We start from the raw sequence: 44,019 nt of genomic DNA, 5'->3' as shown, positions 1-44,019 counted from the left end.
CGCCCGCCGGGCGTACCGTGACCGCGACCTCCCGCGCGTTCGCCGGGCACCGGCTCGACGTGATCGGCGCGCCCGCCGCGGCCATCGCGGGCGTCGGCGCGGCCGACTGGCGGCCCGGCGACCCCAACGCCACCCCCGCCGAGCTCACCGGCCCCGTGCCGGAGCGGGTCGGCGCGCCGGGCGGCGACGTCGTGCTCCGCACCTCCGAGACCGCGCCCGCGGCGCCGGCCGAGGACGGCTCCGGCGGCTGGGCCGGCGACGAACGGCCCATCGAGCGGCCCATGGCGCGGGCCGCCACCTGGGAGCGGATCGGCCGTCCCGGCGGCGCCGCGCTGCCCCTCGCCGACCCGGACGTGCTCGCCGAGCCGTCCATGATCCCGCCCGTCGACGAGCGCCTGGTCAACCCCCAGGGCTTCGTCACCACCCCGTCCCGCGGCATCGCGGCGCTGGAGGAGCGTGACGGCCGCTGGGCGGTGGTGCTCGACGGCAAGGCGGTGACGACGTTCGCCGAGTCGGGCGGCGTCACGGACGCCGACGTGGCCAGGCTCCGGCAGGTCCGCGGCGTCGAGGTGGACTGGCGGCGCGCCCACAGCGGGCCCCTCGCCGCCGTGCGGGTGCTGGCGGGGCTCGCCGCGGCCGGCGTCCCGCTGGTCGCCGAGTCGGTGCCGCGCTGGGCGGGCGGCCTCGGCGACGACCTCGTCACCCTGCTGACGAGCCGTCCCGACCTCTCCGACGACCTGCGGCGCGAGGAGCACAGCGTCAGGCTGCGCCGTCAGGCCCTGCGCACCCACGGCGTCGCGGCCCGCTGGGAGCAGCTCGGCTCGCCGGCGCCCGCGCCGCCGCTCACGTCCGTCCTGCTCGCCACCCGCCGCGCCGACATGGTCGGTTTCGCACTCCAGCAGGCGGCCCGGCAGCGCGGCGCGCGGCTCGAAGTGGTGCTCGCCCTGCACGGAGTGCCGCGGGGCCATCCCGACGTGGCCGCGGCGATCGCCGCCCACGACGGGCCGCTCACCGTGTACGAGGCCGACGGGCGGCAGATCTTCGGCGAGGTGCTGAACCACGCCGCCGCCCGGGCCTCCGGCTCGTTCCTGCTCAAGATGGACGACGACGACTGGTACGGCCCGGACTTCCTGTCGGACCTGCTGCTCGCGCACTCCTACTCGGGGGCGCAGGTGGTGGGGACCGTGCCGGAGTTCGTCTACCTGGCCTCGATCGACGTGACCGTGCACCGCAGCCAGGTCACCGAGCAGATCACCAGCTTCGTGGCGGGCGGCACGATCCTCGTGGAGCGCTCGGCGTTCCAGGCCGTGGGCGGGTTCCGGCCGCTGCGCCGGTCGGTGGACACGCAGTTCCAGGAGGCGTTGCAGGCGGCGGGCGGGCAGATCTACCGCACCCACGGCCTCGGCTACATCCTGCGCCGCGGCCCCGCGGCCAACCACACATGGCAGGAGCCGATCGGCACGTTCCTGCAGCGCAACAAGAAGCAGTGGCGGGGATTCCGTCCCAGCGCCCTCATGGAGCTCGACCGGAGCCCCGCATCATGACCCGGACCGCATCATGACCCGGAGCACCGCATCGTGACCCTCATCCCCCGCATCCGGCGGCAGGACTTCGGCGTGCTCACCCCACCGCCCCTCGGCGGCTGGACGCCGGCCCTGACCGTCACCGTCGTCATCCCCGCCCACGACCGCCAGCGGACCCTCGACCTCACCCTCGCGGCCCTGTCGGCCCAGACGTACCCGGCCGAGCTGATGGACGTCGTCGTCGTGGACGACGGCAGCCCGGAGCCGCTGCGCCTGCCCGAGGCCGTTCCGGACGGCACCAAGCTCATCTCCAGCCCGCCGGGAGGCTGGGGCCGGGCCTGGGCGCTGCAGGCGGGCCTCGACGCCGCTTCCGGCGAGGTCGTGATGGTGCTGGACGCCGACATGGTGCCCCACCGCACGCACGTGGAGGCCCAGCTCCGCTGGCACCACCTCGCCCCGTACCTGGTGGTGCTGGGCTGGATCGACTTCACCTCCGCCGAGCGGCTGCCCGAGCCCGAGGAGGTGCGCGCGGCCCTGCGGGCGGGCGAGGAGGAGGCCCTGTTCCCGCTCTCGCCGGAGCGCCACGACTGGGCCGAGAAGATCATTCACGACCACGACGGGCTGCGCGCCGCGCCCAGCTCGCTGGCCACGCGGATCCACGTCGGGGCGACGGCCTCCTACCCCGCCGGGCTGCTGCGCTCCATCGGCGGGCTGGACACCTCGCTCGTGCTGGCCGAGGACACCGAGCTCGGCTACCGGCTCACGCAGGCGGGCGCGGTGTTCGTCCCGGACCCGCAGGCGCGGGCCTGGCACGTCGGGCTGCCCACGGCCATGCGCGACTTCGCCGCGCTCAAGCGCTACAACGACCCGTACGTCGCCGACCGCGTGCCGTACCGGCGTTACCTGCGCGCGGACCCGGGCCGGCAGTGGCTCGTGCCGTACGTGGACGCCTACGTGCCGGCCGGGACGTACGAGGACGTGCGGGCGAGCGTGGACGGGCTGCTCGGCGCGAGCCTGCCCGACGTCCGGGTCACCGTCGAAGGCCCGTGGACGTCGCTCGGAGGCGGGCGCCGCTCCCCGCTCCGTGACCCCGACCTGGACCTGCGGCTGATCGAGGCGCAGTTCGCCCACGACCCGCGGGTCCGCCTCGCCCCTCCTCCGGCCTGGTCCGCCGCCGCCGATGCCGGGCCCGCCCCGGAGGCTGTTCAGGGGTCGCCGCCGGTCGTGCCGCCGTTCCGGCTGCTGGTGCCGCCGGGGTGGGTGCCGTCCCATGACGCCGTGGAACGCCTGGTCCAGCGGCTGGAGGAGAGCGACGGCGGCGCCCTGTGCCTGGCGCTGGACGAGACCGAGGACGGCGTGGTGGTCGCCCGCCTGGAGCGGACGGCGGCCCTGTCGCGCGCCGCCCTGGTGGCCGGGCCGGGGGAACGTCTGGACGACGTCCTGGACGAGGTGTTCGGCCTGGAGTGGCTGGACGGCCGCGCGTGGGGCTTCGCGCGCCGCCCGGCGGTCTACCCGCCCCGCAGGCGGCCGGTCCCCGAGCACGTCGTCCAGCTCGCCCAGCGCGACAAGGAGATCGTCCTCCTGCGCAAGCGCGCGGCCGCGCTCCGGACCGAGCTGGCGGAGCAGCGCAGGCTGGCCGGCAAGGCGACCAGGGACGCGGCGCGCTGGCGGCAGAAGGCCGAGGAATGGCGCCGCAAGGCCGTGGCCCTGTCCCGTTCCCGGGAGCGCACGGTCCTGCGCCGGGCCGTGCGCCGCGTCCGCGGCCTCACCTCGCCCGCGGACACCTGAGGCCCGGCCCGTCGCCGGGCCGGGCCGGTGCCGTGGTCAGGTGCGCACGATCGCCACGGTGTCGATCCCGTTCCAGGCGAGGTTGGCGTTGTCCAGCAGCAGCTTGTCGACGTCGATGGTGTACTCGCCGGCGTCCGCCGGGTCGGCGACCTTGAACGTCGTGGGATGGACGGACCCGTCGGCGTGGACGACGCCGCCGTACCCGTGGATCGTCACGTAGTGCCGGAGCAGGGGCGTGGAGGAGTTCCACCACGGCAGTTTGCCGGGGATCACGAGGATCATCACCGGTCTGCCGCGCGACAGGGACGCCACGATCCGGTTGATGCCCGCCTCATACGTCTGGCCGTTGGAGACGGCTATCTCCTCCCACTTGTACTGCCAGTCGGAGTCCGGGATGTAGGAGTTGATGACGGCCGGGATCCGGCCCGGCATGGTGGCGCCGAAGAGCGTCTCGCCGGTCTGCAGCTTGTCGGCCAGCTCCGACTGCGGCGGAGCCGAGATCCCGATCGTGGCCAGCGTGGTCTGCACGACGCCCGGGCCGCACCAGTTGTCGCGCTCCTGCTGCTTGGCGGACAGCCTCATGTCGAGGGCCCGCACCGGGAGCTGCCACGTCCCCGCGATGCCGAACTTGGCCTCGGTGACGACGTAGGGGCGCCTGAGGTCGGTGAACGCGGTGTAGCACGCCCTGCTGGCGTTCGTGGTCATCGTCGGGCACGAGTCGCTGATGTCCGGCCCGTTCCCGCCGAACCGGAGCCGCAGGTTGACCTGGAAGTTGGTGTACGCGCCCGGGTTGATGAAGGCGACGGCGCGCACCTGCGTGCGATTGATGTTGAAGTCGAGGCACACCTGGTAGGCGGTGCCGTTGTGGACCCGGGTCTCGCTGCAGGTCCTGGGCATGACGGAGGACGGGTACTCGTGCCAGATCCCCGCCTGGGCCGGGGACGCGGGGAGGACGACGAGAACGGTTCCCGTCAGGACGGCGAGCAACGCTGTGATGATTCTTCGCACGGGCGAGTGTCCCTTGGAGGAAAGTATCGGTTCAGACCGGAATTGTCCGGCGGTCTTCAGGAGGCGGGAACGGCGAGCCGGTGCAACCGCTCGTTGATCTTGTAATAGAGGTTGCCGAAGCCGTCGGCCGTCAGCCCCTCCATCCCCGGGTCCGTCCGCAGCACGGTCATCGCCTTCGTCGACTTGTCGATCCTGAAGATCTGGTCGCCGAGCGTGCCGTACACGTGGCCCGGATCCTGGGGCACGGTCAGCAGCTCCCCGTCACGCCAGGCCAGGCTGGACTTGTTGACGTAGTCGGGCTCGGGGAACAGTCGTTTCGCCGTGATCGCCTCGGGCCGCGCCGGGTCGAGGGTGAACAGCGAGCCGCCCGCCAGGCCCCAGAGCCGGCCGTCTACCTCCGCGAGCGCGGTGACGGCCTTGGGCGCCGTCAGCGGGAGCGGATGCGTGCGCACCGCGCCGGTGGCCGGGTCGTAGGAGAACAGCGTGGCCGACGCCCCCGGCGCGTAGACCGGATCGACGCCCAGGGCGCCGCGCGTGGAGGTGCCGCCGAACACCTTGCCTCCCGCGTAGGCCAGCGAGACGACGGCCTGGTCCCGCACCACGCAGAGGGTCCGGCCGGCCGTGCCCTCCTTCCAGACGGTGAGGGCGCCGCTGCGCTTGCCGTACTTCGGGACCGTGCCCATGTAGACGGTGCCGTCCGGCCCGCCGGCCAGCGCGTACGGCCGGTCCTGGGGCGGGGGGCCCTTGCCCGGCTCGCAGTCGTCGGCCTTGTCCCCTGCCTCGCCGCCGGTGTACTCGAGCGCCGGCGGCCAGGACCTCGCGGGGTCGTAGCTGTAGAGCCTGGCCGACGGGTAGACGCCGATGTAGAGCCGCCCCTGGTGCGTCAGCAGGCTGTCGGTCTGGTTGAGCCCGTCGAGGGTCTTCGTGTCCGGCTGGTTGTCGTCGCCGTCGCCCCGCAGCGGGTCGTAGACGCCGGTGCCGCCGGTCAGGTAGCCGCCGGTGTAGACCCGGCCGTCGGGCCCGGCGCCGAGCGCGTTGATCGCGGCGGGCAGCACGGGGGTGCCGGGGACGACCCGGCTGCTCCAGACGCCGCTCGCGGGGTCGTACTTGAAGATCCGCGTGCCGTCGGAGGCCGCGCCCAGGCCGACCAGCGTGCCGCCGGCCCAGGTGTATCCGGTGACGTCGAGGCCGGGCTTGACGGAGGTCGCCTGGACGGACCCGGTGCCCACGTCGTAGGAGTGCAGCAGCCCGTCCTTGACGAACCAGACCTTGCCGTCGCGGGCCGGCGAGTGGTGCAGGTCCACGTCGGCGATCGTGGCGTCGGTGGCGGCGGCGTACGAGCCGTCGGCCTGGCGGGTGACGCGCAGGACGAGCAGCGTGCGGTCGATCCAGGCGAACAGCCGGCCGCCCGTCCAGGTGAGCCCGCCCACCATGGAGTTGTGCGCGTAGGCCGCCGGGAGGAGGTCGTCCACCCGCCCTGTGACGTTGTCGTACCTGACCAGCCCGGCGTTCGTGCCGGTGCCCAGGTACGTGGCGTCGGCGTCCGGGTCGTGGGCGAGGCTGCGCACGTACTGGGCGCCCGCCACGATCGGCACCGTCCCGATCGTGGTGAAGGCGCCGTCGTCGTACTTGAAGTAGCGGCCGTCGTTGTACGTGCCGCCGTACACCTTCCCGCCCGCTCCGGCTTCCAGGTCCCAGATGAACGAGTACCCGCCTTCCGCCCGCCCGAGGTCGGTGACCGCGGACTGGCCGGGGACGTACCGGTAGAGCTTGGAGTTGGGATAGGTGCCCAGGTAGATCCGGCCGTCGGTGGCCGTGGCCGCCGCCCAGCCGCCGACGGTCGGCGTGGCCACGCTGTCCGGAATGGCGATCTTCCGGGTCACCCGCTCGGTGGCCACGTCGATCACGGCGAGCTGCGGGTTGGCGTCGGCGGTGCCGGTGTAGACGGCGTACGCGCTGCCGTCCGCGAAGGTCGTGGCGTTGGGGACGCTGCTCTCGATCTGCACGCCGAGATCGGTGACGTCCTTGGTGATCAGCACCTCGTCCCAGTAGGACGTCCCCACGTCGGCCACGCCCGAGTAGATGAGCGCCGAGACGGTGGCGGTGCCCGCCGGGGCGACCGCCGAGGCGGTGACGCGCTTCCACTGCCGGCCCGTGGCGGACCCGTTCGCGCCGCCGGAACTCGCGAGCAGGCGGCCGGAGGCGTCCCGGAAGCGCAGGTAGAGGTAGGCGGTGCCGCTGTCGGCCCAGACCTGGGCGTACAGGGTGTACTGGGTCCCCGCGGCGGCGGGCAGCCCGGGCATGCTCTCCCGGCCGTAGGCGGCGCCGGGGGCGTCGTCGGTGATGCGGGCGGCGGTGCGCCCGTCCCAGGTCACCGGGTCGACGCCACCCGCGGTGTGCGAGCCGCTCCAGCCGTCCAGGCCCTGGTCGAAGCCGCCGTTGACGATCCGCAGGTCGGCGGCGGACGCCGGGGCCGGCGGCGTCGCGAGCAGTGCGGCGAGGAGTGCGGCCACCGCGGTGGCGCACCAGGCGCGTCTCACGCGCCTCCGCCCTTCTTGTGACCGTCGGGGTGTCCCGGGATCGGTCTTGTTGAGGAGCCCTCCACGGAGATCTGCACAGCACCACCTCCAGGGGTGTTCATTTGTGCGCGATTACGGGCCCGACCGTAACCTTATGGTCGGGGTTCGTCAACGGTGTGATCGCCACCATGAGGAGCCGGCCGCGGCCGGAGAAGCTCTCCCCGAAGCCGAGCCCTGTGGGGTCGGCTCGGCTCTCGGCTGTCATGACCCTGGGGGTCGCGCCGCGACGGGAAACGATCGGCGGGGTTGGGCGGTGGTCCAGTCGCAGGGCGGGAGGTCGCCGACAGCTCCAGACTTCCGGATATGTATGCGTTTCGCATAGAGTTCTGCCATGGAGTCAGCACTGGAAGCAACTGTCAACGAGTGGCACGCGAGCGTGAACGACGGTGACCTGGAGCGGTCAGCGAGGGCCGTCGGCGATCCGATCGTCGTCCTGGGCCCGAAGGGCGCCGGCCCGATCACGCCCGAGCAGTTCGCGGAATGGGTGGAACGCTCGGGGATCAAGCTGGTCCCGCAGTCGTGGCATCCGGTCAGCGAGCGCCTCATGGTCGTGGAGGAGGACGCCACCTGGCCCGAGAGCAGGACCCCGACTCGAGTGGCGACGGTGTTCCGGGTGGCCGGCGAGAAGGTGACCGCCTCTCTCCGGCTTCCTGATCTGAAGTCAGCGCTCGAACTGGCCTACATCTGCCGCGAGATGGCGGCCACCGAATGAGCGGCTCGGGGCCGGGACAGGTCTTGTTCGCGTTCGTCCGGCACTGGTCGCGTAGACCGCCCGCCGGCGACCACAATCGTGCAGAGCAAGGCCGGCTCGTGCTCGTCATCGAGGCGGTTCACGCCCTGACTCAGCGAGGGATCGCGGCTACGGTCAATGCCGTCGCCCATGAGATAGGCATCGACCAGAGCGGGGCATCACGCCTGATCAGGAGCGCGACAGAGGCCGGATACCTGACCATGCAGGCAGCGGAAACAGACGGTCGCCGACGTCAGGCGACGGTCACGTCGTCCGGCCACACCATGCTGGAACAAGCCCATCACTGGCAGGAGCAGGTCTTCGACCAGCTGGCAGAAGGCTGGAGCGAGCAGCGGCGCCGCGACTTCCAGCAGGCGATGGCGGACCTTGTCGACCGGTCCCACGCCTTGGACGCATGACCCAAGGCTGCGACAGTGGTCACCATGCGGATGACTCCTGACGAATTGACGCGACGAATCTCCCGGGCTCATGCCCATGTACTGCGCCTGCTCGACGGCCTGGACGACAGGCAGGTCGGCATGGGCTCGGCCTTGCCGGGCTGGTCGCGAGGACATGTGCTGCAGCACCTCACCGACAACGCCCGCGCCTTCGACCGGCAGGCGCGCTTCGCGCTGCGTGACCAGCTTGTCGGCATGTACGACGGCGGCCAGCAGGGCCGTGACCTGTCCATCGATCAGGGCGCCTCCCGTCCTCTGGCCCATCTCCGCGAAGAACTGCGAGTGGCCCAGCACGCCCTGGAGGAGACCTGGAGCCTGCTGGCGGAAGAGGACTGGCAGCGCCCGGTGCGTTTCCGCCACGCGACGGTGCTGGACACCGCCCTGGCACGGTGGAGAGAGGTGGAGATCCACGCCGTCGACCTGGCCGTGGGCCACCGGCCGCGCGACTGGTCGCTGCCGTTCGCGCTGCACGCCCTGGACTTCCTGGCTCCCCGGACCCCGCCGGGCGTCCGGCTGACCCTGCGGGCCACCGACCACGACTTCACTCGATCCCTGGGAGCGGGAGCGGCGATCGAGGTGTCCGGGGCGGTACGCGACCTTGCCGCGTGGATGGCCGGCCGGGCTGTCGACGGCCACCTGGGGGCGAGCTCCGGTGAGCTGCCGGAGCTGGGCCCCTGGCCCCCCGATCCGGCTGATTGAAGGCGGCGACCTCCTGGCCGAGACACCTCGGCGCCCCACTCACGGGAGGAGGAGGCCCCAGTACAGCGCCCAGGGGATGAACAGGGTGCCCGCGACCGCCACCATGCGCACCCTGCCCGATGCCGTACGCCAGCGCGTGAGGCAGGTGATCGTCGCGGCGGTCGCGACGGCGGCGAGGAGTTGGGCCGCGAGCCAGGTGACAGGGCGGCCGAGCAGCATGGGCCCCGTCGTGACACCGGCGCCGTTGGATGCCATGAGCAGGCTCATCAGCGTGTAGACCGCGCCGACGATCGACAGGGCGCCCGAGACGGCCAGGACGCGGGCGGGCCAGGTACCGGCGCCCAGCCGGCGCACGGCGTACGCCAGGAAGGCCAGGAGCATCAGTGCCATGCCGCCGATCATCAGTTGCCACGACTCCCACCAGGGCGACGGCGGAGTGTCCACACTGCGTGACTCCTGCGTAGGAAGGGGCTCCGCGCTCGAGGCCGGAGCGTTTCCGGCGGCCACGTCCTTGACCCACGAGCCGACCGCATCGGCGTACCCGGGGACGAGGGTGTTCTCGTCCGAGTGCAGCGCGTGGGGAGCGTCCGGGAAGAATTTCACGGTGAGGCCGCTGTGCACGTTCGCGCGGAAGCGCTCGGCGCTCTCGGCCGGCATGACCTGGTTGTCCTTGGCGCCCCACATGGCCAGCACCGGCTGTGTGAGCTTGCCGAGCGTGGCCGCGGGGTCGTAGTACGCCTCGGGGAACAGCCCGGCGTCACCCGCGAGCCGGTGCAGGGAGACGTACGAGTTGCGCAGCGATCCCTTCACACCGGCGCGGTCGAGCTTGTTCGTCGCGTTCCAGACCTGGGTGCGCAGCGGCGTGAGCCCGGGGCCCCCGACGGTGACCAGGAACTTCACGTCCTTGGACCGCGTGGCCGCGATCGGCGCCACCCAGCCGCCCTCGCTGAGCCCCCACAGGCCGGTGTGCCCCACACCGGGCTGCCTCTTGAGGACGGTCAGCGCCGCCAGCGCGTCGTCGGCCAGCTGTGAGTAGTCGCGGCGCGTCTTGGAGTAGCCGACGGCGCGCTTGTCGGGGGCCAGGACCACCATGCCTCGCTCGGCGAACGCCTTGGCCTCGGCCTGCAGCTCTCGCCGGCTGTTGCCGGCGCCCGAGCCGTGCACGAGGAGCAGCCCCGGGAGGCTGCCGGTCGCGTGCGCCGGCCGGAAGATCTCGCCGCCCAGCCGCTGTCCGTCCGTGGTCGTGAAGGTGACGTCGGTGGTCTCCAGCGGGACGTCATGACCGGCCGGCGTGTGGAGGGATGCTGCCAGGAGAGCGGCGGCCACGAGCTTCATCGGTGTTTTCTCCGTCTACGAAGTGCTGCGAAGTGTTGCGAAGTGTTGCGAAGTGCTGCGAAGTACTGGGAAGTGCTGCGAACACCGATAAGTCTCGAGAAATCAGCCTTCGGGGGCATCGCCGACGCAGGCGATCTGGCTGCTCCCTCACGCGAGGGAGATACGGGGGATACTTGGCCCTTGTGCCCGATCTGCTCAGGAAACTCAGGGAACGTCTGCAGGCGCTCCCACCGGCCGCCGTCGACTTCGCCATCGCCCTGGCGGCGCTGATCGGGCAGACCGTGCCGTTCCTGTTCACCCGCAGGATGTCCGGCCCGGAACCGTGGACCCTGACCGAGTACTGGCCGGTGCTCCTGAGCTCACTGCCGCTGCTGCTGCGCCGCCGCTTCCCGATGACGGTGTTCGTCGTGGTGGCGGCCGCCTCCGTGGCCTACTCGCTCAGGGATCCCGACATCCCGCCCCAGCCCATCCCGTACGGCTGGCTGGCCGGTCTCTACACGGTCGCCGAGCTGTGCCCCGGATGGCAGCGGGCCCTGGCGGTCCTGCTCAGCCTGGCCCCTGGGTTCACGGTCTCCCCCGCGACCTTCGTCCGCAGCGCGCTGACCGCCGGGGCCGCCTACGCCATGGGCCGCGCCGTGGTGCAGCACCGGGAGTACACGGCCCTGGTGGAGGAACGGGCCGCCGAGCGGGAACGTGCCAGGATCGCCCGCGACATGCACGACATCCTGGCCCACGGCATCAGCGTCATGATCGTTCAGGCGGAGGCAGGTCCTTACGCCGTGCGGAGCGCGCCGGAGCGGGCCGAGCGGGCGTTCCGGGCGATAGCCGACACGGGCCGGGAGGCGCAGGGCCAGCTCCGGCGCATGCTCAACCTGCTCAGGGACGACGGCTCCGCACGCGCCCCGCAGCCCACCCTCGACGGTCTCCCGGACCTGGTCGCACGGGTCTCCGCGACGGGACCCGCCGTACGGATGGCCGTCACGGGCACCCCGTCCGCCCTGCCCGCGGACGCCGAGGTGGCGGCCTACCGGATCATCCAGGAGGCACTCACGAACATGGTCAAACACGCCCGGGCCACGACCGGCGAGGTCCGGCTCGACTGGAGGGACGACGAACTGATGATCACGATATCCGACGACGGCCGCGGGCCGGCTCCCGGCGGCGGTGGCCACGGCCTGGTCGGCATGCGGGAGCGGGCCGCGGCGTGCGGCGGCACCGTCACCCACGGCGCGGGCTCCACGGGGTTCAAGGTCGTCGCCAGGCTGCCGACCGGGGAGCCGGCGTGACGATCGACGTCGTGGTGGCGGACGACCAGGAGCTGGTCAGGAGCGGGTTCGCGCTGATCGTGGACTCGCAGGCGGACATGCGGGTCGTCGCCGAGGCAGCCGACGGGCGGCAGGCGGTCGACGCGGCCCGCCGTCTGGCGCCTGACGTGGTCCTGCTGGACATCCGCATGCCGGGGATGGACGGCATCGAGGCCGCCAAGGTCGTCTGCGCGGAGACGAGCGCGAAGGTCATCATGCTGACGACGTTCGACCAGGACGACTATGTCTACGACGCGCTCCAGGCCGGGGCGAGCGGCTTCCTGCTCAAGGACGTGCGCGCCGACGACCTGGTCCACGGGATTCGCGTCGCCGCCGCCGGTGAGGCCCTGCTGGCGCCCGCCGTCACCCGCCGGCTGATCGACGACGTCGTCCGCAACAGGGCCCGCCCCGGAACGCCCGTCACGGGCCTGAACAGGCTGACGGGGCGCGAGCGCGAGACCCTGACCCTGCTCGGCCGCGGACTGTCCAACCCCGAGATCGCGGCGGAGCTCGTGGTCAGCGAGCACACGGTGAAGACGCACGTCAGCAACGTGCTGACGAAGCTCGGCCTGCGCGACCGGACACAGGCGGTGATCGCCGCCTACGAAACGGGACTGATCCAGCCCGGAGGCCGCTAGCCGGGACCGCCCTGGCCATATCGTGTTACCTTGGTACCATGGTAACCGTTGAGCGTGCGCAGACCGGGCTCAGAATCGAGCGCAGTCTCCTCAAGGTCCTCAAGGGCCTGGCCGAGTACCTGGACATGTCCTTGGGAGACCTCGTCGAGGGGGTCGCGCTGCATGCCTTCGAAGGCAAGGCGCCCTTCTCCCCCGAGACGATCGAGAAGATCGAGCAGCTGAAGGCGGTCTACGGCATGACGCTGACCACCGCCGACGCCCATCGGCTGGCCGAGAAGTGAGCGCGCGGCATCGCCTGGAGGGGCAGATCAAGGTCGCCCTCCCACCACAGGAGGCGTTCACGCTGTTCACCCCCCGGGGCGAGGAGCGTTGGGTCGACGGCTGGCTGCCGCGCTTCCCCGCCCCGACGCCCGATGACACCGCCCCCGGGACCGTCTTCGAGACCTCGCATACGGAGCCGACGACCTGGGTGGTGCTCGCATGCGAGCGGGGCCGCCGCATCTCCTACGCCAGAGTCACCCCCGGATCGCGTGCCGGGACCGTCACGGTCACGCTCGACAAGGACGGTGACGGGCACTCGATCGTCCACGTCGTCTACGACCTCACGGCGCTGACCCCCCACGCAGCCGGCGAACTGCGCCAGTTCGCCGCCGAATACCCCGCGTTCCTACGCTCCTGGCAGGAAGCGATCAGTCGGTCCCTACGGCCATGACCACGGATGGGCAGCGGCCGGGCCGATCGCCACCGGCCTCACCGTCGGAGAGCCGCACCCGCCGCCGGACGTCACCGTCGGAGAGCCGCACCCGCCGCCGGACGTCACCGTCGGAGAGCCGCACCCGCCGCCGGATGTCACCGTCTACCGCCGGAGTGCTAGGCCGATCGTCACAGTGACGGCTAAGGCTTTCGGCCGATGCTGATGCGGCCGGCGTCTCCTAGGGTCCCGTCATGGCTTTCAACCTTGTTGGAAGCGATCGCGTTCGAGGAGGCTGGACAGTGAAGGTGGAGACAGCGGTCGTTCTTGGGCCCGGCGGACCGGTCGGCACGGCGTGGCTCGCCGGGCTGGCGGCGGCGCTACGGCGTGAAGGAGTGGACCTGGGAGCGGCGGATCTGATCGTGGGTACGTCGGCCGGCGCGATCGTGGGAGCGATCCTGGCGAGCGGCGGAGACCTCGACCGGCTCGCCGCGCTCCCCCCGCCGACCGATCCCGGCGACGGTGTACGGCCCGACCCGCAGAAACTCATGGAAGTGTTCGCGACGCTCGGCGACACCGGACTTGAGCGGACCGAGGCCCTGCGCCGCGTCGGCCGGCTCGCTCTCGCCGCCTCGACCGGCGGCGAGGAAGCCGCCATCGCCCGGATGCGGGCCCTGGTCGGTGGCGACGCATGGCCGGACCGGCCGCTCCTGATCCCGGCGGTGGACGCCGAGACCGGTGAGGCGGTGATCTGGGACCGGCACGGCTCCGCGTCACTGCCCGAGGCCGTGGCGGCCGGCACCGCCTTCCCGGCGACCGCCCCGCCGATCACCGTCGGCGGGCGGCGTTACATGGACGGCGCTCTCAGAGCCGGCATCAACATCGACCTGGCCGCCGACGCGAGCGTGGTGATCGCGGCAGAGCCGATGGCGCACCTGTTCGGTACGGATGGCGTCGCGGCAGTCGAAGGAACAGTCGTTCGGCTCGTGCCTGACGCCGAGGCGATCGAGGCGTTCGGACCGGACATGACCGACCGCGCCGCCTGGGAACCCGCGTACCGAGCGGGCGTCAGACAGGCTCCGGACGCCGCCGAGGCTCTGAGAAAGCGGATCATGTGACTGGACCCGCCGGAGCCTGGAGATGGCTGACATCATCGGCCCGGGAACGCGCGAGGCCGTGTCTGCGGCATCACCGCGCCGGCCCAGGAGGACGGGAAGATCGCCAGGCTGTTCGAGGAGATCGTCCGCTCCCCCGATCTCGGACTTCGCCAGTCCATCGTGGTGGCCACCGGATATCTGCCCTGGCCCCCACTCCAGGGCATGGTGCGGGTGCTTCGCGAGGGCGATCCGGCCCCGCACGTCCGGGAGAACGCCGGGGATCCTCCTGGAGGGCTACGCCTGCACGGGCAAGGCTGACCGCCGGGGCAGGCAGCAGACGTCCGTAGCTCCTGGAGAAGTACGGCGACAAGTGGGAGTTCACGCCGCTGTACGTCGGCGTCGCGGCCTGGAGCAAGCACTACCTGACCTCCGACGAATACCAGGCGGGTTGGCGCTAAAGGTTGTTGCAGAAGAGGGCGGGGCGGGCATTTCTCGTATATGGGCGGGCTGTTACGAGCTGATCCTTTGTGGGTGGAGACCTTCACTGGCCTGTGGATGGGCCGGTTCGAACGGCTGGTGAAGGTGGTGCGTGAGCGGGGCGGCAACGGTCCCGGTGGTGGCCGGCCATGGTGCCTGCCCTTAGCCGATCGGGTGCTACTGGTGGCCGTCTATTACCGCACCAACCTCACCATGCGGCAGCTCGCGCCATTATTCGGAATCTCCCCGGCCACCGTCTGCCACATCATTCAACGTCTTGGCCCTCTGCTCGCTTTGGAGCCCGCGCCTCGACTGGCCGAGGCCACTGACCGGCTGTGGATCGTGGATGGCACCCTCATCCCCGTACGCGACCGCGTCCTCGGCGCCTCCAGCCGCAACTACCGCTTCTCCGCGAACGTGCAGGTCATCATCGATGCCGACACGCACCTGGTCGTGGCGACCGGCCAACCGGTAGCGGGGAACAAGCCCGACGCTCATTGCCTGGCGGGCTTCAGGGCTGGCAGCCCACTGCGACGGCGTCAGCGTGATGGCCGACGGCGCCTACTTCAATACCGGCCTGATCGTGCCACACCGCCGACGAGCAGGCAGGCCCTTGCTGCGGGCACAGGAAGAAGACAACGCAGAACACCGACGCATCCGCGCCCGCGTCGAGCACGTCTTCGCCCGCATGAAGAACTACAAGATCCTTCGCGACTGCCGACAGAAGGGCACCAGCCTCCACCACGCCGTCCAGGCCGTCGCCCACATGCACAACCTCGCCCTGTCAGCATGACCACAACAGCCGCAGACCCGCCCTGACCTGCCCACTCACGACCTTCTGCAACAACTTTTAGTCAGTCGTCGGCTTCGCCTGCGCCGACCTGGGCGAGAAGCTCGCCAGGCAAGTCCGCATCGGGCAAGTTCTATCCGCTTGATGCTGTGGCTCCATGTCCGGGACGTGCATGGGCAGCGCTCGGGGGTGCAGGGGGCCGGGAGGCCCCCTGCCAAGGGGGTGTGGGGGAGCTCGGCTCCCCCACTGTCACAGCTCGAGCCCCGGTCGCGCGAAGCGCGCCATGGCGAGAACCTTGCTTTTGAGCCCTTGGCGCGAAGCGCGGCATCTTGCGAGGACCTTGCTTTGAGGGGTTCCAGACCTACTCGTCGCCCTCGACGCGCATCACGCTGGCCACCGCGCGCACGATGTCGAGGTCGCGCAGCCCCTCCATCGTCGCCGTCAGCGCCGCGTCCGTGGCGCGGTGGGTGACGATGACGAGCTGGGCGTCGTCGCCGTGACCCTCCTGGCGTACGGTCTGGATCGAGACGTCGTGGGCCGCGAACAGCTCCGCGACCCGGGCGAGCACGCCCGGCTTGTCGGCGACGTCCAGCGCCACGTGGCAGCGCGTGACCGTCTCGCCCATCGGGTGGACGCTGAGCGAGGCGTACGTGGACTCCTCGGGCCCGCGGGTGCCGGCCAGGCGGTTGCGGGCCACGGCCACCAGGTCGCCGAGCACGGCCGAGGCCGTCGGCGCGCCCCCCGCGCCCTTGCCGTAGAACATGAGCTGGCCGGCGGACTCCGCCTCCACGAACACCGCGTTGTACGCCTCGCGCACCCCCGCGAGCGGGTGGGACCTCGGGATCATGGCCGGGTGGACGCGCACGCCGACCGAGCGGCCGTCCTCGGAGCGGGCGCAGATGGCCAGCAGCTTGATGACGTAGCCCATGGCCTTGGCCGAGGCGACGTCGGTGGCGGTGATCTCGGTGATGCCCTCGCGGTGCACGTCGGCGGCCGTGACGCGGCTGTGGAAGGCGAGCCCGGCCAGGATGGCGGCCTTGGCCGCGGCGTCGAAGCCCTCGACGTCGGCCGTGGGGTCGGCCTCGGCGTAGCCGAGCGTCTGGGCCTCCTCCAGGGCGTCGGTGAAGGACGCGCCGGTGGAGTCCATCTTGTCGAGGATGTAGTTGGTGGTGCCGTTGACGATGCCGAGCACGCGCCGCACCCGGTCGCCGGCCAGCGACTCGCGCAGCGGGCGCAGCAGCGGGATGGCCCCGGCGACGCTGGCCTCGAAGTACAGGTCGCCGTTGCCGGCGCGGGCCGCCTCGTGCAGGGTGGCGCCGTCCTCGGCGAGCAGCGCCTTGTTGGCGGTGACCACCGACTTGCCGCGGTTGAGCGCCGCCACGATGAGCGAGCGGGCCGGCTCGATGCCGCCGATCACCTCGACGACGATGTCGATGTCGTCGCGGGTGACCAGCGCCTCGGCGTCGGTGGTGAGCAGCTCGGGGGCGACGTCGGCGTCGCGCTTGCGGCCCAGGCGGCGCACGGCGACCCCGGCCAGCTCCAGCGGCGCGCCGACGCGGGCGGTCAGGTCGCCGTCCTGCTCGTGCAGGAGGCGGATGACCTGGGAGCCGACGACGCCGCAGCCCAGCAACGCGACTTTCAGCGGTTTCACAGCTGCCCCCTCAACAGGTCGTCCTCGGTCTCGCCCCGCACGATCACGCGGGCCGCGCCGTCGGCGACGGCGACCACGGCGGGCTTGGGCAGGTAGTTGTAGTTGCTGGCGAGCGAGCGGCAGTAGGCGCCGGTCGCGGCGACGGCCAGCAGGTCGCCGGGCGCGAGGTCGGACGGCAGGAAGCAGTCGCGGACGATGATGTCGCCGCTCTCGCAGTGCTTGCCGACGACGCGGCTGAGCATGGGTTCGGCCGTGCTGTCGCGGCTGGCGAGGGTGACCGTGTAGTCGGCGCCGTACAGGGCGGTGCGGACGTTGTCGCTCATGCCGCCGTCGATGCTCACGTACGTGCGCAGGCCTTCGACGTCCTTGACGGTGCCGACCTCGTAGAGGGTGACGCCGCCGGGGCCGACGATCGCGCGCCCGGGCTCGACGGTGAGGCGGGGCACCGGCAGGCCGGCGTCCTCGCACACCTTGGCGACGATCTCGCGCAGGCCGTCGGCGATCTCCTTGACGTCGGGGGCCTCGTCGTCCTCGACGTACGCGATGCCGTAGCCGCCGCCGAGGTCGAGCTCGGGCAGGACCACGCCGTGCTCGTCCTTGATCTGCACGAGCAGGCCGGCCAGGCGGCGGGCGGCCACCTCGAAGCCGGCCGTGTCGACGATCTGCGACCCGATGTGCGAGTGCAGGCCGACGAGCTCCAGCGACGGCAGCGCGAGGATGCGGCGCACGGCCTCGGCGGCGGCGCCGGCGTTCAGCGACAGGCCGAACTTCTGGTCGTCGTGGGCCGTGGCGATGAACTCGTGGGTGTGGGCCTCGACGCCCGTGGTGACGCGGATCATCACCTTGGGCCGCTTGCCGTGCTGGTCCGCCAGGTATCCGAGCCGGGCGATCTCCTCGTGGGAGTCGACCACGATGCGGCCGACGCCCACCTCCAGGGCGCGGGTCAGCTCGGCGACGGACTTGTTGTTGCCGTGCATGGTGATGCGTTCGGGCGGGAAGCCCACGCTGAGCGCCACGGCCAGCTCGCCGCCGCTGGCCACGTCGAGGCCGAGGCCCTCGTCGTCCAGCCAGCGGACGATCTCCCTGCACAGGAACGCCTTGCCGGCGTAGTGGACGTCGGAGCCGGCGAACGCGGTGACGTAGTCGCGCATGCGCGAGCGCACGTCGTGCTCGTCCAGGACGAACAGCGGCGTGCCGTGCTCGCGGGCGAGGTCGCGGACGTCGACGTGACCGATCGTGAGCGTGCCTTCGGTCCGCCCGGACGTTCGGGGCCAGATCGCGGGGTTGATCCGGTTGAGGTCGGCGGGCGGGAGCGGCGGGCGCTCGTGCGGCAGCATCTCGGCGTGCCGGTCCCCTGCGGGATGGGCGAATCGACTCACCCGAACGAGGCTATCGGAACAGTCCAGCCACCAGGACCCGCTGACCACGTATCGAGACGCGATCACCCCTCGAAAGGGATATTTTTACGACTTTTCGCCTTTTGGCCGAATATCTTGTGATCACGTCACAGGCGGTCCGGGCCCGGCAGGACGTCCGCCACCGCCCGCGCCAGCCGCACACGCGCCGTGTGCAGCGGCGACGGCTCCTCGTCCCCCACCGGGACGGCCGGCGCCAGCTCGTACGCGTCGTGGTAGGCCATCGCCAGCCGCACCGCGTACGCCGCCCACGCGCTCCCCGCCCGCTCCCCCTTGGCCAGCCGCCCGGGCAGCTCGGCCAGGACCCGCAGCACCGCCCGGTCGCGCGGATCGCCGAGCAGCTCCGGCCGGAACCCCTCCTCCGGCACCCCGAGGTCGCGCGCCCGGCGCCGCACCGCCACGGCCCGCGCGTGGGCGTAACGCACGGCGAAGCCGGGGTTGTCCCAGGTACGCGGGAAGTCGGGCCACGGGCCGGGCAGGGACAGCGGCCCGACGGTCTCGACCAGCCGCCCTGGCACCTCGACGACGATCCGCAGGAACCCGTTGGCTCGCTCCTCCACGGCCGCCACCCCTTCGACGGCTCGCGCCCGCGCGGCCAGCCCGGCGGCGGGCACGCCGAGCCGGCGTGCGGCGGCCGACAGGTAGGCGGCCTCGCGCTCCCATGTGCCCTCGGGGGCCGGCGCCTCCCCGAGGATCTCGGTGAGCCGCTGCTCAGGCGTCATGCCCCAAGCCTAGGAAGCGGGAGCCGCGGTTCAGATGAGCGCGTGCGGCTCGGCCGAGCCGTACTCGACGAGGTGGGCGGCGCCCAGCAGCCAGCGGTCCTCGTCGCGCACCCGGACGTACCCGAAGCGGTCGGCCGAGAAGACCTTGACCCCGTCGGCGCGGCACTGGCGCATGAGGACGTCGTCCCAGCCCTCCGTGAGGTCGGCGAAGCCGAGCTGGCGCAGGGTGTTGCGGCGGGCCAGCAGCGTGGCGCCGGCCACCTCCGGCAGGTACGTGTACTCGGCCTCGGGCTGCCTGAGCAGCGTGGCCTGCGGCTTGCGCAGGTGGGTGTAGTAGGCGGCCTTTCCGACGATGTCGGCCGTGCTGAACAGGAACGCGCGGCGCAGGTCGGCGAGGTAGTGCGTGCCGTAGACGTCGCGCGGGTCCATGACGCCGACGAGGTCGGCCTCGCACAGGTCGAGTCCGCGGCCGAGCATGGCCCCCGCCGACAGCGACGGGTCGAGGTGGCGGAAGACGACCTCGATGTCGGGCAGGACGTCGCGGGCGCGCTGCTCGGCCTCGGGCGGCCCGAACACGATGAGCTGCGCCGGCCGCACCGACTGCCGGGCGACCTGGGCGAGCGCGTGCTCCAGCAGGAAGCGGTCGAGGATCGGCAGCAGGAGCGAGATCTCCAGAGTGGCCCGGGCGCTGGGCAGGCCGATCCGTTCCAGCAGGTCGTCGATCCGCTCGGTCATGGTGCCGCCGTCGAAGGCGCGGCGCAGGGCGACGTGGGCGCGGCGGGTGTCGGCCTCGTCGCCGATGGGGGTGCCGCAGGCGGCGATCTCCGCGAGCCGCCACGGCGCGGTGCCGGGCGGGCAGTCGACGGCCGCGGGCCAGCGGTAGGAGGTGAGCACGTCGGGGTAGGCCAGGTGGCCGGGCAGGAGCTGCTCCAGGGTGAGCACCCGGTCGATGCGTCCACCGGAGAGCGGGATGGGGTTGTGCACCCGCGGCTGGACGCCGAAGGACAGGCGGGGCCAGCCGGTGGCGGGGTCGGCGCTGAAGCGGTGCTCGAACAGCGCGGCGGCCGCCTGGTAGGGGGCCACGTCGCCGCCCGTGTGCCAGAAGACCGTGCGGATGCCCCGCTCGGCGCACCAGGCGAGCAGCGCCCGCAGTCCGTCGCCGGGCTCGCCGGTGATCTCCTCGGCCCACGGGCCGGTCTTGACCGACTCGACGACGAGCAGGTGCGGCACCTCCTGCGGGAGGACCCGGGCGAAGTCGCGCGGGGTGAAGCCGGTCGTCTGCCGCCACTCGTAGCGCAGCAGCGCCTCGGCGTGCGGGTCGGCGACGACCGCCGCGGTGAGGTGGGGGCGGGTGTTGGGGCCGGTCGGGATCCGGTACGGCTTGAGCTTGAAGGAGTGGCCGCCGAGCGTGCGGGTGGAGGTGGTGGCCTGGTAGGCGGCGCCCGGCCGCTCGTCCTTGGCCCGCTGGACGGCGACGGGCCGGCGCTTGGGGGCGGTGGGCCGCTTGACCGGCTTGGCCGCGCCCTTGAGGCCCTTGGCCAGCAGAACGGGGTTGCTCCGGCCGCTCTTGATGGCGTCGCCGAGGCGGTTCCAGCGGGCGACCTTGATGGAGGAGAGCTTCCAGTTGGCCACCTCGGCCTGGTAGCGCTGCTCGGCGAGCTCCTTGCGGAGCTTCTCGGCGGCGGCCCGCTCGTCCTCCAGGAGCTCCTCGGCCTCGGCCAGCCGGTCGGCCAGCGCCTTGACCTCCTCGGCGCCCCGCTCGGCCTCGGCCAGGCGCGCCTGGGCGGCGTCGAGCAGCCGGGCCAGCTCGGCCGCGTGCTCCGCCTGGGCGATCGCGTCACGCAGCGCGCGCCTCGTGCTCTCCAGCTCAGTGCTCACCAGACCTCCGTTTGCCAGCCGGGCAAAGGATACTCTTCTGCGGAAGCGTCTCGAAGGGATGAGATCCGGTGCAGTTCAACGTGCGGCCCTACGTCTGCGGCGCTCTCGGCCGGATCGACCCCGTCGTGCTGGGCAAGCTGACGGGTGCCGGGCCGCGGGTGCGCCCCGCCCTCCAGGTGCCGGGCGCCGCGCTGTTCAGCTCGGCGCCGCTGCCGCCGTACCACCGCGGTGATGGCTCGTTCGCCTTCGCCTGGGGCGAGCGCAGGCCGTCCGGCGCTCCCGAGGGCGGCTGGATGCCGGTGGCGGAGACGTACGAGACGCCGGGCCTGATCGGCGCGGGCGAGCGGGTCACGCTGCACGCCGGGGCGCTGGGCCTGGTGGACGTCTACTACGTGCGGCTGGGCGAGGCCGTCTACTTCTCGTCGCTGATCCAGCCGCTGCTGGCGCTGGTGCCGGTGGAGATCGACTGGGCGGCGTGGGCGTCGATCATCCAGGTGACGTTCCCGCTGGGCGAGGCCACGCCGTTCGCGGGGATCAGGCGGCTGCCCGGGTCGGGCGCGCTGGTCTGGGACCAGGGGCGGCTGGCTACGGAGCGGCGGCTGCCGCGCTGGCTGCGCGGCGAGCCGTACGAGACGTGGATCAGCGCCGGCGAGCTGCTGGAGATCCTGCACGAGGTCTACAAGGACTACGAGGGCCGCAAACTGCTCGTGCCGGTCAGCGGCGGCTACGACTCGCGGCTGCTGTGCGCGGTGGCCGTGGCGCGCGGCGCCGACGTGGAGTCGTGGACGACGAGCCCGGACGACGGCACCGACACCGACATCGCGTTCGCGCGGGCGATCACACGGGAGCTGCGCGTCCCGCACCGGGTGATCACGCAGGACGCGGCCGCCTACCCCGGCGACGCCCGCGAGGTGGCGCGCCGGCTGGAGTACCTGACGCCGCACCACGCCTGGTACGCGCCGTTCGCCAAGGAGGTCCACGGGGCCGGGCGGGTGCTGGTCGACGGCCTGGCGGGCGGCCCGCTGCTGAAGAACTTCATGGTCAGCGGCGCCGCGCTGGAGGCGACGTCGCAGGCCGAGCGCTCGGCGGCGGTGCTGCGGTCGCTGAGCCTGGGCGAGCCGTCGCGGCCGTTCCTGTCCGAGCGGGCGCACGAGTGGATCGAGGAGGCGGTCCGGGAGCAGTTCGCCGCCGCGACCTCGATGCTCCACGGGCACCGGGCGGAGCTGCCGCTGTCGGTGCTGCACACGCGGACCGTGCGGGGCATCGCGCGCTCGGCGGTCAACCTGGTGGGGCCGGAGGCGTCGTTCGCGGCCCCGTTCATCCACCCCGACTTCTTCGACGCGGCGCTGTCGGTGGGCGTGGCCCGCAAGGACAAGGGCCGCTTCTACCGGGAGCTGCTGCACGCGGCCAACCCGCGCGTGGCGGCGCTGCCGTCCACGAACGTGGTCAAGCAGCCGCTGCGGCGGGTCCCCCTGCGCTCCACGGCCGCCCCCGCGCGAGCCTACGCGCACGAGATGTTGCAGACGGTCGCCGAGCGGGTGCCGTCGCTGCTGTCGGAGGAGCTGCACGAGGTCGTGTGGGGCGGCCCCGACGCGCTCACTCGTTTCGGCGGGTGGAACGACAGGTTCTGGGTGCGCGGGCTGGTGCTTCTGGGCCTCTGGCTGAACGACTTCGAGAACGATCTCGGCGAGCTGGCGCCACCTTTCTAGGCGCCGCCTTTCCAGATGAACGCCCGGTAACAGGACGATTACATGTCGATCTCCGGGGGTAGGACGAGATCACAGCACAACCGGGTTCCGGAAGGCCAAGGGGCTGGTAGTGTTCGGCCCGTAAGCGCCGCACAAGCGGGCAGCGGATCACAAATCCGGGCCCGTCGAGGGCATGGGGTTCGCAGGGATGACGTCCCCAGGCGGCGCGGTCACCCATGACAACGCCGGGGAACCGGTGACTCCGTCCTGCCCACATCTCCTTCTGTGAGCGACACATGATCAACGCATCCCCATCGCCGGAGCCGATCGCCGAGACGTTCGTCTCGGAGGATCCCCTCTGGTACAAGCGGGCGGTGTTCTACGAGGTTCTCGTCCGGGGGTTCAAGGACTCCAACGGCGATGGCACGGGAGACCTGCGGGGTCTCGTCGACAAGCTCGACTACCTCGAATGGCTCGGCGTGGACTGTCTGTGGCTGCTGCCGCTGTACGAGTCCCCGCTGCGCGACGGCGGCTACGATATTTCGGACTACATGAAGATCCTCCCCGACTTTGGGGATCTGGGGGACTTCGTCCAGCTCATCGAGTCGGCCCACGAGCGCGGGCTGCGCATCATCACCGACCTCGTGATGAACCACACGAGCGATCGGCACCCGTGGTTCCAGGCGTCCCGGCACGACCCCGAGGGTCCCTACGGCGACTTCTACGTCTGGGCCGACGAGCCGACCGGTTACCCTGACGCGCCGATCATCTTCATCGGGGCCGAGGAGTCCAACTGGACCTACGACCCCGTGCGCAAGCAGTACTACTGGCACCGCTTCTTCCACCACCAGCCGGACCTCAACTACGACAACCCGGCCGTGCAGGAGGCCATGGTCGAGGTGCTGAGGTTCTGGCTGGACCTCGGCATCGACGGCTTCCGCCTGGACGCCGTGCCGTACCTGTTCGAGCGCGAGGGCACCGCGTGCTCCGGCCTGCCGGAGACGCACGCGTACCTGAAGAAGATCCGCGCCGAGGTGGACCGCCTCTACCCGGACCGCGTGCTGCTGGCCGAGGCCAACGGCTGGCCCGAGGACGTCGTCGAGTACTTCGGCGACCCCACCACGGGCGGCGACGAGTGTCACATGGCCTTCCACTTCCCGCTGATGCCGCGCATCTACATGGCGGTCAAGAAGGAGACGCGCGAGCCGATCTCCGAGATCATGTCGCGCACGCCGAAGCTGCCCGAAAAGGCCCAGTGGGGCATCTTCCTCCGCAACCACGACGAGCTGACGCTCGAGACGGTGACGGAGGAGGAGCGCGACTACATGCACGCCGAGTACGCCGCGGACCCGCGCATGCGGGCCTACCTCGGCATCCGCCGCCGCCTCGCGCCGCTGCTCGACAACGACCGCGACCGCATCGAGCTGTTCACGGCGCTGCTGCTGAGCCTGCCGGGCTCGCCGGTCATGTACTACGGCGACGAGATCGGCATGGGCGACAACATCTGGCTGGAGGACCGCGACTCGGTCCGCACCCCGATGCAGTGGAGCCCCGACCGCAACGCCGGGTTCTCCACGGCCGACCCCGGCCGCCTCTACCTGCCCGCCGTCATGGACCCGATCTACGGCTACCAGGCGGTCAACGTCGAGGCCCAGCAGCGCAACCCCAGCTCGCTGCTCCACTTCACGCGCCGCATGCTGGAGATCCGCCGGGAGCACCCGGTGTTCGGCACCGGCGCCTACACCGAGATGTGGTCGTCCAACACGTGCGTGCTGACGTTCGTCCGCGAAGAGGGCGAGGACGTGATGCTGTGCGTGAACAACCTGTCGAAGTTCGCCCAGCCGGTGGAGCTCGACCTGCGCCGCTTCGCCGGGCTGACCCCGGTCGAGGCGCGGGGCGGGGTGCCGTTCCCCGTGATCGGTGAGGCCCCGTACACGCTCACCCTGCCGGGCCACGGCTTCTACTGGTTCGCGCTGAAGTAACAGGCGGCGCGGCGAGGAGGGGACAGGTGCCGGTCACCGCGAGGTGACCGGCACCTGCGCGCGTGCGGCCCGCCGGGCGGGGATGAGCGCCACCGCGAGCGAGGCCCCCACGGCCACGAGCACGGCCAGCGTCATCGTCAGCGCCGACGGTGTACGGCCGATGCCGGCCCCCACCCCGCTCGTGTGCCCCTGCAGGTCGATCAGGCCGGTCACCATCGACACCCCGGCCGCCGCGCCCACGGCCACGCCCACGACGACGAGCAGGCCGGTGCCCGTGACGAGCGTGGCCATGACCTGCCGGGGCGTCAGCCCCATGGCCTTGAGCACGGCCAGGTCGAAGGCGTGGTCGCGCAGGCCCACCGCGCTGGCGGTGAGCAGGTTGGCCAGGCCGATCAGCGCCAGCACGGCGATCAGGGCCACGATCACCACACGGATCACCGAGAGCCGGTCGGCCGGGTTGACCACCCGCTGGACGTCGAGGCTCTCGCCCGACGCGGCCAGCAGCCGGGCCCGCACCTCGCCCGGGTCGGCCCCGGGGCGCAGCGCCAGCGCGTAGTACTCCGGCGGCACCGCGTCCTTGGCCGCCAGGCTGTCCAGCCCTACTGACAGCACCTCGCCGTCGAGGTCCGGCTCGACGGCGCGGCCGACGATGCGCACGATGAGCGGCGAGCCGCCCACGGTCAGCCGCACGCGGTCGCCGATCCGGACGCCCAGCAGGTCGAGCAACCCCTGCCCGGCCAGGGCCTCGCCGGGCCGGGCGAACATGCGGCCCTCGACCACGGGGAACGGGTACGGCTCGATGGTGCTGCCGAGGGCCCGCACCCGCACGGAGCGGGCCTCGCCGGGCGCCAGGGCGTTGACGTCGGTGCCCGGGTAGACGGCGCGCACGCCGGGGTCGCGGGCCGCGATGCGCGCGGCCTCGGCCGACTCCAGCTTGCCGGGCCGGACGTACAGGGAGGCGTGCTGGCCGACCTGCTCGGGATGGGTGAGGAAGTTGTCGAGCGTGGACCAGACGCCCAGCCCGATCGTGATCATCATCATCGGCACGGCCAGCCCGAACGCGGTCAGGAACGCGGGCAGCCGCCGGGTGAAGGCGTCGCGGGTGCCGAGGACCAGGGCGGGCGGCAGCCGTACGAGCAGGGCCAGGCGGGCCAGGCGCGACAGGTGGCCGCGCGGCGGGGCGGCCGGGACGTCGGGGATCGGCGGCGTGCGCCCGCCGCGCCAGGCGGGCAGCCCCACGGCGGCCAGCACGACGAGCGCGGTGCCGCCGACGATGGCCAGCACCGGCATGGGGGCGACGGAGGTGGCGCCGAGCACGGCGACCGTGCCCGCCCAGCCGGCCACGGCCCCGAGCGCGATGCCGAGCAGGCCGAGCGCCCCGTGCTCGGCGAGCAGCAGCAGCGTCACCTGGCCTCCGGTGAAGCCCATGGACTTGAGCGTGGCCAGGTCGCGGAGCTGGCCGAGCACCCGGCCGCCGGCCGCGTTGGCCAGGGCGAGCGCGGCGGCGACCATCCCGACCACGCCGAACAGCGCGAGCAGCGTGCCGAGCAGCCGGTTGTCGAGCTCCATGGCCGCCCGCACCTCGCGCCAGGTGTAGACGCGCTGGAGCTGGTCCTCCAGCATGACGACGACGCGCTGGGAGACGATCTGCGCGGCCTCCGGGTCGGACAGGCGCAGCCCGGTCACCCACTCGCTGCGGCCGAGCATCGGCTCGATCCGGTCGAGCGTGGACGGCAGCACCCAGCCCAGGCCGGGTGTCCACTCGGGGTAGAAGCCCTGGTCGGCCGAGTCGGCGATGCCGCGCACGTACAGGGTGTGGCGCTCGCCGCTGAGCGCGATGACGGTGAACGACGAGCCGGTCCTCAGGCGCAGCGCGGTCGCGAAGGACCGCTCGACCACGACGCCGTCGAGCTGTGACGCGTCGAGCCAGCGGCCCTCGGTGACGACGGGACGGGCGACCTGCGGGGCCTGCGAGGGCAGCGCGCGCAGCCCCGCGGGCTCCTTCTTGCCGCCCAGGGCGACGGTGACGGGCGCCGACCGGTACGGCCCGGCGACGTGGGTGACGCCGTCGATGGCGCCGACCTCGTCCGGCGGGCGGTCCTTGGTGTAGAGCCAGACGTGGGCGCCGTTGGTCTGGGCGAACAGGCTGCGCCACGGGTTGGTGCCGTCCTCCAGGAGGGTGACGGCGGCGATGAGGGCGGCCACGATGCCGGCCACGAGCAGCACGGTCAGGACCGCCTGGCCCTTCCTGGCCCGCAGGTCGGCCCCGATCCACCGGCTCCCGGCTCGGATCGTGCTCATGCCGGTGCTCATCACACGCTCTTCCTGGTGATCATCGCAGGTCGATGACCTCGCCGGCCGTGCCGGTGCGCCGGCGCGCGATGCGTCCGTCGTCCACGATCTGCCCGTCGAACAGCGACACCAGGCGGTCGGCCAGGCTCGCCACCCGGGCGTCGTGGGTGACCATGACGATGGTCTGGCCCTGCTTGTGGACCTCGCCGAGCAGGCGGAGCACGTCGCGGGTGTTGCGGCTGTCGAGGTTGCCCGTGGGCTCGTCGGCCAGCAGCACGCTGGGCTTGTTGGCCAGCGCCCGGGCGAGGGCGACCCGCTGCTGCTCGCCTCCGGAGAGCTGGGCGGGCGCGGCGTCGGCCCGGTCGGCGAGGTTGAGCGCGCCGAGCAGGCTCTCGCGGCGCTCGCGGGCCTCCTTGGGCGAGATCCCGGCCAGCAGGGCCGGCAGCTCGACGTTGTCGGCCACGGTCATGTTGGCCACGAGGTTGAAGAACTGGAAGACGAAGCCGACCTTCTCGCGGCGCAGCAGCGCCCAGGCGCTCTCCGAGAGCGTGTCGACGCGCTTGCCGTCGAGCCAGATCTCGCCGCTGGTGCGGGTGTCGAGGCCGCCGAGCATGTGGACGAGCGTGGACTTGCCGGAGCCGGAGGGGCCCATGATGGCGACGAACTCGCCCTCCTCCACCTCCAGGTCGACGCCCCGGACGGCCGGGACGGGCAGCGCGCCGCCGGAGTAGATCTTGACCAGGTTGACCGCCTTGAGCACGGCGCTCATGCCAGGTCCTCCTGGCAGCGCTCCAGCCAGTCGAGGTCGGCCTGCAGGTGCAGCATGGCGCCCTCGATCAGCAGCCCGGCCACCCGGTCGCGGGGGTCGGTGCGGGAGAGCAGGTCGTTCAGGTCTGCCATGAGGGAAAGATAGTGCCGCCGCTGGCGACTGATGAGGGCCATGCGGTCGGCGATGCCGGTGAGGGGGGCGAGGACGAGCTTCATGAAGAACTCGTCGCGCACCCGCGGCCCCTCGGTGGGCTCCTCGACCCACGCGGTCAGCGCTTCGCGGCCCTTGGCGGTCAGGTAGTAGACCTTCTTGTTCGGCCGGTTGGACTGCTCGACGTCGACGGCCCTGACCAGGCCGTCCTTCTCCAACCTGCCGAGCGTCACGTATATCTGACCGATGTTGGGGGAAGGGTAGGCGGACCCGAAGGTCTGCTCCAGTGCCTGCTTCAGCTCGTAGCCGTGAGCCGGCTCCTTCGCCAGCAGGGCCAGCAGGTGAGGCCGCACGCCTCACCCCCTTCCCTTGCGTTACGTGAGCGTTACGTGCCCATCCGTTGACCTCCACATTACTCGTGTGCATAACATGAATGCATCTACCTAACACGTATGTAATCCCGAGAAACGTGGAGGTAACAGGGTGCTTCGCTCCGTTCCGATCGTCTTGGCCGTCCTCCTGGCGGCCGGATGCGCGGGGACGGGCGACGAGGGCGGTGGCGACACCGGGACCGGCGGCACAGGTCCCATCACGTTCGCCACCGGACGCGACACCACGGCGTATCTGCAACCCCTGCTGGACCGCTGGAACCAGGCCCACCCGGCCGAGAAGGTGACGCTCCTCGAACTGCCCGAGGCCGCCGACGAGCAGCGCGCTCAGATGGTGGCCAACCTCCAGGCCCGCAGCAGCCGGTACGACGTGCTCGGACTTGACGTGGTGTGGACCGCGGAGTTCGCGGACAACGGCTGGATCATCCCCCTGGAGCGCGGGCTCTTCCCGCTCGACAGGTTCCTGCCGACGGCCGTGGAGACCGCGGTCTACAAGGACAAGCTGTGGGCCGTGCCGTACACGACCAACGCCGGACTTCTCTACTACCGCACCGATCTCGTGAAGAAGCCGCCCAGAACGTGGGCGGAGCTTCGCGAGCAGGCGCAATCAGTCATGAAAAAGCATGACATCGAGGGTTATGCCGGACAGTTCCTCGCGTACGAGGGGCTGACCGTCAACTTCTCCGAGGCCGTGCAGTCGGCGGGCGGGCAGGTCGTCAGCCCCGACGGCACGAAGGTGACGCTCGACCCGGCCAAGGCGAAGACCGCGCTGGAGTTCTTCCAACGGGGGCTGCGCGAGGGCTGGATCCCCAAGGAGTCCCTCACCTACAAGGAGGAGGAGACGCGCCTGGCCTTCCAGGAGGGCAGGCTCGCCTTCGCCCGCAACTGGCCGCACGCGTACGGGCCGGCCATCGGGCGGCTCGGCGGCAAGGTCGGCGTCACGCGGCTGCCCGGGCCGGACGGGCCCGGCTCCAGCACGCTCGGCGGCGCCAACCTGGCCGTCAGCGCCTCCTCCAAGCACCAGCAGACCGCACAGGAGTTCATCCGCTACTTCACGGGCCTGGACAACGAGCGCCGGGTCCTCACCGAGGGATCCTTCCCGCCGGTGTGGACCGAGCTGTACGACGACCCCGAACTGATCAGGCGCTTCCCGTACCTTCCCGTGCTCAAGGAGAGCATCCTCGCCGCCAAGCTCCGGCCGGCGAGTCCCACCTACAACCAGCTGAGCCTGGTGATCGCCAGTTCGGTCGCCAAGGCCATCAGCCCTCCCTTCACCGAGTCCGCCGACGACGTCGCGGCCTCGATGAGATCCGAACTCGAAGAGATCATCAGAACCCAGTGAGGAAGTCATGGCAAAAGCCAGAGCAGCAGTCATCCTGGCCGGGCTCGCGGTAGCCGTCGCCGCCTGCGGCAACGCGCCGACGACGACGGAGCCCGGGGCGTCGAGTCCCGCGAGTTCGGCGAGCGCGGGCGGCGGCGGGAAGACCCTCGAAGGGGTCAAGCTGGAAGTGGCCGCCAAGTGGACCGGTGACGAGCAGAAGAACTTCGAGCAGGTGCTCAAGGCCTTCACCGAGAAGACCGGCGCGCAGGTCACCTACGCCTCCACCGGCGAGGACACCGGCGCCTACCTCGGCCCGCGCATCCAGGGCGGCAGCCCGCCCGACGTGGCCATCCTGCCGCAGCCCGGCCTCGTGCAGCAGTACGCCAAGCAGGGCGCGCTCAAGCCGCTGACCGACGCGGTGACCAAGGAGATCGACACCAACTACACCCCGTACTGGAAGGACCTCGGCTCCGCCGACGGCAAGGTGTACGGCGTGCTGATCAAGGCGGCGCACAAGTCGCTGGTCTGGTACCGCACGCAGGCGTTCCAGGACGCCGGCGTCCAGGAGCCGGCCACCTGGGACGACCTGATGAAGGCCGCGCAGACCATCGCCGACTCCGGCACCGCGCCGTTCTCCCTCTGCGGCGCGTCCGCCTGGACCCTGACCGACCTGTTCGAGAACGTCTACCTCTCGACGGCCGGCCCCGAGAAGTACGACCAGCTCTCCAAGCACGAGATCCCGTGGACCGACCCCAGCGTGGGCACCGCGCTGGAGAAGATCGCGCAGATCGCCGGCAAGCAGGAGTTCATGGTCGACGGCACGTCCGGCACCATGCAGACCGACTTCCCGACCTGCGTCAGCAAGGTCTTCGGCAACAAGAAGGGCGCCATGGTGATCGAGGCCGACTTCGTGGCCACCCCGATCGCCCAGGCCAAGGCCAAGGTCGGCGAGGACGCCAAGGCCATCCCGTTCCCGAAGGCCGGCGACACCGCCCCCGTCGTCCTCGGCGGCGACGTCGCGGTCGCGATGAAGGACTCCCCCGGCGCCATGGCGCTGCTGGAGTTCCTCGCCTCCAAGGAGGGCGGCGAGATCTGGGCCAAGCTGCCCGGCTACCTGTCGCCCAACAAGAACGTCTCCCCCGACAACTACCCCGACCCGCTGACCAAGCAGCTCGGCCAGACGATCGTCTCGGCCGGCGAGTCCGTCCGCTACGACATGTCGGACCTGGCGCCGAGCGCCTTCGGCGGCACCGACGGCAAGGGCGAGTGGAAGATCCTGCAGGACTTCCTGCGCAAGCCCACGGACGTCAAGGGCGCGCAGGCCGCGCTGGAGGCCGAGGCCAAGAAGGCCTGGAAGTAAAGAGGTAAGGCCGTGACCGAACGGTTGGACGGCCCGGTGGTGCCGCGCGAGGAGGAGACCTCGCGCGGCAGCGCACCCGGACCGGCTGATACCCCCCGCACCCGACGCCTCGGCCCCTCGCCGGCGGTCGCCATCGCCTTCCTCCTCCCGGCGGCCCTGCTGCTGGGCGTCTGGGTGGTCTACCCCATCGTCTACTCCCTGTTCCGCAGCCTTTTCGACGCCTCGGGCACGGGGTTCGTGGGGCTGGGGAACTACACCACGATCTTCACCGACGGCAGCATGCTGACGACGATCAGGAACAACCTGATCTGGGTCGTCGTGGCGCCGATCGTGGTCACCACGCTCGGGCTGATCTTCGCGGTGCTCACCGAGCGGATCCGGTGGTCGACGGCGTTCAAGCTCATCGTGTTCATGCCGATGGCGGTCTCCCTCATGGCCGCCGGCGTGATCTTCCGTCTGGTGTACGACGAGGACCCGGACAAGGGCGTGGCCAACGCCATCCTCACGACCGTGCACGACACGTTCTCCTCCTCGCAGGGCTACCCGGAGGCGCGTCCCCGCGAGGGCGGCCAGTCGGGGGTGGCCGCGCAGAACGGCGCGGTCGTCACCAAGCAGGCCGTGCAGGCGGGACAGCCGGTGCTGATCCCGATCGTGGGCGTCAAGCCCGCGGTCATGCCGGGGAACGCCCAGCCCGCCAAGGCGCCCGCGGGCGGCGGCGGCCTGACCGGCACGGTGTGGTTCGACTTCACCCCCGGCGGCGGTGGCGCGCCGAACCAGGTCGACTCGGGCGAGAAGGGCCTGCCCGGCATGACGGTGGAGGCGGTCAAGGACGGCCAGGTCGCCGGCACCGCGACGACGGCCGACGACGGCTCGTTCCGCTTCGACGGGCTGCCCGTCGGCTCGTACGTGGTGCGGCTGCCGCAGTCGAACTTCGAGGCCGCCTACAACGGCCTGACCTGGCTCGGGCCGACGCTCATCACACCGGCGATCATCGGCGCGTTCGTCTGGGTGTGGGCCGGCTTCGCGATGGTGCTCATCGCGGCGGGCCTGGCGGCCATCCCGCGTGACGCGCTGGAGGCGGCCCGCATCGACGGCGCGACGGAGTGGCAGGTGTTCCGCCGGATCACGGTGCCCCTGCTGTCGCCGGTGCTGCTGGTCGTCTTCGTCACCATGATCATCAATACCCTGAAGGTCTTCGACCTCGTCTTCATCATCGCGCCGTCCTCGGTCCAGCCGCAGGCGAACGTGATCGCGCTGGAGATGTGGCGGGTGGCCTTCGGCGGCGGCAACAACCAGGGGCTCGGCAGCGCGCTGGCGATCTTCCTGCTCATTCTGGTCCTGCCTTTCATGATCATGAACATCCGCAGGTTCAGGAGGGAGAACGCATGACGACCGCGACAGCCACGGCCGCTCCCGCCGGCCTGCAGACCGGAGCCCCCCGCAGGAGCCTGGCCGGCAAGATCGTGGACCGCGTCGGCAGCGGCGTGGTCCAGGTCGTCATGGTGCTGCTCGGCCTGTTCTGGCTGGTGCCCACGCTCGGCCTGTTCGTCGTCTCGCTGCGCACGGTGGACGTCAACAACGCCGAGGGCTGGTGGACGGTCTTCACCAAGCCGGCCCAGCTCACCATCGAGAACTACCGCGACCTGCTGGCCACCGGCTTCACCGCGTCGTTCTGGAACACCGTGGCGATCACGGTGCCGACCACGATCCTGGTGATCGGCATCGCGGCCATGGCCGCCTACGCGTTCGCGTGGATGGAGTTCAAGGGCCGCGACACGCTGTTCCTCGTCGTGGTGGGACTGCTCATCGTGCCGATCCAGATCGCGCTGATCCCGGTCGCCGCCATGTACGGCGGTATGGGGATCTTCGGCTCGATCCCCGGCGTGGTGCTGTTCCACACGGCGTTCGGCCTGCCGTTCGCGATCTTCCTGCTCCGCAACTTCTTCGTCGGCATCCCGGCCTCGCTGCTGGAGGCGGCGCGGATGGACGGCGCGCCGGAGTGGAAGATCTTCGCCTCGGTGGTGTTCCCGCTGGGCAAGCCGGCCATCGCCTCGCTGGGCATCTTCCAGTTCCTGTGGGTGTGGAACGACATGCTCATCGCGCTGGTCTTCGCCAACACCGACAGCCAGCCGATGACCAAGGCCCTCCAGTCACAGATGCGGCAGTTCGGGTCCAACGTGGACATCCTGTCCTCGGGGGCGTTCCTGTCGCTGATCATCCCGCTGGTCCTGTTCTTCGCCTTCCAGCGGTACTTCGTCCAGGGCATGATGGCCGGCTCCGTCAAGTAGCCGGTCCCCCGCAGGCGGGCGCTCGCATCTCACAGGGGCTGCGGGCGCCCGCCTCGCTGTACGGGGGCGCTCTGTGATCATTCCGGTACGGCCGGACCGCCCGATTCGGACGCGGGCCGTACCAGACCTGGATAGGCTGATCGGCCATGGCAGGTCGTCCCCTGAACGAAGTCGTCGAAGCAGGATGGGCCCACGCGCTGGAGCCCGTCGCCGATCGGATCGCCCACATGGGCGAGTTCCTGCGCAACGAGATCAACGAAGGCCGGCAGTACCTCCCCTCCGGGAACAACGTGCTGCGCGCCTTCAGCCAGCCCTTCGACGAGGTCAAGGTGCTGATCGTCGGGCAGGACCCCTACCCCACGCCCGGGCACCCCGTCGGGCTGTCCTTCTCCGTCGCCCCCGACGTGCGGCCCCTGCCGGGCAGCCTGGTCAACATCTACAAGGAGATGGAGTCCGACCTGGGGCTCCCGCGTGCCTCCAACGGCGACCTGACCCCGTGGGCCGAGCAGGGCGTGCTGCTGCTCAACAGGGTGCTCACCGTGATGCCCGGCAAGCCCGCCTCCCACCGCGGCAAGGGCTGGGAGGAGGTCACCGAGCAGGCCATCCGCGCCCTCGTGGCCCGCGACAAGCCGATGGTCGCGATCCTGTGGGGCCGCGACGCTCGTAACCTCGCGCCCATGCTGGGCCAGGTGCCGCGCATCGAGTCGGCCCACCCGTCGCCGCTGTCGGCACGCAACGGTTTCTTCGGGTCGCGGCCGTTCAGCCGGGCCAACGAGCTGCTCATCCAGCAAGGCGCGACCCCGGTCGAGTGGAAGCTGCCCTAGCATCGTCGCCATGAGCGATAACGAGAAATTCCTGCGCCTGACGGTCGAGCTGACCGTCGAGGTGCTTGACGTCAACGCGCTGCAGGCCGCCGCGCTCGCCGAGATCCGGCATCCGGAAGCCGACCTGTCCGACGAGGAGCGGGCCGAGCAGGCCGAGCTGGTCTCCTCCGACGAGACCGGCGCCTCCGCCTTGCAGTGGCTCATCGAGCCCGACCACGTGCTCCAGCTCGTGGACCACATCGACGAGATCGAGCCCCGCGAGGCCATGCTGGGTGTCGAACCGTCCGAAGCGCCCGAGGACGACGATGACGACGAGGAGCATGCGCACGCCTGACGTTGCAGGCCGGTCACGGCGCTGAGCGGTGCCGTGACCGGCCGTCAGGCCGCCGAAGAGTCACGGGCACGGTGTCGCCGTGCCCGCCCGCACGAGGGGACACGCTGTGATCGTCGCATTCTCCATCACCCCGCTGGGCGTCGGCGAGGGGGTCGCCGAGCCGGTGGCGCGCGCCGTCCGGGTGGTCAGGGAGAGCGGGCTGCCGAACCGCACGGACGCCATGTTCACCACGATCGAGGGCGAGTGGGACGAGGTGATGGCCGTCGTCAAGCGCGCCGTGGACGCGGTGGCCGAGGTCGCGCCCCGGGTCAGCCTCGTCCTCAAGGCCGACCTGCGCGAAGGCGTCACGGACGGGATGACGAGCAAGCTCGAATCCCTGGAACGCCACCTTCCCTAGGCACCTCCCCCCTAGGCACCTCCCCCCTAGGCACCTCCCCCCTAGGCACCTCCCCCCTAGGCGCTTCTTCCCTGGTCCCTCCCCTGGCCCCTTCTTTCGCCAGCCACTTCCTTCCCCGGCCACTTCGCCCTCCAGCACTCCCGAACGCTCTCCGCGGGGGGCCCTTCGACGCAAACGCGATATGTCTTGACCCGTTCAATGACGCGACATATCGTGTCTCTTGGCGACGCGAACGCGATATTACGCGTCCCTCGACATTCGCGCCCCCTGAGAGGTGGACATGAAGCACGAACGAGTGCCCGTCCTGGTCGTCGGCGGTGGCTACGCCGGGCTGAGCGCGGCCCTGCTGCTCGCGTGGCGGCAGATCCCCGTCATGCTCGTCGAGCGGCACCCCGGCACCTCGATCCAGCCCAAGGCGTTCGGCGTCGGCCCGCGAGCCGTCGAGCTGCTGCGCCCCGTGCCCGGCCTCGAGCAGGCCCTCAGCCAGATCTGGGAGGGCATCGGCGACGACATGCGCATCGCCATCGCCCCCAGCCTCAGCGCCCCGAACCCCCACATGATCATGTCGACCGAGGAGGAGGGGCTGGGCTTCCTGTCCGAGATCACTCCCGTCACCCAGGTGGGCGCCCCGCAGGCCGAGATCGAGCGGGTGCTGCGCGCCAAGGCCGAGGAACTCGGCGCCGACCTGCGCTTCTCCACCGAGCTGGTCACGCTCGACCAGGACGACGAGGGCGTGACGGCGGTCATCCGGTCGAACGGCGCCGACAGCACGGTCCGGGCCGACTACGTCGTGGCCGCCGACGGCTACCGCAGCCCGCTGCGCGAGGCACTCGGCATCCCCACCACGGGCAAGGGCACGCTCGGGCACATGTTCTCGATCATGTTCGACGCGGACCTGAGCGGGCTCGTACGCGAGCGCGAAGTCACGCTGTGGTACCTGCAGAACGACGTGTTCACCGGCGTGATCGTCACCGGCACCGGCGTCGGCGGGCACGTGGTGGGCGTCAACTACGACCCCGGCAAGGGCGAGAGCCCGGCCGACTTCACCCCCGAGCGGTGCGTGGATCTGGTGCGCGTCGCCACCGGCGTGCCCGACCTCGACGTGCGGATCCTGGACACGACCTCCTTCACCCTGGCGCACATCCTGGCCGAGCGGTACCGCCAGGGGCGGGTGTTCCTGGCCGGGGACGCGGCCCACACCATGCCGCCCACGGGCGGGCAGGGCGGCAGCACCGCGCTGCAGGACGGCTGCGACATCGCCTGGCGGCTCTGGCTCGTCCTCACCGGACAGGCCGGGCCCGGCTTCCTCGACACGTACGACGCGGAGCGCCGCCCCATCGGCGCCCTGACCGCCGACGCGCAGCTCGCCAACCTCGGGGTGCGGATGCCGCCCGCCCAGCGCGTCGACTACCCGGAGCCGCTGGAGGACTTCGCCCCGGCCTTGATCGGCTACCGCTACCACTCGACGGCCGTCGTGGAGGAGCCCGGCGATGACGGCTCGCTGCTGGAGGACCCGCGCGTGCCCACCGGCCGGCCCGGCGGCAGAGCCCCGCACGTCGTCCTCGACTGGGACGGGCAGCGGATCTCCACGATCGACCTGTTCGCGTCGGGGTTCGTGCTGCTGACCGGGCCGAAGGGGCGGGCCTGGACGGACGCCGGCCGCCGGGTGCAGGAACTCCTCGGGATCCAGCTCACGCGGATCGTGGTGGGCGACGAGCTGACGGACGTGGAGGGGGTCTTCGGCAAGAGGTACGGCGTGGGCGAGGGCGGCGCCGTACTCGTGCGGCCCGACGGGTACGTGGCCTGGCGCTCCCCGGAGCGGGACTCCGCGCCGGCGGCTGCGCTGGAGCGCGCCCTGCGCCGGATCCTCAGCCGCTGACCCACCGCTCGGGACGCCTCGGGGGCTCAGCGGCTCGGACGTCATGGGACGTCACGTGACGTCCCGGGGAACGGGACGGGACGGGGAACGGGACGGGACGGGGAACGGGACGTCCCCGAGGCGAGGACGTCCCGGAGACGAGGACGTCCCGGAGACGAGGACGTCCCGGAGACGAGGACGTCCCGGAGACGAGGACGTCCCGGAGACGAGGACGTCCCGGAGGCGAGGACGTCCCGGGGGCGGGGACATCGGTCGTCGCGGATCGATGGGGGTCAGAAGAGGCGGAGCTGGCCGGTGCGCTGCGCGCGCGCCTCGCCCGCCTTCAGCGCCCCGGCGGCGGCGAGCAGCAGCGCCCCGGACAGCCCCGCGAGCCACACCAGGGGCCAGGCGAGGTCGGCGATCCCCTGCCCGTCGAGGAGCGCACCGCGCACCACCACGAGGCTCCCGGTCAGCGGCAGCACCGAACCCGCCGCCCGCAGCCATCCCGGCAGCGCGAACGTCGGCAGCCGCACCCCGCTCGCGAACCACATCGGGTCGTCCAGCAACGTGTAGAGGAACGCGGCGTCCCTGGAGAAGATCAGCAGGCTGTTGAGGAACGCCCCCCACGCGACGGCGGGCACCAGCATGGCCAGGAAGACGACCGCGTACATCCCCGGATGCGCCACGTTCACGACGTCGAGCAGGGTGAACATGGCCACCGAGAAGCAGGCGAACAGCCAGGCGTTCTGCACCAGCGCGCCGAACCCGTTGGCGACGACCACCGCCAGCCGGCTGGCGGGCGCCAGGAACAGCAGCTCCAGCGTGCCGTTCTGGCGTTCCATGGAGAAGTGCCAGGCGGACTGGACGAGCGAGAAGAAGAACGTGAACCCGAGCGTCCCGGTGGCGAGGAAGGCGAGCAGGCGCTCGGGGTCGGCCGCCAGCGGCCAGCGGGCGGCGATGCCGGGCGTCGCCGCCAGCGGGTGCAGCGTGTAGTAGGTCTGGACCAGGGTCAGCAGCGGCCAGATCAGCATCGAGAACACGACCAGCTTGCTGCCGAAGATCTGGCGGTGCTGCTTGAGCGCCTCAGCCCGGAAGACCTTCACCGCGTGCCGCGCGGCGTCCCCAGCGGTACGTCCCTCCGCGCCCCCGGCGGGCCCGCGCCCGGCCAGGCGGTTCATCGGGCCACCTGCCCGCGTCGCCTCGACGGCCGCCTCACGCGACCACCGCCACGGAACGGTCGCTCAGCGCGAGGATCGCGTCCTCCAGCGACGGCTCGGCGATCTCCAGCCCGGACGGCGCGCCGCCCGCCGCGATGACGGCCGTGGTCAGCGCCCCGGCGACGTCCCCCGGATGGCTCAGCTCGATCACTGCGCCGGTTCCGTGCTCGTCGGCCTGCGGGGCGATCCGCACCCGGTCGTCGAACGCCAGGGCGGCGGCCTCCACCTCGGGCGTCAGCTCGGACACCGTGATCCGCACCCGGCGGTGGCAGCCGGTCTGGGCCATCAGCTCGCCGGGCGTTCCCTCGGCCAGGTGACGGCCGTCGCCGATCACGTACACGTGCTCGCAGAGCTGCTCCACCTCGGCCAGGTAGTGGCTCGTGAGCAGCACCCCCTTGCCGCGCTCGGCCAGCTCGGCCACCACCTTGCGCAGATCGCGGGCGATGGGCGCGTCCAGGCCGAGGGTGGGCTCGTCGAGGAGGAGGTAGTCGGGGTCGTTGATGAGACCGCGGGCGATCGACAGGCGCTGCGTCATGCCGCGCGAGTACTGCTCGACCCGGGTGCCCGCGGCGGCGGTCAGCCCGACGAGCTCCAGCAACTCGCCGATGCGGGTCTTGAGCAGCTTGCCGGGGACGTCGTAGAGCTGGCCGAAGTACCACAGGTTCTCGCGGCCGGTCATGCGCGCGTAGACCATGCGCTCGCCGCCCGCGATCAGGTTGATCCTCCGGCGTACGGCGTGCGGGGTGTTCCCCGGGTCGAGCCCGCCCACGGTGACGGTGCCGGAGGTCGGCCGGAGGAGGGTGGCCAGGATCTTGATGGTGGTGGTCTTGCCCGCGCCGTTCAGGCCGAGCAGCCCGGTGACGCGTCCGCGGGGGATGGTCAGGCTCAGGTCCTCGACGGCCACCTTCCCGCCGAACTCCTTGCGCAGGTGCTTGGTCTCGATCATCTAGTAGCTCCGTTCCATGGCTCTGCGCTCCGCCCAGGGCATCGCGAACAGGCCGGCGGCGGTGTAGGCGAGGCTGACGAGCACGGTCACGCCGAGGCGGTCGAGCGGCAGGCCGGCGCCGCCGGTGAAGACGCCGCGGACCACGTCCATGGCCGGGGTCACCGGCACCAGCTCGCCGAGCCACTGGAACGCCTCGGGCAGGTAGTTCCTGGGGAACGTGAACCCCGACAGGATGGCGATGGCGTAGAACACGGTGTTCTGGGTGATGTGCGCCTCGCCGGCGACGATCATCACGTCACTCAGCACCACGGACATCCCGAACACGGCCAGGGCGAGCCCCGCCACGGCCAGCACGGCGTCCAGCACGCCCGTCGCGGCCGGCCGTACCCCGAGCAGGGCGGCGCACCCCAGCAGGACGGCCACTTCGACGGCGACGGCCGTGAAGGCGAACATCGCGAACCCGAGCAGGTACGGCAGGCGGCGCGCGGGTGCCACGACCAGGGCGCCCAGGGTGCCCTCGCGCTGCTCCTGGATCATCGCCTTGCCGGTCCACAGGATGCCGTGCACCACGAACATGTACGCCGCGGCGCCCACGGCGACGTAGCCGAGGTAGTCGGCGGTGCCCGCCTTGCCGGCGAACTCCGCGGACACCTGGTCGCCACCGATGGCCCGTAAACCGAGGTAGGCCAGGCCCATCGTGAAGGCGCCCGTCAAGAGGGTGCCGACGAAGTACGACCACGGGTAGGCCCGCCTGGTCACCAGCCACGACCGTCTCAAGGTCGCGAATGCCACGGTCATGTCGTAAGTCTCCTTTGGGAACTGACTTGGTTTCTATCAGAGACTCAGTCGGGGGTAAAGTCGGCTGATGGCCAGGGAACTGCGCGCGCAGGACATCCACTGCTCGATCGCCCAGGCGGCGGCGGTCGTCGGCGACTGGTGGAGCCTGCTCATCATCCGCGAGGTGGCACGGGGCCATCGCCGCTTCGACGAGCTGCTCGGGGAGCTCGGCATCTCCCGCAAGGTGCTGACGGAACGGCTCAGGCACCTGGTGGACCACGGCGTCCTCACGCGGGAGCCGTACCAGACGGGGCCGGTGCGGCACGAGTACGTGCTGACGGACGCGGGCTGGGCGCTCACGCCGACGCTGATCACCATGCAGGACTGGGCGGATCGCTGGCTGCTGGGGGACGGGTCGCTGACGGGGGTGGCGAGCCCCGCGGGCGTGGAGGCGTCCCGCGTCCACGCCCTCCTCAACACGCACCTCCCGTCGCCCCTGTCGCTCGCCGCCACCCTCCCCACCGCCGCCCCTTCTCCTCGCCCGTCCGCCCCCACCCCCAGCCCCTCTCCTCGCGCGTCCACCCCCACCCCCAGCCCCTCTCCTCGCCCGTCCGCCCCCACCCCCAGCCCCTCTCCTCGCCCGTCCGCCCCCACCCCCGGCCCTTCTCCTCGCCGATCCCTCCCTCTGCCGCCCACCATGGCTCCGCCTCCGGCGCCGAAGGGCACGCCGACTCCGGTGGCGCGGCAGCTCGACGTCGTGGCGGACGCCCCGGCCACAGTCCTCTTCGGCTACCCGGCGACCGGTGTGCCGGCTCCCCTGCCTCCCGGCTGGGACCAGGTGCCGGGCGCGGCCGGCTGCACGCTGGAGAACCGCCTCTTCAGGGACCGCATGCAGGAGTTCGCCGCGCATGGCGTCGCCGTTCATGGGGTGAGCACGCAGCGCCCCGACGAGCAGGCCGCCTTCGCCGCCGCCGAGGACATCCCGTTCCCGCTGCTCTCGGACATGGACCTGCGGTTCGCGGCGGCGCTCCGGCTGCCGACGTTCCGGGCCGGCCATGCCCTCCGGCTGAAGCGGGTGATCCTCGTCGTGGACCGCCACCGGGTGGTGCGCCACGCGATCTTCCCGGTACTGGACATCCCCCGGGCCGTGGAAGAGTCCTTGGAGGTCGCCCGCTCCATCGCGAGAGACAGCTGACGGGCTGACGCGTCGTGGGGATGCGGCCGGACACCTCCGTGCGGTGAGCGCTGACGGCCGTGATGATGACCTGGATCAGGGCGTCGGGCAGGGGTGGGCGTCGTCTGGTGGAGTGACGCCACATGGTGGTGATCCTGTTGGTGGCCGGCACATGGTGGTGATCCGGTTGGTGGGCGCCAGGCTTCGGCTCAGGCCGCGAGTGGGTACGGCGGGGCGGCGTATCGGGGCGGGCTCGCTTGCCGCGTGGCGCAGAGCCAGTCGTTCAGTGAGCCGGTGAAGCCCGACGGCGGGCCGACCTTGAGGCAGGTCGCCTGCCCCGTGCCCGAGACCGGGGCGACCTTGAGGCGGCGGACGCTCCCCGGTCTGCCCATGGCCGGGGGTTCCGTTTCGCAGGGCGTAAGGCGTACGTCGAACGACGGCCCGGCGAGGATTGACGAGGTGGAGGACGGCGAGGTGGTGGCCGGTGAGCCTCCTGCGGCTCGCTGGGCTCGGCGGTGGGACGGCGTCGCCGCCGGGTCGGCGCTCCCGGGCCGCTCGGCCGGCGCCGTGGGGTCGTTCGGCGTGCTGATGTGCACGTGGTCGTCGATCAGGCGGACGTCGGCCCTCGGGTGCCTGGCCAGGAACGCCAGGTGGTCGGCCAGCAGATGGTGCGCCACCGTGCGGAGAAGGTTGGTCGCGCACAGCGTGTGCGCGCAGGCGGCGCCGTCGATCGTGATCTCCGGCAGCGCGAAGCGGCGCAGTCCCCGAGAGGTGACCCGCAGGCAGTCGCACGCCGCCGTGTCGGCCGGGTCCCACGGCGGGCAGGTGGCGTCGTCGTGGACCTGGACGTCCCAGCTCAGCCAGTCGTCGGCGGGCCGGAAGACGACGGGCTCGTCGGGGCACCGCTCGCAGCTCGGCACCGTCGTGCCCGTCAGCGGGTCGATGACCAGGCCGCCGCACTGCCTGGCCAGGGCGCGGGCCGTGGCGCGGGCGACCTGGGCACTGCCGGGGAGCCTGTGCGGGGGCGCGGCCGAGGAGACGACGAGGTGCTGTCCGGCACGGCGCAGGAGCCGGCGCTCGTCGTGGTGCAGGGCTCGGCATCCGTCGTGGTGGGGGAGCCGGCGCTCGTCGGGGTGTGGCGAGGCCGGGGACCATGCCGTTGGTGGGGGAGTCTCGCTGGGCCTCGGCCGCCGGACGCCGCTCCCTGGAGGCATGGTGACGCCTCTCCACGGGCTCCGGTGGTGCGTGACCTCCAGGCCGGGCGTGCCGTGGGCGGTCATGGCGGCCTTGCGGTACGGCTTGCCGACCCGCCACGGCACCAGGTCGGGGACCGGGCACGGCAGACGCTCGACGGCGACCACGAACCGGCTCGTCACAGCCGCGGGCAGCGGCAGGGGGATCTTCATGAGGGCCTCCGGGATGGGTGAGGCCCTCAGCTTGGCGAAGCGGCCGGAGGGGCATACCGGCCGAGCGTGGTTCTGTGGACGGCGGGTCCTTCCTTGCCCGAGGTCTGTGGATGACGCCCTGGTCAGATGTCCGGTCCCTGGACGGCCCGGCAGATGGCGAGGCTCTGAGGTGGCAGCCGCAGACCGTCCGGGCCGGCCGCCACGTTGTCGTCCGCCGCCAGCAGCACCGTGCTCGCCCGCACCGGCAGCGTCACCGTCTCCGTGCCGAAATTGACCGCGACACACACCGACTCGCCCCGCCACATGACGAGCCAGTCGCCGTCCTCCCGGTCGTACGAGACCCGCACCCGGTCGAAGCGCGGGTCCGACAGCTCCGGCAGCGCCTTGCGCAGCGCGATCAGGTCGCGGTACCAGCACAGCAGCGACCAGTGCGCCTCCTCCTTCAGCTCCCCCCAGTCGAGCTTGGCGTGCAGGAACGTCTGCTCGTCCGACGGGTCGGGCGCCTCCCATGAGTAGCCGAACCCGTCGAACTCCTTCTCCCTGCGGCCGCCCTCCGTGTCGCGCAGCTCCGGCTCCACGTGGTCGGAGAAGAACGGGAACGGTGTGCGCGCCCCCCACTCCTCTCCCATGAACAGCATGGGCGTGAACGGCGAGGTCAGCAGCAGGCCCGCCCCCAGCTTGAGCGCGGGCATGGGCAGCCGGTCGCCCGCCGGGCGGTTGCCGACCTGGTCGTGGTTCTGGACGCAGGCCACGAGCCGGTGGCCGGGCACCCCCGTGTACGGGCTGCCGTGCGCGCGTCCCCGGAACGAGGACCAGCCGCCGTCGTGGACGACCCCCTGCGTCAGCACCTTGGCCAGGACGTCCAGGCCGGCGAAGTCCTCGTAGTAGCCGTGGGTCTCGCCGCTGACCGCCGTGTGGAGTGCGTGGTGGACGTCGTCGTTCCACTGCGCGGTCATGCCGAGGCCGCCGGCGTCGAGCGAGCGGACCATGCGCGGGTCGTTGAGGTCGGACTCGGCGATGAGCGACAGGGGCCGGCCGACGGCGCAGGCCAGCGCGTCCACCTCGGCCGACAGCTCGGCCAGCAGGTGCGTGGCCCGCTTGTCGTGCAGGGCGTGGACGGCGTCGAGGCGCAGGCCGTCGATGTGGTAGTCGCCCAGCCACTGCAACGCGTTCTCGATGAAGTAGCGGCGCACCTCGTCGGAGCCGGGCCCGTCGAGGTTGACCGCCTCGCCCCAGAAGCTCCCGGCGAAGCCCCCGAAGTACGGGCCGAACGGGTGCAGGAAGTTCCCCGACGGGCCCAGGTGGTTGTAGACCACGTCGAGGATGACCCCGATGCCCTCCCGGTGGCAGGCGTCGACGAACGACTTGAGCCCGTCGGGCCCGCCGTACGTCTCGTTGACCGCGTACAGGTCGACCCCGTCGTACCCCCAGTTGCGCCCGCCCGGTACCGGCGCGACCGGCATGATCTCCACGAAGTCGACGCACAGCTCCGACAGGTGGCCGAGCCGCTCGACGGCCGCCTCGAACGTCCCCTCCTGGGTGAACGTGCCGACGTGCAGCTCGTAGACGACAGACCCGCGCAGGTCGCGGCCGGTCCACTTCTCGTCGGACCAGGTGAAGCGGCCGTGGTCGTAGACGGCGCTCGGGCCGAAGATGCCCTCGGGCTGCCGCCGGGAGCGCGGGTCGGGGTACGGCCCACCGCCGTCCACCACGTACGCGTACCGCGTCCCGTGTCCGGCTTCCGGCACGTCGGCCCTCCACCAGCCGCCCTGCCGCTGCTCCATGGGACGCCGGCCACCGAGGACGTCGACCTCGACAGCCGTGGCCTTCGGTGCCCAGACCTCAAAGATCATGTCTCTCCAGAAGTGCGACGGGATGCCGGTTGAGCAGGTGTGCGAGGGGGACGCGGCCCGTGTGGACGGAGCCGGTGAGCAGGTCGCGCCAGGATCCGGCGGGCAGCGTCAGCGTGGTGGCGCCCCAGCCGCCGCGCCGGGCCAGGCCCACCGGGAGGCGGGAGCGACGCCGCACCCGGCCATGCCGGTGCTCATGAGCCCGAGCTGCACG

The 44,019-nt window shown here is 71.6% G+C and carries 37 protein-coding genes and 1 pseudogene; 22 read left to right on the top strand and 16 right to left on the bottom strand.

The window, feature by feature from the left end; translation table 11 throughout:
* Together AB0H81_RS22465 and AB0H81_RS22460 are read left to right on the top strand one after the other, a co-directional pair.
* On the top strand, positions 1-1,544 hold a 1,544-nt coding region (locus tag AB0H81_RS22465), incomplete at its 5' end, for a glycosyltransferase (RefSeq protein WP_358377661.1).
* Between the two features lie 33 nt (positions 1,545-1,577).
* Positions 1,578-3,311, top strand: coding sequence for a glycosyltransferase (locus AB0H81_RS22460; RefSeq protein WP_358377658.1), 1,734 nt, complete (start codon positions 1,578-1,580; stop codon positions 3,309-3,311).
* Positions 3,312-3,347: 36 nt separating this feature from the next.
* Here AB0H81_RS22460 and AB0H81_RS22455 read toward each other — a convergent pair whose 3' ends face one another.
* On the bottom strand, positions 3,348-4,319 hold the full coding sequence (locus AB0H81_RS22455) for a C39 family peptidase (protein ID WP_358377656.1): 972 nt from the start codon (positions 4,317-4,319) through the stop codon (positions 3,348-3,350).
* 56 nt (positions 4,320-4,375) lie between these two features.
* Positions 4,376-6,859 carry a hypothetical protein gene (locus AB0H81_RS22450; protein ID WP_358377653.1) on the bottom strand — a complete coding sequence of 828 codons (2,484 nt, stop codon included), beginning with the start codon at positions 6,857-6,859 and terminating at the stop codon, positions 4,376-4,378.
* 370 nt (positions 6,860-7,229) lie between these two features.
* Here AB0H81_RS22450 and AB0H81_RS22445 point away from each other — a divergent pair, with 370 nt between their 5' ends.
* Genes AB0H81_RS22445 through AB0H81_RS22435 form a run of 3 tightly spaced genes read left to right on the top strand, consistent with a single transcriptional unit; the run spans position 7,230 to position 8,785 of the window.
* Entirely contained in the window at positions 7,230-7,610 is a 381-nt protein-coding gene (locus tag AB0H81_RS22445) for a hypothetical protein (RefSeq protein ID WP_358377650.1), read from the top strand.
* Between the two features lie 23 nt (positions 7,611-7,633).
* On the top strand, positions 7,634-8,047 hold the full coding sequence (locus tag AB0H81_RS22440) for a MarR family winged helix-turn-helix transcriptional regulator (RefSeq protein ID WP_358377648.1): 414 nt from the start codon (positions 7,634-7,636) through the stop codon (positions 8,045-8,047).
* Positions 8,048-8,071: 24 nt separating this feature from the next.
* The gene (locus tag AB0H81_RS22435; protein ID WP_358377645.1) at positions 8,072-8,785 is read left to right on the top strand and encodes a maleylpyruvate isomerase family mycothiol-dependent enzyme; all 714 of its coding nucleotides are present in this window, start codon (positions 8,072-8,074) and stop codon (positions 8,783-8,785) included.
* 39 nt (positions 8,786-8,824) lie between these two features.
* Here the strand turns inward: AB0H81_RS22435 and AB0H81_RS22430 are convergent, their stop codons facing one another.
* A complete protein-coding gene (locus AB0H81_RS22430) occupies positions 8,825-10,120 on the bottom strand; it encodes a prolyl oligopeptidase family serine peptidase (RefSeq protein WP_358377642.1) in 1,296 nt (431 codons plus the stop codon).
* Positions 10,121-10,302: 182 nt separating this feature from the next.
* On the opposite strand from AB0H81_RS22430, the gene AB0H81_RS22425 reads away from it, so the two are divergent.
* The 6 genes and pseudogenes from AB0H81_RS22425 to AB0H81_RS22400 all read left to right on the top strand — a co-directional run bounded on the left by AB0H81_RS22425 (position 10,303) and on the right by AB0H81_RS22400 (position 15,120).
* On the top strand, positions 10,303-11,406 hold the full coding sequence (locus AB0H81_RS22425) for a histidine kinase (RefSeq protein WP_358377639.1): 1,104 nt from the start codon (positions 10,303-10,305) through the stop codon (positions 11,404-11,406).
* Complete coding sequence (locus AB0H81_RS22420; protein ID WP_358377636.1) at positions 11,403-12,062, top strand: response regulator transcription factor; 660 nt, start codon at positions 11,403-11,405, stop codon at positions 12,060-12,062. The genes AB0H81_RS22425 and AB0H81_RS22420 overlap by 4 nt, the downstream gene beginning before the upstream one ends.
* Positions 12,063-12,100: 38 nt before the next feature.
* Entirely contained in the window at positions 12,101-12,343 is a 243-nt protein-coding gene (locus tag AB0H81_RS22415; RefSeq protein WP_358377635.1) for a hypothetical protein, read from the top strand.
* Positions 12,340-12,774 carry an SRPBCC family protein gene (locus AB0H81_RS22410; RefSeq protein ID WP_358377632.1) on the top strand — a complete coding sequence of 145 codons (435 nt, stop codon included), beginning with the start codon at positions 12,340-12,342 and terminating at the stop codon, positions 12,772-12,774. The genes AB0H81_RS22415 and AB0H81_RS22410 overlap by 4 nt, the downstream gene beginning before the upstream one ends.
* A gap of 281 nt (positions 12,775-13,055) precedes the next feature.
* Positions 13,056-13,871 carry a patatin-like phospholipase family protein gene (locus tag AB0H81_RS22405; RefSeq protein ID WP_358377629.1) on the top strand — a complete coding sequence of 272 codons (816 nt, stop codon included), beginning with the start codon at positions 13,056-13,058 and terminating at the stop codon, positions 13,869-13,871.
* A gap of 477 nt (positions 13,872-14,348) precedes the next feature.
* A pseudogene (locus AB0H81_RS22400) lies at positions 14,349-15,120 on the top strand (transposase family protein).
* A gap of 358 nt (positions 15,121-15,478) precedes the next feature.
* Here the strand turns inward: AB0H81_RS22400 and AB0H81_RS22395 are convergent.
* The 4 genes from AB0H81_RS22395 to AB0H81_RS22380 form a co-directional block, all read right to left on the bottom strand.
* Positions 15,479-16,768, bottom strand: coding sequence for a homoserine dehydrogenase (locus AB0H81_RS22395; RefSeq protein WP_358377626.1), 1,290 nt, complete (start codon positions 16,766-16,768; stop codon positions 15,479-15,481).
* Positions 16,765-18,147 carry a diaminopimelate decarboxylase gene (lysA, locus tag AB0H81_RS22390; RefSeq protein WP_358377624.1) on the bottom strand — a complete coding sequence of 461 codons (1,383 nt, stop codon included), beginning with the start codon at positions 18,145-18,147 and terminating at the stop codon, positions 16,765-16,767. Before lysA ends, AB0H81_RS22395 begins: the two co-directional genes overlap by 4 nt.
* A gap of 125 nt (positions 18,148-18,272) precedes the next feature.
* A complete protein-coding gene (locus tag AB0H81_RS22385) occupies positions 18,273-18,905 on the bottom strand; it encodes a DALR anticodon-binding domain-containing protein (RefSeq protein ID WP_358377621.1) in 633 nt (210 codons plus the stop codon).
* 30 nt (positions 18,906-18,935) lie between these two features.
* Entirely contained in the window at positions 18,936-20,783 is a 1,848-nt protein-coding gene (locus AB0H81_RS22380; RefSeq protein WP_358377619.1) for a hypothetical protein, read from the bottom strand.
* Between the two features lie 68 nt (positions 20,784-20,851).
* On the opposite strand from AB0H81_RS22380, the gene AB0H81_RS22375 reads away from it, so the two are divergent.
* Entirely contained in the window at positions 20,852-22,492 is a 1,641-nt protein-coding gene (locus AB0H81_RS22375; RefSeq protein WP_358377616.1) for an asparagine synthetase B family protein, read from the top strand.
* A gap of 275 nt (positions 22,493-22,767) precedes the next feature.
* Positions 22,768-24,453 carry a maltose alpha-D-glucosyltransferase gene (gene treS, locus AB0H81_RS22370; protein ID WP_358377613.1) on the top strand — a complete coding sequence of 562 codons (1,686 nt, stop codon included), beginning with the start codon at positions 22,768-22,770 and terminating at the stop codon, positions 24,451-24,453.
* A gap of 33 nt (positions 24,454-24,486) precedes the next feature.
* Here treS and AB0H81_RS22365 read toward each other — a convergent pair whose 3' ends face one another.
* From AB0H81_RS22365 to AB0H81_RS22355, 3 genes are read right to left on the bottom strand one after another with little or no spacing between them, the layout of a single operon-like run.
* Positions 24,487-26,754: an FtsX-like permease family protein gene (locus AB0H81_RS22365; RefSeq protein WP_358377611.1), complete on the bottom strand. Its 2,268-nt coding sequence runs from the start codon at positions 26,752-26,754 to the stop codon at positions 24,487-24,489.
* A gap of 31 nt (positions 26,755-26,785) precedes the next feature.
* Complete coding sequence (locus AB0H81_RS22360; protein WP_358377608.1) at positions 26,786-27,514, bottom strand: ABC transporter ATP-binding protein; 729 nt, start codon at positions 27,512-27,514, stop codon at positions 26,786-26,788.
* A complete protein-coding gene (locus AB0H81_RS22355) occupies positions 27,511-28,017 on the bottom strand; it encodes a PadR family transcriptional regulator (RefSeq protein WP_358377605.1) in 507 nt (168 codons plus the stop codon). Before AB0H81_RS22355 ends, AB0H81_RS22360 begins: the two co-directional genes overlap by 4 nt.
* A 130-nt stretch (positions 28,018-28,147) precedes the next feature.
* Between AB0H81_RS22355 and AB0H81_RS22350 the strand changes: the two genes are divergently transcribed.
* From AB0H81_RS22350 to AB0H81_RS22315, 8 genes are all read left to right on the top strand, one after another.
* The gene (locus AB0H81_RS22350; protein ID WP_358377603.1) at positions 28,148-29,395 is read left to right on the top strand and encodes an ABC transporter substrate-binding protein; all 1,248 of its coding nucleotides are present in this window, start codon (positions 28,148-28,150) and stop codon (positions 29,393-29,395) included.
* 7 nt (positions 29,396-29,402) lie between these two features.
* Positions 29,403-30,734, top strand: coding sequence for an ABC transporter substrate-binding protein (locus AB0H81_RS22345; RefSeq protein WP_358377601.1), 1,332 nt, complete (start codon positions 29,403-29,405; stop codon positions 30,732-30,734).
* 12 nt (positions 30,735-30,746) lie between these two features.
* The gene (locus AB0H81_RS22340; RefSeq protein WP_358377598.1) at positions 30,747-32,123 is read left to right on the top strand and encodes an ABC transporter permease subunit; all 1,377 of its coding nucleotides are present in this window, start codon (positions 30,747-30,749) and stop codon (positions 32,121-32,123) included.
* Positions 32,120-33,022 carry a carbohydrate ABC transporter permease gene (locus AB0H81_RS22335; RefSeq protein ID WP_358377595.1) on the top strand — a complete coding sequence of 301 codons (903 nt, stop codon included), beginning with the start codon at positions 32,120-32,122 and terminating at the stop codon, positions 33,020-33,022. Before AB0H81_RS22340 ends, AB0H81_RS22335 begins: the two co-directional genes overlap by 4 nt.
* Before the next feature lie 146 nt (positions 33,023-33,168).
* The gene (locus AB0H81_RS22330; RefSeq protein ID WP_358377593.1) at positions 33,169-33,846 is read left to right on the top strand and encodes a uracil-DNA glycosylase; all 678 of its coding nucleotides are present in this window, start codon (positions 33,169-33,171) and stop codon (positions 33,844-33,846) included.
* Positions 33,847-33,856: 10 nt separating this feature from the next.
* Entirely contained in the window at positions 33,857-34,180 is a 324-nt protein-coding gene (locus AB0H81_RS22325) for a hypothetical protein (RefSeq protein WP_358377590.1), read from the top strand.
* A 106-nt stretch (positions 34,181-34,286) separates the two neighbouring features.
* Positions 34,287-34,577 (top strand): MTH1187 family thiamine-binding protein, encoded by a 291-nt coding sequence (locus AB0H81_RS22320; protein ID WP_358377588.1) that lies wholly within the window; start codon positions 34,287-34,289, stop codon positions 34,575-34,577.
* Between the two features lie 280 nt (positions 34,578-34,857).
* Entirely contained in the window at positions 34,858-36,456 is a 1,599-nt protein-coding gene (locus tag AB0H81_RS22315; protein WP_358377585.1) for an FAD-dependent monooxygenase, read from the top strand.
* 272 nt (positions 36,457-36,728) lie between these two features.
* Here AB0H81_RS22315 and AB0H81_RS22310 read toward each other — a convergent pair whose 3' ends face one another.
* The 3 genes from AB0H81_RS22310 to AB0H81_RS22300 are packed head-to-tail and all read right to left on the bottom strand — an operon-like array spanning position 36,729 to position 39,396.
* Complete coding sequence (locus AB0H81_RS22310) at positions 36,729-37,613, bottom strand: ABC transporter permease (protein WP_358377583.1); 885 nt, start codon at positions 37,611-37,613, stop codon at positions 36,729-36,731.
* Between the two features lie 34 nt (positions 37,614-37,647).
* Positions 37,648-38,598 (bottom strand): ABC transporter ATP-binding protein, encoded by a 951-nt coding sequence (locus AB0H81_RS22305; protein ID WP_358377580.1) that lies wholly within the window; start codon positions 38,596-38,598, stop codon positions 37,648-37,650.
* Complete coding sequence (locus tag AB0H81_RS22300) at positions 38,599-39,396, bottom strand: ABC transporter permease (RefSeq protein WP_358377578.1); 798 nt, start codon at positions 39,394-39,396, stop codon at positions 38,599-38,601. It abuts the gene before it with no gap.
* 67 nt (positions 39,397-39,463) lie between these two features.
* Between AB0H81_RS22300 and AB0H81_RS22295 the strand changes: the two genes are divergently transcribed.
* Positions 39,464-40,570 carry a winged helix-turn-helix transcriptional regulator gene (locus tag AB0H81_RS22295; RefSeq protein ID WP_358377575.1) on the top strand — a complete coding sequence of 369 codons (1,107 nt, stop codon included), beginning with the start codon at positions 39,464-39,466 and terminating at the stop codon, positions 40,568-40,570.
* A 188-nt stretch (positions 40,571-40,758) separates the two neighbouring features.
* Here the strand turns inward: AB0H81_RS22295 and AB0H81_RS22290 are convergent, their stop codons facing one another.
* The 3 genes from AB0H81_RS22290 to AB0H81_RS22280 all read right to left on the bottom strand — a co-directional run.
* On the bottom strand, positions 40,759-41,955 hold the full coding sequence (locus AB0H81_RS22290; protein WP_358377572.1) for a hypothetical protein: 1,197 nt from the start codon (positions 41,953-41,955) through the stop codon (positions 40,759-40,761).
* A 122-nt stretch (positions 41,956-42,077) separates the two neighbouring features.
* The gene (gene treZ / locus AB0H81_RS22285) at positions 42,078-43,808 is read right to left on the bottom strand and encodes a malto-oligosyltrehalose trehalohydrolase (RefSeq protein ID WP_358377569.1); all 1,731 of its coding nucleotides are present in this window, start codon (positions 43,806-43,808) and stop codon (positions 42,078-42,080) included.
* On the bottom strand, positions 43,798-44,019 hold a 222-nt coding region (locus AB0H81_RS22280; RefSeq protein ID WP_358377566.1), incomplete at its 5' end, for a hypothetical protein. The genes AB0H81_RS22280 and treZ, both read right to left, overlap by 11 nt.

This window comes from Nonomuraea sp. NPDC050691, assembly GCF_040654455.1.
GTDB lineage: Bacteria > Actinomycetota > Actinomycetes > Streptosporangiales > Streptosporangiaceae > Nonomuraea.
This window is presented reverse-complemented; position numbering and strand designations above follow the sequence as displayed.

Coding starts and splice junctions, on each gene's coding strand:
- AB0H81_RS22445 (WP_358377650.1), top strand. CDS start 7,230: ATGGAGTCAGCACTGGAAGCAACTGTCAACGAGTGGCACGCGAGCGTG.
- AB0H81_RS22435 (WP_358377645.1), top strand. CDS start 8,072: ATGCGGATGACTCCTGACGAATTGACGCGACGAATCTCCCGGGCTCAT.
- AB0H81_RS22430 (WP_358377642.1), bottom strand. CDS start 10,120: ATGAAGCTCGTGGCCGCCGCTCTCCTGGCAGCATCCCTCCACACGCCG.
- AB0H81_RS22415 (WP_358377635.1), top strand. CDS start 12,101: ATGGTAACCGTTGAGCGTGCGCAGACCGGGCTCAGAATCGAGCGCAGT.
- AB0H81_RS22385 (WP_358377621.1), bottom strand. CDS start 18,905: ATGACGCCTGAGCAGCGGCTCACCGAGATCCTCGGGGAGGCGCCGGCC.
- treS (WP_358377613.1), top strand. CDS start 22,768: ATGATCAACGCATCCCCATCGCCGGAGCCGATCGCCGAGACGTTCGTC.
- AB0H81_RS22365 (WP_358377611.1), bottom strand. CDS start 26,754: ATGAGCACGATCCGAGCCGGGAGCCGGTGGATCGGGGCCGACCTGCGG.
- AB0H81_RS22360 (WP_358377608.1), bottom strand. CDS start 27,514: ATGAGCGCCGTGCTCAAGGCGGTCAACCTGGTCAAGATCTACTCCGGC.
- AB0H81_RS22345 (WP_358377601.1), top strand. CDS start 29,403: ATGGCAAAAGCCAGAGCAGCAGTCATCCTGGCCGGGCTCGCGGTAGCC.
- AB0H81_RS22335 (WP_358377595.1), top strand. CDS start 32,120: ATGACGACCGCGACAGCCACGGCCGCTCCCGCCGGCCTGCAGACCGGA.
- AB0H81_RS22330 (WP_358377593.1), top strand. CDS start 33,169: ATGGCAGGTCGTCCCCTGAACGAAGTCGTCGAAGCAGGATGGGCCCAC.
- AB0H81_RS22325 (WP_358377590.1), top strand. CDS start 33,857: ATGAGCGATAACGAGAAATTCCTGCGCCTGACGGTCGAGCTGACCGTC.
- AB0H81_RS22315 (WP_358377585.1), top strand. CDS start 34,858: ATGAAGCACGAACGAGTGCCCGTCCTGGTCGTCGGCGGTGGCTACGCC.
- AB0H81_RS22310 (WP_358377583.1), bottom strand. CDS start 37,613: ATGAACCGCCTGGCCGGGCGCGGGCCCGCCGGGGGCGCGGAGGGACGT.
- AB0H81_RS22305 (WP_358377580.1), bottom strand. CDS start 38,598: ATGATCGAGACCAAGCACCTGCGCAAGGAGTTCGGCGGGAAGGTGGCC.
- AB0H81_RS22300 (WP_358377578.1), bottom strand. CDS start 39,396: ATGACCGTGGCATTCGCGACCTTGAGACGGTCGTGGCTGGTGACCAGG.
- AB0H81_RS22295 (WP_358377575.1), top strand. CDS start 39,464: ATGGCCAGGGAACTGCGCGCGCAGGACATCCACTGCTCGATCGCCCAG.
- AB0H81_RS22290 (WP_358377572.1), bottom strand. CDS start 41,955: ATGAAGATCCCCCTGCCGCTGCCCGCGGCTGTGACGAGCCGGTTCGTG.
- treZ (WP_358377569.1), bottom strand. CDS start 43,808: ATGATCTTTGAGGTCTGGGCACCGAAGGCCACGGCTGTCGAGGTCGAC.